The 57,671-nt window shown below is 42.1% G+C and carries 29 protein-coding genes and 2 pseudogenes (1 of these 31 only partly in view); 29 read left to right on the plus strand and 2 right to left on the minus strand.

Features of this window, described 5'->3' with window-relative positions:
* The 6 genes in view from D0T87_RS06165 to D0T87_RS06190 are tightly spaced (at most 25 nt apart) and all read left to right on the plus strand, a layout consistent with a single transcriptional unit that may run on beyond the window.
* Positions 1-104, plus strand: the end of a protein-coding gene (locus D0T87_RS06165) for a glycosyl hydrolase 115 family protein (protein WP_163173864.1). The gene continues 2,530 nt to the left of window position 1, outside the view; the window shows 104 of its 2,634 coding nt (coding positions 2,531-2,634); the start codon falls outside the window, past its left edge; its stop codon occupies positions 102-104.
* 25 nt (positions 105-129) lie between these two features.
* Positions 130-1,854 carry a glycoside hydrolase 43 family protein gene (locus D0T87_RS06170; protein WP_163173866.1) on the plus strand — a complete coding sequence of 575 codons (1,725 nt, stop codon included), beginning with the start codon at positions 130-132 and terminating at the stop codon, positions 1,852-1,854.
* 10 nt (positions 1,855-1,864) lie between these two features.
* The gene (locus D0T87_RS06175; RefSeq protein WP_163173869.1) at positions 1,865-3,028 is read left to right on the plus strand and encodes an alpha/beta hydrolase-fold protein; all 1,164 of its coding nucleotides are present in this window, start codon (positions 1,865-1,867) and stop codon (positions 3,026-3,028) included.
* A gap of 18 nt (positions 3,029-3,046) precedes the next feature.
* Complete coding sequence (locus D0T87_RS06180; RefSeq protein WP_370526821.1) at positions 3,047-4,678, plus strand: glycoside hydrolase 43 family protein; 1,632 nt, start codon at positions 3,047-3,049, stop codon at positions 4,676-4,678.
* A gap of 4 nt (positions 4,679-4,682) precedes the next feature.
* Positions 4,683-7,787, plus strand: a complete 3,105-nt coding sequence (locus D0T87_RS06185; RefSeq protein WP_163173873.1) for a glycoside hydrolase family 2 TIM barrel-domain containing protein — start codon at positions 4,683-4,685, stop codon at positions 7,785-7,787.
* Between the two features lie 11 nt (positions 7,788-7,798).
* Positions 7,799-10,012: a redoxin family protein gene (locus tag D0T87_RS06190; protein ID WP_163173875.1), complete on the plus strand. Its 2,214-nt coding sequence runs from the start codon at positions 7,799-7,801 to the stop codon at positions 10,010-10,012.
* A 266-nt stretch (positions 10,013-10,278) separates the two neighbouring features.
* Here the strand turns inward: D0T87_RS06190 and D0T87_RS06195 are convergent, their stop codons facing one another.
* On the minus strand, positions 10,279-10,713 hold the full coding sequence (locus tag D0T87_RS06195; protein ID WP_163173877.1) for a DUF6078 family protein: 435 nt from the start codon (positions 10,711-10,713) through the stop codon (positions 10,279-10,281).
* Positions 10,714-10,914: 201 nt separating this feature from the next.
* Here D0T87_RS06195 and D0T87_RS06200 point away from each other — a divergent pair.
* The 12 genes and pseudogenes from D0T87_RS06200 to D0T87_RS06250 form a co-directional block, all read left to right on the plus strand.
* Positions 10,915-12,618: pseudogene (locus D0T87_RS06200) on the plus strand (glycoside hydrolase family 43 protein); the annotation flags it as partial.
* A 111-nt stretch (positions 12,619-12,729) separates the two neighbouring features.
* Positions 12,730-13,425: pseudogene (locus tag D0T87_RS24530) on the plus strand (alpha/beta hydrolase); the annotation flags it as partial.
* 58 nt (positions 13,426-13,483) lie between these two features.
* Positions 13,484-17,392: a hybrid sensor histidine kinase/response regulator transcription factor gene (locus tag D0T87_RS06205; RefSeq protein WP_163173881.1), complete on the plus strand. Its 3,909-nt coding sequence runs from the start codon at positions 13,484-13,486 to the stop codon at positions 17,390-17,392.
* A gap of 283 nt (positions 17,393-17,675) precedes the next feature.
* Positions 17,676-18,800, plus strand: coding sequence for a DUF1080 domain-containing protein (locus tag D0T87_RS06210; protein WP_163173883.1), 1,125 nt, complete (start codon positions 17,676-17,678; stop codon positions 18,798-18,800).
* An 80-nt stretch (positions 18,801-18,880) separates the two neighbouring features.
* The gene (locus D0T87_RS06215; RefSeq protein WP_163173885.1) at positions 18,881-19,750 is read left to right on the plus strand and encodes a sugar phosphate isomerase/epimerase; all 870 of its coding nucleotides are present in this window, start codon (positions 18,881-18,883) and stop codon (positions 19,748-19,750) included.
* A 20-nt stretch (positions 19,751-19,770) separates the two neighbouring features.
* Entirely contained in the window at positions 19,771-20,859 is a 1,089-nt protein-coding gene (locus D0T87_RS06220) for a zinc-binding dehydrogenase (protein ID WP_163173887.1), read from the plus strand.
* A 50-nt stretch (positions 20,860-20,909) separates the two neighbouring features.
* The gene (locus D0T87_RS06225; RefSeq protein ID WP_163173889.1) at positions 20,910-22,100 is read left to right on the plus strand and encodes a hypothetical protein; all 1,191 of its coding nucleotides are present in this window, start codon (positions 20,910-20,912) and stop codon (positions 22,098-22,100) included.
* Between the two features lie 25 nt (positions 22,101-22,125).
* On the plus strand, positions 22,126-23,007 hold the full coding sequence (locus D0T87_RS06230) for a sugar phosphate isomerase/epimerase (protein ID WP_163173891.1): 882 nt from the start codon (positions 22,126-22,128) through the stop codon (positions 23,005-23,007).
* A 26-nt stretch (positions 23,008-23,033) separates the two neighbouring features.
* Positions 23,034-23,981: a sugar phosphate isomerase/epimerase gene (locus D0T87_RS06235; protein ID WP_163173893.1), complete on the plus strand. Its 948-nt coding sequence runs from the start codon at positions 23,034-23,036 to the stop codon at positions 23,979-23,981.
* A 3-nt stretch (positions 23,982-23,984) separates the two neighbouring features.
* A complete protein-coding gene (locus tag D0T87_RS06240) occupies positions 23,985-27,851 on the plus strand; it encodes a hybrid sensor histidine kinase/response regulator transcription factor (RefSeq protein WP_163173895.1) in 3,867 nt (1,288 codons plus the stop codon).
* A 267-nt stretch (positions 27,852-28,118) separates the two neighbouring features.
* The gene (locus D0T87_RS06245; RefSeq protein WP_163173896.1) at positions 28,119-31,235 is read left to right on the plus strand and encodes a TonB-dependent receptor; all 3,117 of its coding nucleotides are present in this window, start codon (positions 28,119-28,121) and stop codon (positions 31,233-31,235) included.
* 11 nt (positions 31,236-31,246) lie between these two features.
* Positions 31,247-32,941, plus strand: coding sequence for a RagB/SusD family nutrient uptake outer membrane protein (locus D0T87_RS06250; RefSeq protein ID WP_163173897.1), 1,695 nt, complete (start codon positions 31,247-31,249; stop codon positions 32,939-32,941).
* A gap of 330 nt (positions 32,942-33,271) precedes the next feature.
* Here the strand turns inward: D0T87_RS06250 and D0T87_RS06255 are convergent, their stop codons facing one another.
* On the minus strand, positions 33,272-35,632 hold the full coding sequence (locus D0T87_RS06255) for a glycoside hydrolase N-terminal domain-containing protein (protein ID WP_163173898.1): 2,361 nt from the start codon (positions 35,630-35,632) through the stop codon (positions 33,272-33,274).
* A gap of 256 nt (positions 35,633-35,888) precedes the next feature.
* On the opposite strand from D0T87_RS06255, the gene D0T87_RS06260 reads away from it, so the two are divergent.
* From D0T87_RS06260 to D0T87_RS06310, 11 genes are all read left to right on the plus strand, one after another.
* Positions 35,889-36,260: a hypothetical protein gene (locus D0T87_RS06260; RefSeq protein WP_203558622.1), complete on the plus strand. Its 372-nt coding sequence runs from the start codon at positions 35,889-35,891 to the stop codon at positions 36,258-36,260.
* A gap of 136 nt (positions 36,261-36,396) precedes the next feature.
* A complete protein-coding gene (locus D0T87_RS06265) occupies positions 36,397-37,140 on the plus strand; it encodes a DUF1080 domain-containing protein (protein ID WP_163173900.1) in 744 nt (247 codons plus the stop codon).
* A 256-nt stretch (positions 37,141-37,396) separates the two neighbouring features.
* On the plus strand, positions 37,397-40,390 hold the full coding sequence (locus D0T87_RS06270; protein WP_163174029.1) for a TonB-dependent receptor: 2,994 nt from the start codon (positions 37,397-37,399) through the stop codon (positions 40,388-40,390).
* A gap of 12 nt (positions 40,391-40,402) precedes the next feature.
* Complete coding sequence (locus D0T87_RS06275; RefSeq protein ID WP_163173901.1) at positions 40,403-42,367, plus strand: RagB/SusD family nutrient uptake outer membrane protein; 1,965 nt, start codon at positions 40,403-40,405, stop codon at positions 42,365-42,367.
* A gap of 99 nt (positions 42,368-42,466) precedes the next feature.
* Positions 42,467-43,729, plus strand: coding sequence for a glycosyl hydrolase family 8 (locus tag D0T87_RS06280; RefSeq protein WP_163173902.1), 1,263 nt, complete (start codon positions 42,467-42,469; stop codon positions 43,727-43,729).
* A gap of 34 nt (positions 43,730-43,763) precedes the next feature.
* Complete coding sequence (locus D0T87_RS06285) at positions 43,764-45,098, plus strand: family 43 glycosylhydrolase (protein WP_163173904.1); 1,335 nt, start codon at positions 43,764-43,766, stop codon at positions 45,096-45,098.
* A 186-nt stretch (positions 45,099-45,284) separates the two neighbouring features.
* Entirely contained in the window at positions 45,285-47,318 is a 2,034-nt protein-coding gene (locus D0T87_RS06290; RefSeq protein ID WP_163173906.1) for an alpha-glucuronidase, read from the plus strand.
* Complete coding sequence (locus tag D0T87_RS06295) at positions 47,318-49,951, plus strand: glycoside hydrolase family 3 C-terminal domain-containing protein (protein ID WP_163173908.1); 2,634 nt, start codon at positions 47,318-47,320, stop codon at positions 49,949-49,951. The genes D0T87_RS06290 and D0T87_RS06295 overlap by 1 nt, the downstream gene beginning before the upstream one ends.
* Positions 49,952-50,357: 406 nt before the next feature.
* Positions 50,358-53,375: a TonB-dependent receptor gene (locus D0T87_RS06300; RefSeq protein ID WP_163173910.1), complete on the plus strand. Its 3,018-nt coding sequence runs from the start codon at positions 50,358-50,360 to the stop codon at positions 53,373-53,375.
* 12 nt (positions 53,376-53,387) lie between these two features.
* Positions 53,388-55,130 (plus strand): RagB/SusD family nutrient uptake outer membrane protein, encoded by a 1,743-nt coding sequence (locus D0T87_RS06305; protein WP_163173912.1) that lies wholly within the window; start codon positions 53,388-53,390, stop codon positions 55,128-55,130.
* A gap of 155 nt (positions 55,131-55,285) precedes the next feature.
* Positions 55,286-57,643 (plus strand): sugar-binding domain-containing protein, encoded by a 2,358-nt coding sequence (locus tag D0T87_RS06310; RefSeq protein ID WP_163173914.1) that lies wholly within the window; start codon positions 55,286-55,288, stop codon positions 57,641-57,643.
* Positions 57,644-57,671: the final 28 nt, after the last annotated feature.

Consider the following 57,671-nt stretch of genomic DNA (forward strand, 5'->3'; position numbering starts at 1 on the left):
GCCCGCTGAATCCCGGCATTGTATTCCAGAAAATCATTGTAGACCTCGGCGGATACGAGGATACACGGTTGAAGATGCCGGAGAGCCCGTATATAAAGGAATAATAAATAATGTAAACCAATAAATCCCATGAAATTACTCTCTTACATAACTTTACTCTTCTGTCTCCTGACTCCCTTTACCCTCTCTGCCCAGCAGACGGGGAAATGGGGAGATCAGGGCGACGGTACTTTCCGGAATCCGGTCATCGCCGCCGATTTCAGCGACCCCGACCCCATTCGCGTGGGCGAGGATTACTACATGGTTTCCTCCACTTTCGAAAGTTCGCCCGGGGTCAGCGTATTGCACTCCCGCGATTTGGTGAACTGGGAGATTGTGGGAGGCGTTTTCGACAATATGATCGATATTACCCCCGCCTTCGGCTGGCAACAGATGGATCGCTACAACGCCGGTGTTTACGCACCAACGATTCGCCACCACGACGGCAAGTTCTGGGTGTTTGTCAACTTCTACACCGATGGATTCTTCGTGGCTACAGCCAGGAATCCGCAAGGTCCCTGGGAAGTACGACAAATCAAAGACAAAAACGGCAAACCCCTGAAAACCGTGAAATGGACAGACCCGTGCCCCTTCTGGGACGAGGATGGCAAGGCTTACCTCGGTAGCAGTCGCCCGCCGGGCAAGCACTGGTATAGCTACCTCTTCCAAATGACCCCCGACGGCGGTCAACTGCTCGACGCGGATGTGGATTACATGAACCAGGACGATATCATTTATGAATATCCCAAAGGCGGAACGCTTATATCGCCCAACTACTCGTCCGAAGGCAATAAAATATACAAGAGAAATGGGTATTATTACCTCGTACATATCGAATTCCTCGGTCCCAACGCCGGCACGCACATCTACCGCTCGCGGCATATTTACGGAACAAAACCCGACGGAACCCCCGGCAAGCCCGGCGACCTTGGCTGCTACGAGATGCGCCGCACTGACCGCCCTGCTTCTGAAACAGGAGGCCAATACCATCAGGAAATTCCCGGACAGGGAGGCTTTGTAGATACGCCCGACGGCCGCTGGTTCTGGATAGCGCAACTCAACCGCTATAATTCCGACGGACGTCCGCCCTGCCTGCTTCCCGTTACGTGGATAGACGACTGGCCGGTGATCGGAGTTTACATCGATGCGGATGGTTACGGAAAAATGGCCTGGCAACTACCCAAACCCATTGCCTCGACCGAAAAAATACTGCCGCATGGCGGCGATGACTTCAATGCTGATGTCCTTACACCCTTCTGGGCCTGGAACCATCATCCGCGTGCCGAAAAATGGTCGCTCACCCAACGCAAAGGCTACATGCGGCTATATGCCTCCCGCACCGCCGATGGAAGCAACAACTTCTTTAAAGCCAGTAACACGCTAAATCAACGCCACATGCGATCGGACACCGCGGTTGTTACCGTGAAAATGGACATCGCCGCCATGGCCGACGGCCAACGGGCCGGATTGGCGCATTTCAACGGCGGGCGCGACTATGCCTACCTGGCCGTATACATGCAAGACGGTGTTAAGTGCCTGGTCTATACCACCAACGGCAAGCAAACGAATGGCCACCGGCTGGACAAGGCGCAGACGGTGATCTACCTCCGTTCCGTTTCGCTGTTCAACAATAACCTCACGTATCAGTACAGCCTGAACGGGGAAAACTACATCGACTTTGGCGGTACCTACGTACAGAGCTGCGCCAATTTCCAGGGCGATATGGTGGGTGTGTTCACCTACAACAACAAGCAAGAAAAAGGTTACGTTGATCTAGACTGGTTTGATTACAAAATATCCAATACTCACCCATAACAAAGCAAATATGAAGAAAATACTCTTAACCATCCTGTTCCTGGCTCCCTGCTTCGCCCTGTTGCAGGCGCAAGACCAGCTCCCGGGAATGGCCGCTGAGGCCAACGTGCCCGAAGCCAAATTTCCGCGCGTATTGCCCGACGGACGTGCCGTGTTCCGCATTCACGCCCCACAGGCGCAGAAAGTAGAAATAGACTGTGTAGGCCGCAAGTTCGCCATGATGAAAGACGAGACCGGCGTATGGACGGTAACCACCGACCCGCTGGTGGTGGGTTTCCACTACTACTCGGTGGTGATTGACGGCCTTTCGGTGGCTGACCCGGCGTGCGACTCCTTCTTCGGGTGTGCCCGCATGATGAGCGGCATCGAGATACCCGAACCGGCCGAAGACGCCGCGTATTACACGTACAACAAAGATATTGCCCACGGAACCGTGCGTGAGTGCTACTACTTTTCCGAAATTGAGCAAGCCCGCCGCCGCTGTTTCGTGTACACCCCGGCGGAGTACGAAACCAATTCCACGAAAAAGTACCCCGTCCTCTATCTCCAGCACGGCATGGGCGAAGACGAACGCGGATGGCATCAGCAGGGCAAAATGGCCTTCATTATGGACAATAACATCGCCGCCGGCCAGTGCGTGCCGATGATTGTGGTGATGGACTATGGCAACTGCGGATACTTCTTCGGTGCCCGTCCGGGTGAAACGCGCGACGAGTTCGGCGCATCCTTCGGCCCCATCCTGATGAACGACATCATTCCTTACATCGAAACCAATTTCCGTGCACTCACTGACCGCGAGAACCGCGCCATGGCCGGACTGTCGTGGGGAGGGAAGCAAACATTCGACATCACGCTGGGAAATCTTGATAAATTTACCTATATCGGCGGATTCAGCGGGGCGTTCTTTATGCGCCCCGATACAAAAATCGGTGATATATATAATGGTGTCTTTGCCGATGCCGCCGCCTTCAACAACAAGGTACACACGCTCTTTCTCGGAATCGGATCGGGCGAGGGGCAACGCACCCGCCAGCTAAGCGAAATGTTCACCCAGGCAGGCATCAGGAACATCTATTACGAATCGCCGGGCACCCACCACGAGTGGCTCACCTGGAGGCGATGCCTCAATGCCTTCGTGCCCCATCTTTTCCGGAAAAACAATAACCAAAAGTAATAATAGAATCACATGAAAATCAAAAAACTAATCGCCCCGCTACTTATCGCGGGTCTTGCTTTGGCAGGATGCAATGCTCAAACTGCTTCAAAAACAGACGGAGGTGTCATGGGCACCTTCACCAACCCCGTGCTTTACGCCGATGTGCCCGACCCGTGCCTTATCCGCGTAGACTCGTTCTACTACATGATAAGCACCACCATGCACCTCATGCCCGGCGCACCCGTGATGAAATCCAAAGACCTGGTGAATTGGGAAACCGTGAGCTATGTGTTCCAAACCCTTACCGACACGCCCAAGTACGACATGGAGAACGGCACCGTCTATGGCCGCGGCCAGTGGGCATCCTCCATCCGCTACCACAACGGGCGGTTCTACGTCTTCTTCTCGCCCAACGACGAGCCCTACCGTGGATATATCTATACCACCACCGACCCCGAAAAGGAACCCTGGACGCTTGTATCGCGCGTGCCCCATTTCCACGACTGTTCGCTCTTTTTTGACGACGACGGCCGCGTGTATATGTTCTACGGCACCGGCGAGTTGCGCGAACTCAACGCCGACCTTTCCGATGTCAAAGAAGGAGGGATCCGCAAGCGCATCATCGAACGCGATGCTACCGAAACCGGTCTGCTCGAAGGTACCCACGCCCTCAAAAAAGACGGCAAATACTACGTTATGATGATCTCCATGGTATACGGTGAGCCCGGTCGTATCCGCCGCGAGGTGTGCTATCGCGCCGATAACATCGAAGGCCCGTACGAAAAGAAAGTTATCCTCGAAAGCGAGTTCGAAGAATACGGCGGCGTAGGCCAGGGCTTTATTGTCGACACGCCCGAAGGCGACTGGTACGGTGTTATCTTTCAGGATCGCGGCGGCGTAGGTCGTGTGCCTATCCTGATGCCTTGCCACTGGATAGACGGCTGGCCGATGCTGGGCAACGAAGACGGAAGCATTTCCAAGACCTACGAAAAGATACTCTACCCCAATGCATACAACAAAGGCATTGTAGGCAGCGATGATTTCGGCAGCGACAAACTTTCGCTCTACTGGCAGTGGAACCACAATCCGGTAAACGATAAATGGTCGCTCGCCGAACGTCCCGGCTACCTGCGCCTGAAAACCGCCCGCGTGACAGATAACCTCTTTGCCGCCCGCAACACCATTACACAGCGCACCATCGGGCCAAAGTCCGGCGCTACTGTTTCGCTCGACCTCTCCGGCATGATTGACGGCGATGTTGCCGGATTCAGCGCCTTCAACGGGCACTCCGGAACCCTCTCCGTGCGCATGGAAGGCAATAAGAAAACCCTCGTCATGACCGAAGACGTGATCAACTTCGACCCCGTAGACCGCGAGAAGGATAAGATCATCAAAGATCCTACCTCCGAGGAAAAAGAGCGCGTGGCTATCAATCAGGACAACATCTACCTGCGCATCGATTGCGACTTTACCCGTCAGCAAGAACTGGCTACCTTCTACTACAGCCTTGATAACGTTGAATGGAAGAAGATAGGTTCGGATTTCCGTATGCGTTTCGACTACCGCCGGTTCTTTATGGGCACCAAATTCGCTATCTTTAACTATGCCACCAAGACCTTGGGCGGCCATGTAGATGTCGATTACTTTGATTTCACCGAACAAAAATAACACAATGAAGACTATTGTTTTAAATCTGTTACTTTTTTGCATAGCTGTTTCGTTGCAGGCGCAAACTACCCCTCCATGGGAAGACCCTAACATCATTGGCATCAATAAAGAAAGCTACCACAGCACGCTGATGCTTCCGTCGCAGAAGAAAAACTGCCCGGAGATCATCTCGCTGGATGGGAAGTGGCGCTTCCACTGGTCGCCCGACCCGCAGAGCCGTCCCGCTGAATTCTATAACGTAGGTTTCGATGCCTCCCATTGGGACGAGATCGTAGTACCCGGTACCTGGCAGATGCAAGGATACGGCATACCCATCTACACCAACTGGACGCACCCCTTCAAGAAAGACCAGCCCCGGGTGATGGGCGAGCCGCCTGCTAATTACTTCAGCTACAAGAACCGCAACCCCGTGGGCTCATACCTCACCACTTTCGAGGTGTCGCCCCAGATGAAGGGTAAGCAACTCTACCTGCACTTCGAGGGTGTAAAATCTGCCATGTACTTGTGGATCAATGGCCGGCAGGTAGGCTACAGCGAGAACTCCATGGCACCCGCCGAGTTCGACGTTACGGAGTACGTAAAAGAAGGCCAAAACCAACTGGCGGTCGAAGTGTACCGCTGGTCGGACGGCAGTTACCTCGAAGACCAGGACATGTGGCGCACCAGCGGCATTTATCGCTCGGTAGAACTCTGGGTACGTCCACAAACACATATTCAGGACTACAAACTGGCCACGCTCTTGTCCGACGATTTCAGCTCGGCACAGTTCAATGCCAGTGTCAATGTGCGGAATAAATCGGCGAAGAAAACCCGCAACCTCACCGTTGAAGTAGTGTTGACAGGCGAAAGCACCCAAGGTGAGAAGCTCGAAGAAAAGCTGACGGGGAAACTGAATTCCCTGGGCACCCTTTCCACAGAAACCGTTTCGCTCACCGGTACGCTGCGTAATCCCCGGTTGTGGTCGTCCGAAAAACCATATCTGTACGATGTCAGCATCACCTTGCGCGATAAGAATGGGGTAGTAGACGCTTTCCGCTACCACTGGGGCGTACGCAAAATTGAGGTCGACGGCGAAGTCTTCAAGATCAACGGCAAGCCCGTCAAGATCAAGGGCGTTAACCGTCACGAATTCCACCCCCGTATGGGGATCTCTATCGACGAAGCCACGTTGATAAAAGACCTGCAACTCATGAAGCAGGCCAACATCAATATGATTCGTACTTCTCACTATCCCGACCAGCCCATCTTCTACGAATTGTGCGACCGCTTTGGCCTTTATGTGATGGACGAAGCCAATCAGGAAAGCCACGACTACGGCATGGGTAATAAGGAACTGGGCGACAATCCGGTGTGGACGAAAGCACACGTAGACCGTGCCCTTTCTTTGGTGGAACGCGACAAGAACCATCCGAGCATTGTCTTCTGGTCCCTCGGAAACGAAGGTGGAAAGGGCATGAATCTGAAAGCCATGTCCGACACCATTCTTGCCATCGATCCTACTCGCTTAATTTACAGCGACTCCGACGATTCTGTGTCTGCCATCCGCGACGAAGGCTATCCTCACCCCGATAACCTCCGCAAACTGGCCGAAAAGAATACCGATCGCCCCCTCTTCATGCGCGAATACGCTCATGCCATGGGAAACTCCCTGGGTAATTTCAAGGAGTATTGGGACATCATCGAAGCCGACGAAAGCATTGTTGGTGGCGCCATCTGGGAGTGGGCCGACCACGGCATTGCTAAACCCATAGACGGATCTCCGTTGAAATACGATGCCAACCCCGCTTTGCTGCGGCTCAAAGACGGTGAATTCTTTGCCTATGGCGGCGACTTTGGCGACCAACCCAACGCCGGCGCATTCTGTATCGACGGTGTGATCGGTGCCGACCGTGTGCCCAATCCGCATTATTACGAAATACAGAAGGTACATCAGTACATTGCTTTCGCGCTTCGGGACAAGGGTACCATCGACCTTACCAATAAACACTTCTTTACCTCGCTCGATGAGTTTGACTATACCTACGAGTGGGTGCAGGACGGGCAGGTAACCCAAATCGGTACCCTGTCACTCGCCTCCGGCGGTACGCTGCGCGTTCCTCCTGCTCCGCAAGGCGGCGAGGTATGCCTCAATGTCTACGCCCGCTTAAAGCACAAAACCCTTTGGGCCAATAAAGGCTTTGCTGTAGCCCGCGAGCAATTCCTATTGAATGAAATGAAGCCGGAACCTTTGCGTACCGAAGGTGGTAAAGTGATGATCAAGCAACAGAATACCACGCTGGCAATCAGTGCGAGTGCTCAGACTTTCCTTATCAACACCCAATCCGGAGCCCTGGAAAGTTGGAAGCGCAACGGCAACGAACTTCTGCAAGCCGCCCTCGAACCCTACTTTTGGAAACCTGCCAACGACAACCAACGCCGCAACGGCTACAACAAGCGTTTGGGTGCCTGGAAGAATGCGGCAAACAATCGGATAGTAAAAGAAGTAAAGACCGATGTTTCTAAAGAAGGACTTGCCGTAGTGGAAATCGCTATGACTTTACCCGAAATCGGTGCCGAGTACCTCTTGAAGTACACCGTCAATGGTAACGGCCGCATTCAGGTAGAAGCCAGTTACCAACCTACTGCTGAGAACATTCCGTTGATGCCCAAGTTTGGTATGCGCATGCGCCTGCCCGCAGATATGAACCGCGTAGAATGGTACGGCCGTGGTGAGTTCGAGAACTATCCCGATCGCAAAACCGCAGCATTCCTGGGCCATTACACCCTGCCGCTCAATGAGTTTATCACCAACTACACCGTTCCGCAAGACAATGCCAACCGTTGCGATGTGCGTTGGTTCTCGCTCGACAGTGCAAGTGGCACCGGCATCAAGGTAACCGGACTTCAACCCCTGTGTTTCCGCGCCTGGCCATATATGGAAGAAGACCTCGAAACAAGCGGCCATCCGTACCAGATTCCACAACGCGATTTCGTGAATGTGAACATCGACCTGAATATTCATGGAGTAGGCGGCGACGATGCCTGGGGTGCCCGCACCATGGATAAGTACACGATTGACGGGAATAAACCGTACCGGTATGGGTTTGTGATGGAGGAGTATTCATTTTAGAACATAACCACATGAAGAAAATAATATCAGGATTCCTTTTGCTATTGATAACCAGTGTAATCTGTGCCAAAGATGTGGTTATACCACATCCGGTTTACGAGTTCACCACTTCGGGAATAATCAATATTACCCGGATTGAACTGAAAAAGGATGAAACCCGTGTGCATATTCACAGCACGTTTATACCCCATTGGTGGGTGAAGTTTTCGAAGAAAGATTTTATTCAGGACTGCGAAACGGGCGAAAAGTTCTATGCCATCGGTATAGAGAACGGTGAGTTCGACAAGGAAATATACATGCCCGCGTCGGGCGACTCAACGTTCATCCTGATATTCCCCAAGCTGGAAAAAAACGTCAGGAAAGTTAATTTCGGAGATAACGACGAGCCTATTATCTTCGGAATCTCATTGAACCCGAAGGAGAAAAAAACTGCAAAAAATCAGACTCTTCCGGAAGTTCAAACCTGGATAGACGAAGAACTTGTCAAGGCTACCCGAAAGGAAGCCGGTAATCTAACGCCGGCTAACTTTTTCTCTTCCCAGCCCGCTCGGATAGTGGGGCATATAAAAGGATATGACAAACGATGTGGCTTTTCTAAGGGGATCATCTATATGGAAAATGTCATTACTCGCGAAGATCTTCCTACCGTGGTGGATATTCACCCTGATGGAAGATTCGAGGCTACTCTGTCAATAGACTATCCTATAAGAAATCATATTAACTTCGACCAAGCTTCAATTCCTTTTTATATTGAACCGGGACAAACCCTTGCCATTATGTTAGATTGGGAAGACTTTCTGCAGGCCGACAGGTTCAGGAACAGGCGATATCGGTTTGAATACATCCATTATATGGGCGTTGGATCCGGTATTAATGAAGAATTGGTAGTCATTCAATCCAAGTTGAAAGAATTGCCGTACAGGGAAATAGATAAAAACCGACGTGAGATGTTGGTAGAAGATTATAAATCTTATATTCGTTCCATCACGGAAGAAAACAGGAACGCTATGGATCAGGCTTTCAGAGAACAAAACACGTCGGAATACGTACGATCTTTATTCGAAAATGAAGCCAAAATTCAATATGCCGAATTGTTGCTCAATTTCGATATGGTAAACAGAGATAAAATACGACAAGGAGGAACACCTGAAGAATTGTCGGCGGATTTCTTTCGATTTTTAAGTGAAGCACCACTAAATGATTGTTTTGCATTAATATCCAACAGTTATAGTACACTTATCAACCGTTTTGAGTATTGTAGTCCTTTTGATCATTCGTTTCAAGTATATCAACAAATGAATCCTGAAAAGAGTTTTAACGATTACCTATTCAAAGAACTTGGTTTAGTCAAAACGGCAGAAGATGAAATATATGTTCAGGCGGCAGATTCTTTCCAGATAAAAATGAACTCGTCCGGCAGTGAAGAAAAGGCAAATGAAATAATAGAAGAACTAAATACATTATCCAAAGCATTCATGGAACGCTATCAGTCCTATTATGATAATTATAAAACAAAGTATTTGGATACAATACGGAAAATAACCCCGGATGAGTTAATCATTGCCCAATGGACGATAAGGGATTCTGTTTATTCCGATTATTTTAAGCTTCAGCCAAGCATTGCTTATGATATATGTAAAATACGTACCCTCGATTATTCACTTAAATCTCTTTTGTCCAAAGAAGAAGGACGGAAAGTTGTTGATTGGTTCGAAAATAAATTTTCAGATAAATCGTTGAACAAATATGCCGAAGCCTTGTATCGCAAAGCCTACCCGGAGCAAGAAAATAAAGGTTACGAACTTCCTGCCAACAATAAGGGAAGCGATATATTTAAGGCAATGATTGAGCCCTTTAAAGGGAAATATATATTTGTTGATTTCTGGGGAATATTCTGCGGGCCTTGTATCGCTGGAATTCAGCAAATGAAGAATACGCGCAAAAGCTATGACAATAGCAACGATGCTGTATTTCTGTTCATTACTTCCGACAGAGAATCACCACTCGACAGGTATGATAAATTTGTGGAAGAGCAAGAACTTACCCATACAAACCGCATCTCTTCCGATGATTATTTATATCTGCGACAGCTTTTCAGGTTCAATGGAATTCCCCGTTATGTACTTGTCAGTCGGGAAGGACGCATTCTGGATGATAACTTTTCAATGTACAATTTTAAACATACAATCAAGCAATTGTTAGAAGAGGAAAATAAGTTGCAGTAAGTTCGGTAATATATAGCATAATAACCCCGGGCATAGTTAAGCATACAGCATAACTATACCTGGGGTTAATTGTCTTCATCCGGCCCTATTATTTGTTTCTCAGGGAGGTCTGTTTTTATCAACAAGAAGGTACTTCATTCTCACCAGCGAGATACTTTATTCTCTCCCCGTTGATACTTTATTCTCTTCTCCTTGATACTTTGCTCTCTCTTTGTTGATACTTCTTTCTCACCAGTATGAGGGTTGTGGTACTCGTAATTGGTTGATTACCAGTCGTACTTGTATATGAGCTCATCGAAGGCAGGTTCTTCCTGAATACCTTCATTCCTGAATACTTCGCGAATCATGGATAGCTCTTCCGGAGTAAGTTGCCGCTCTTTTCGTTGTATGCGATAATATGTATTTCGTTTAAGGCGGAAGTATAGCATCTTTTTTATTTTAAGGGCTTTCGTATAGGGTACATTATCGAATAGATGCGTAATGCCCAGCGCAAAACATGCCATACGATCTTCCTGAAAATGCGGACATTCCTCTTCTTTACCGATAACATGTGCGGGATTGAACACCGAAAAGTGCCTCACTTCCGATCCTGCTTGTTGAGTTACCAGAAAACGTAAACAGCCGGCGGCACGTCCGCATTGTGCGTGAAGGCAATGAACATAATTGTAAGGTACTTGGGTATAGTCGAAATTTTCTTTCATGTTTCTTGAGCCTTGTTTTGAAATAGAAATCCGGTTGCAAGATAGGAAGAAAGCATTGCATATACAAGGCTGGAGCTTCTTTATCTCCATCAATGTGTCTGAAATCACCAATTAAATATTTAAAAGTAGCAATAGTAATATACTGCTCATTTTACATTTGCAAACTGATCTTTATACAGTATAATCAAAAAAGATGTTGTTATGAAAAACGCCCCTTTCTTAGTAAAAAGCTTAATCTGTATCTGCATGATTTTTGCCTCAGGTTTACTCCATGCCCAAACAAAGTATATCCCTAAAGGAAATCCGGTTGCTTGCTTCGATTATTTTACATACACTGGAAATGATGATTATTATAAGGAAAACGCGCTGCCCGACGAAAATTCCTTTTATAATCCCATTCTTCCCGGCTGGTATTCCGATCCCAGTATTTGCACCAACGGAAAAGATTACTTCTTAGTTACCTCCACTTTTATATATTACCCTGGTGTACCCATCTTTCACAGTACCGATTTGGTGAACTGGAAACAGATTGGGCATGTGCTGGATCGTCCTTCACAGTTAAAGAACTTCCCCGGCCAGGGAGTGAGCGGCGGAATTTTTGCTCCGGCTATCAGTTACAACCCGCATAACGAAACCTACTATATGATTACTACCAATGTAGGCGCCGGAAATTTCTTTGTGAAAACAAAAGACCCGTTTGGTTCCTGGTCTGATCCCATTTATCTTCCCGAGGTAGGCGGTATCGACCCCTCCTTCTTTTTCGATGAAGACGGACGTGCTTATATTGTAAACAATGACGGCATGGACGGTAAAGAACTGTACAGCGGACACAGATCCATTCGTGTGCGCGAATTTGATGTGAAAGCAGATCAAACAACCGGCCCCTGGAAAATGTTAGTCAATGGAGGAGTGAACCTGGCCGAGAAACCGATATGGATAGAAGGCCCCCACATGTATAAAATAAACGGTAAATACTATCTGATGGCTGCCGAAGGTGGAACAGGTCCCAACCATTCGGAAGTTATATTTATGGGAGACAGCCCCATGGGAGAGTTCAAACCCTGGAATAAGAACCCCATCCTGACGCAGAAACATTTGCCTCGCGACCGCCCCAATCCCATCACCTGTGCCGGACATGCTGATTTAATCCAAACAAAAGAAGGAGATTGGTGGGCCGTGTTTTTAGCCTGCCGCCCCATCGACAACAAATTTGAGAATTTGGGCCGCGAAACATTCATGATGCCGGTAAGATGGAGCGAAGACGGATTCCCTTACATGACCCGTGGCGATGAAGTAATTCCTATGATTTCGCGAAGAGAAGGCGTTAAGCGAAACGAAAAAGTAACTTTTGGTAATTTCGATTGGCGCGATGATTTTGATTCTGCCACTTTAGGTATGGAATGGCTTACATTGAGGACTCCAATTAGTGACCTCTATTCGTTGACCGAAAACCCGGGTTACCTTTCCCTGAAAAGTTCTCCGGTTAGTGTTTCCGAAAAGAAAGCCCCTGCTTTCCTTTCGCGCCGCATGCAACATCATAAATTTGAATCCGCTACCCGTATGTATTTTAAACCGACCGACGAGCAGGATATGGCCGGTGTTTTGCTTTTTAAGGATGAGCAACATCATATCTTTTTTGCCATTCAGGGATTGGGAGATAAGAAAGAAGTAAAGATTGAACAAAATAGTAAATCAGGGAGCAATATATTGGCGAAAAAACAAATATCTTTGTTTCAAGATCAGGCCATTGAACTAAAAGTTGTTTCGCACGGTATGTATTATGACTTTTACTATAATCTGGGGAATAACGAATGGACGCTTTTACATGAAGGCGCTTCCGCCCGCGAATTGTCAACAGCCAATGCCGGTGGGTTCACCGGAACTACCATAGGACTGTATGCTACCCGCAAAACAACCGAAAATCCAGAAACTCAACTACCGGCCGGTTTTGATATCCGGAAAAACGATATGGCTTATGGTGAGGTGCAGAGTTTTAGCTATTATTCTAAAGTAGCCGGCACCGAAAGAAAAGCAAATATTATTTTACCACCCAACTATACCAATAAAAAGAAATATCCCGTTCTATACCTTCTTCATGGTATAGGCGGAAATGAAAACGAATGGTTGGATGGAAAACCGAATGAAATAATCAGCAATCTGACCACAACAGGCCAAGCCAAAGAAATGATTGTCGTTATCCCCAACATCAGTGTAGTGAAGAAAGGGAAAACCCCGGCTCTATACATGACCGCCGAACACTTCGCACAATTCGATAACTTTTTGGACGAAATGAAAACCAACCTCCTTCCTTACGTCGAAAAAAACTACTCCGTTTTGAAAGGACGTGAGAACAGGGCTGTTGCCGGGTTGTCGATGGGAGGACGATCGGCTTTGCATGTGGGTATTCATCTGATTAAAGACTTTGCCTATATCGGCGCCTTCACTCCCGCACCTGGCGTATTACCTTATTTTGCCGGAGACGGCTTGTTTACTGCCGAAACACTGACTTTGCCGGATGCGTACCGAAAAAATACATGGATAATGATAACCAAAGGCACCACGGATAACGTAGTGCGCGATAATCCGGAGAATTACAGCAATACATTGAAGGAAAATGGAGTTGACCATACGTATCTGGTATTGCCCGGCGGACATTGGTGGGATGTGTGGAACCCTTCTCTATATTATTTCGCAAAGAAAATATTTCAATAAATAATGTTGTTTTGTTATCTCAATAAAATATAAACGTTACAGATTATATATTTTCGAAATGAAAAAAGATAATCCCATACTATTTCTTTTTGGTGTTCTATTCATATACTTTTCATCAAGCGCACATTTATATTCATCCAATGTAAATTTTGTGAGTATAAATTCCAAATACGGAATTTCTGTCAGAGAAACCAGTTCTATATGCGGCGATGATATTGGATTTGTATGGAGCTCATCTAAAACGAATATATTAAGGATTACCGAAGGGGATTATCGCATTTATCAACTGCCTTACAACACGGCTAATATCGGGTCTGTAAAATTAGTATATAAGGGTCGACAGTTGTACGCTTACGCAAGTAACGGACAACTTTTTTTATATGATGATGTCTTTGATCGTTTCGATTTTGTAGTGGATTTAAGAGACTTAGTAAATAATACACTAAGCATAAACCGTGTTGACATTGATAATACGGGAGCCCTCTGGATTGCTTCTTCGGTTGGATTGTTTCGATATGATAATGGCGTTCTTGATCAAGTACTTGATGAATTAATAGAAATTCAGGAAGTGCTGTTTGATGGTGAAGACCACTTGTTTCTCGATACGAATAGAGGGATAGAATGTTTGGATATAAAAACATCACAACTGGATTGCATTTATGAGAAGGTTAACAACATTCGGGTATCCCGTTTCCACTACGATGCAGTTGAAAAACGCTTATGGATGGGCACATTCTCCGATGGCTTATATTATTATGAGGTTCAGAAAAAGAAATGGAATAAAATAGCTATCCCGAATTTTCCGGTACAACCTATTCTCGCTATGGTGGAAAACTCAGAAACCACGCTGTTAATTGGAATTGATGGAAAAGGTATCTGGGAGTTAAATAAAGACGGAAGCACTGTGCTCAACATCTATAAAGAAAATGCAGATAATCCGTTTTCACTCCGCGGGAATGGAGTTTATGATCTTTTTTGCGATAAGAATAAGCGGCTATGGATAGCTACTTATAGCGGAGGGGTATCATATTTTGATCAGGAACCCCCTGTAACAACTCATATTACCCATCAGATAAATACCCCGAATTCTTTAGGAGATAATAATATAAACAGAATACTTCAAGACAAGAAAGGAAATATTTGGGTAGCAACAAACAACGGCATTAGCCGTTGGAATGTGTTGTCGGATACGTGGGAAACATTTTTCCGGGACAAACAAGACGAAGCTCAGGTCTTTTTGGCATTATGCGAAGATAATAATGGTAATATCTGGGCAGGAACATACTCCTCAGGTATTTATATCTTAGACGGAAAAACAGGAAGAGAATTAAATCACTTTCCACAAGATGGCAATAAACAAGACTTTCCCAGCAAATTTATTTTTGATATCTTTAGCGATAGTCAGGGAGATATCTGGATAGGAGGAACGCAAACCTCTGTGTTGTGTCTTTTAGTAAAAGAAAATCGTTTCCGGTCATACCCTTTTGATAATATCAGCTATTTTGTTGAGATAGAGCCAGGTAAATTATTGCTTGCCAGTTCTTATGGCCTGTTCCTGTTAGATAAAAAGAGCGGTGAAGGCGATTATCTGGTCGAAGATTGTATTACACGTGATATTGTAATTACGGGGAATAAAATATGGGTAGCCACAAGCGGACACGGATTGGTGTGCTACGATGTGGAAACCCGGCAAACAAAGGCATTTACAACAGAAACCGGGCTGCCATCCGATATCGTTAATAGTATAGTTCTGTATAATGACTATCTGATACTTACAACAGAAAATGGATTATGTAAGTTGGACTTAAATGATGAGTCTATATATATTTATCCTTTTTCTTTTGCACTCTCCAGTTTATCCTATAATGTAAGATCGCGCATACAATTAAGTAATAATGATATTGTACTGGGAACTAACAACGGTATATTGATATTCAATCCTGACTCTCTCCGTGCGAAACAACCTTCAGAAGGAAAAATCTTTTTTCAAAATATAACCGTTTCGGGACGATCCATCAGAGAAAACCCCGATTTATTGCAACATATTCCTGTTAATAAACAAACGGACCTTTATTTAGAGTATAATCAGAATTCAATAACATTAGAACTCTTACCTATTGGTATTGCCACGACAGGTTATAAATATGCGTGGATCATGGAGGCCTTGGATTCTGAATGGACTCAACCCTCAACCGGCTCTACAATAAATTATCCGAATCTTCCTGATGGTAGGTACTGTCTAAAAATAAGAATGTATGATGGCTCATATTCACAGATTATAGATGAACGTGTTTTAAGGATACATATCACACCTCCATTTTGGGAATCGTGGTGGTTTCGCTCCATCATGCTATTTATAACTATATGTATTATCTATATTTCCCTGAAAACATATATTAACCGGCTGAAACGAAAACATACGGAAGATAAGGTTCGGTTTTTTACGAATATGGCTCATGATATCGGAACCTCATTGACATTAGTGAATGCGCCTATTGAAGAATTAAAAAAAGAGCAGAACCTATCAGAAAAGGGGCAATATTATTTAGACCTTGCCGTTGAACAATCTAATCGACTCTCTTTCGTATCGACCCAATTGCTGGATTTTCAAAAAGTGGATATAGGCAAGGGACAGTTATTCCTGGCTATGATAGATATTGTTAATTTGGTAAATCAACGGAAAGTATTATTTGAATCGATAGCGAAAAAAGGAAATATCCAATTGGTGTTTCATTCGGAGCGAGACTCTTTTTATACTGCTATTGACCAACTAAAGATCGAAAAAGTAATTGATAACTTAATTTCTAATGCAGTTAAATATTCAGGAAGTGATAGCAGTGTTGAAATCAAGTTGAACTTCAATAATGAGAAGTGGCGCCTGGAGGTTAAAGACTATGGATTAGGTATTTCACAAAAAGCCCAGAAAAAACTTTTTAGAGAATTCTATCGTGGAGATAATTCTGTTAACTCTAAAATAGTAGGCTCCGGAATAGGATTATTGCTCGTTAAGAACTATGTGACGATGCATGATGGCACAGTGCTTGTTGATAGTAAAGAAAATGAAGGTACCTCAGTTCAGCTATCTATTCCATATAAGATAGTGGAAGAAGGATCGTCTATTGTGAATATAGAAGGTCTTGCTGGTAAAAGAAATGTGCATACGGAAACCCACGTCGATTTTTCTATTTCAGAAAAAGAATCTCCAGCCGGTAAACCACGTCTGTTATTGGCCGAAGATAATGACGAATTACGGAACTTCCTGAAAAACTCACTCTCAGATGTGTATCAGATAGTTGCAGTCAATGATGGGAAGAAAGCCTGGGAATTAATACAGCACAAAGCTCCCGATTTGGTTGTCTCGGATGTAATGATGCCCGATATGGATGGTTTTGAATTATGTAGATTAATGAAATCATCCTTTGAAACATCACACATCCCAATCCTATTATTAACAGCATTGTCTGACAAGGTTGAACAATTGAAAGGACTAAAACTCGGAGCAGACGACTATGTTGTGAAACCTTTTGATCTATCCATATTAAATTCAAAGATTGAAACCATTATAAGAAACCGGGATTTAGTTAAGAATAAAACGCTAAAGATAATCTCACAAACAACCGGTGATAATGATGTTCTCTTTGAAAATGAACTCAATGACAAGTTCGTTAAAAAGGCAATAGATGTGATACGTGAAAACATGAGCAACAACGAATTTGGGAAAGATGATTTTGCCTCGAAAATGAATGTCAGTTCTTCTTTGTTATATAATAAAATAAAAGCTTTAACAGGGCAATCGCCTATAGACTTAATAAAAACGATTCGGTTAAATTATTCTTTGGAACTCATAAAATCAAAGAAATATACTGTAACTGAAGTCAGTGAGATGTGTGGCTTCTCCAGCGTTAGTTATTTTGGGAAAGTTTTTAAAAAATATTTTGATAAGCAACCTACTGATCTGCTAAAATAGACATGCTTTACCCCTGAATGGCTTACAGATAGCCTGTAGTCCCCAAATATGTCTAAAATTACCACCTAAATAATTAAAAGTTCGAAGGCTTTTAAATCCGGTATGCGATATTTGCGAATATATCACAAGCCTTTTTAATCTTAAACAAAAACTCTAATCTTAAATATATAAAATCTTTGTGGTAAATCAGGAGGGAGCTATATCCCTCATCTTAAGTTTTCAATAAGGTATTAGTTTATTTTATAAAAGGTACAGTTTATTTATTTATAAAAAATCATCGAAAATGAATTTTTCTTTATTTATGCGGACTTTATTTTTTGTTCTGTTTGGATTAGCAATGTCTATCCCGGAAACGTCGGCCAATGAGGCAATGAAAGATGTGGTAAAATTATTGGCAAGAGACGCTACTATTGAAGGCGGATTGAGAATAGAAGATAAAGGGCAGGAAAAAGCCACCATACATGGTTGGCATAATGTGAATGACGTGATTTCCTGGAAGACGAACCTAAAGAAAGGAAACTATGTGGTAAGCTTGAATTATTCCGAACCCTATTCGGGCGGGGCAGCAACCGTTACGATAGGGAGGCAGCAATTTGCTGTACTAATACAACCGACGGGCAGTTGGACGGAATATAAAACGTTTGATCTGGGCGTGATCAATGTTGAAAATCCGGGTGATGCGGAAATTATTTTAAAAGCTATCCAATTGACTTTAAAAGGAAAAGAACACAAAGAAGCCTTGCCCGATATTCACTGGCTTACGTTGACTCCCACAAAAGAAAAGGCCACATCACAACCGGTTGATATCGTGGCGAAATTTAAAGGAAAAACCATTTTTTATGGAAAAACTTTTAAGGGTTGGAAAGGAAATGATGGCGAGAAAAGCATGGAGTGGTTTCGCATCGAAGACGGAGCCATTGTGGGAGGAACTATGGAGAGACCCATCCCGAGAAATGAATTTCTGTCGACTACAAAACAATATGGTAATTTTGAACTACGGCTGAAATTCAAAATGAAATATCCCGAAGGAACCGGAAGCTGGAATGGAGGAGTACAATTTCGCAGTGTGCCACACCCCGAAACTCCATACGAAATGGTGGGCTATCAGGCAGATATTATTCCCTGGAAATGGGGTGCTTTGTATGACGAACAGCGTCGATGGACCTTTTTGGGAACTTCTTTGAATACAGAAGAAGTAAAGAAAGTAACTCGGTACGATGAATGGAATTCTTATATCATTCGTTGTGAAGGGCCACGCATTCGTATGTGGCTGAATGGAATTCAAACTTTAGACTACATAGAATACGACCCGGCAATTCCACAAACCGGATATATTGCGGTACAAATACATGAAGATAAAAATCCATGCGAAGCGTGGTATAAAGATATCGAGATACAGGAGTTTTAAGTATCTATTAACCGATTAAAAAGGTTCATCTATTATGTTGAACCCCATGGAAACCATTAAAAACACAGGAGATTTGAAAAATGAAAAAAGTATCAATTAGTTCCTGGGCTATTCCGCAGGAAATGAAGGAATTAACAAAAGGAGCAAAGGATTTAGGATTTGATGGCATCAGTTTAGGAGGATTTCCCCCGTATGGAGCGAATGCTACATTGCTCGATACGGACGAAAAAATTGCCCAATATGTAAATTACTTCAAGGATAATACATTGGAAGTGGCGGATTATGCCATAGATGTATGGGCTTACAATGCACTGACTCAAACGGAAGAATGGAGAAAAGCATTCTCGGACTGTCTTGCTTTCGCCAAGAAACTAAACTTAACCAATATTATTCGTTTTGATACTTGTGCTCCTCCAAAACTTCCGGAAGGCATGACCTATCAGGATGTGAAAGATTTCTATGTTAAGAACTTTAAAGAATTAGCACAAGAGGCCGCTATATACGGATTTGAAATGGTATGGGAGTTTGAACCGGGATTCATCATCAATGAACCGTCAAGCGTAATAGAGGTCGTGAAAGCGGTTAATGAACCTAACTTCTCTTTATTATTCGATACATGCCATGCTTACAATTGTGCACTCGGCTTAAATGCCCTTGAACCGGAAGTGTTAAAAGGGGGTATCCTGGAATTTATTGAAATGGCAAAAGGATATATTGGATTTGTTCATGTAATTGACGCCGACGGCACATTGAACCATGATAATACATCCGAACATGTTCCATTTGGAGACGGGAATATTAATTTCGATGAGGTTATTCCTGCTTTGATTCATGTAGGTGAATATAAAGCCGACTGGTGGGCCATTGACCTTTGTGAGTGGCCGGACGCATGGGCGGTAACGAAAAAATGCAAAGAATACGTTGATGATTTTAATAGAAAATATAGTTAACACATTATATAAGCGCAACTATGGAAGGTAAAATGAAAGTGCAGAATTTCTATGAGCCACAGGTCATGAAATATGAGGAACATGATATTCCGTCATTAGCTGATAATGAAGTGTTGATTAAGGTAATGGCATGTGCAATATGCGGGTCGGATATATCTTATTATTACGGGCATAGTCCGTTAGGAACAAAAGACGGTAAGGGCCCTTTATATTTAGGGCACGAAATGAGCGGAGTCATTGTTGAAGTTGGCAAGATAGCTAAAGATGCCAACCTTTTTCAGGAAGGAAACCGTGTAGCGGTTAATCCTGTGCAGCAATGTAATGCTTGTCCTGCTTGTATGCGTGGCGAATTCAACGTATGCGAAAATGTAGAAACAATAGGAGTGAACGTAAACGGCGGTTTTGCCGAATATGTAAAAGTAAAATATACACATGCCTATAAGATTCCTGATACGGTTTCTTTTGAACACGGCGCATTGGCCGAACCATTGGCATGTGGAACATACGGCGTAAAAAGATTAGATATCCGGTTAGGACAAGATGTTGTTATTTTGGGGCCGGGGCCTATCGGACTGATGATGGTTCAACTGGCTAAAGCATCCGGAGCAGGAAGGGTAGTTCTGGTAGGAACAAGAGATTATCCATTAGGGGTAGGTAAAAAAGTCGGGGCTGACTTCCTGATAAACACTAAGGATTCAACTTCACCTTATTATGCATCGGATGTAGTGGTAGCTGTAAAAGAAAAGCTCGGCAAATTAGCTCCAAGATGCATAGTGCCAACAAGTAATATGGAAGCGTTACAGAATGCGTTGAAAGTGACGGGTCCGGCATCTACTATTGTTTATTTTGGACTTCCGGGCGCTGAAGATAATCTCTCTATCAATATGCTGGAAGCCATCACCAATGACAGGACAATAAAATGTGCCTGGTTGGCTCCACTTGTATGGGACAATGTGTTCAATGCGATCGCTTCGGGACAGGTTGATTTAAAACCAATAATAACACATACGTTTAGCCTTGCAGATGCCGAAAACGGTATTCGGTTTATGAAAGAAAGCAAGGAAAACAAAGTAAAAGGAGTTATACTTATCGGAGCGGATAAGCAATGATGGGCTTTTAAAGAATGTTTAAACGATAAGAAATTGTTTTAAGGTAAAATATGGATAAAATAAGAGAAGTGTTTGAAAAGGGCGGGGGAATATTGCAATTATTACCCACATGGGTTCCCCGCCCCTTTAACCGACCCGGTAAAAGACTACGTCTTCATCCGGATGATTACTTTGCGATGGGAATGGATCGGGGAGCTATCGTAGAAAGATGGTTTAGTTCTATCACTCATGTTGAGACAGAAGGCGCACGTCCTGACGAAGGAATGAGCTATGTCAATGTGGACGATACGAATGAAAATAAGATACTGTTCAAAGATTTTATTGATGAACTCAAGGAAGAAATAATCGGCAGTGAACTGATTGAAAAATACGGAACATGGCCCATGTATTCTAAGTTTTATGACTACGAAATGCCTTTATTCCATCATATACACCATGGTGAGGAAGCATGTAAGAAAGTGGGTGTGAAACCTAAATTCGAACATTACTATTTTCCTAAACAATATAACCAACATCTGGGACAAATGCCCGTGAGCTATTTTGGTTTTGATCCTTCTGTTACAAAAGAGGAAGTCATAGAACGATTGAAGGATTATACCAAAAGAGACATTCGGATAACCGAATTATCAAGGGCATTTCGTATTGAATTAGATACGGGTTGGTATACTCCTGCCGGAGTAGTACATGCCCCCGGATCGCTCTGTACGTACGAGCCTCAATGGAACAGTGATGCCATGGCAATGTGGGAAAATGTAGTTAACGGAGAAGTGTTTGGATACGACAGTCTATGCGCTTATCTACCCGAGGAGGATAAAAACAATATTGAAAAAATAGTGGAAGTAGCTGACTGGGAAATAAATACTGCACCCGATTACAGGAAGAGATTCTTCCGCCGGCCAGTGATAGAGCAAAAAGGTGAAGGCTACGAACAGCGATGGATTGTTTATGGAAACGAATATGTTGGTGGTAAGCAACTGGAAGTCGAACCGGCACACACTGTGGTTATAAAAGATGATTGTGCATACGGGTGTGTCGTGATTCAGGGGCATGGAACATTCGGGAAATTCGAGTGCGAATCGCCTACAATGATTAGGTACGGACAAGCAACTGCGGATGAGTTTTTCGTCAGTAAAGATTGTGCCCTGAAAGGCGTGGTCATTACAAACAAGTCTAAATATGAACCATTGGTAATATTGAAGCACTTTGGACCTGACGGGAATATCTTACCTGTTCAAAATTAAGGATTAATTTTAATATATAAAAGACATGAATAAACTCGGGATTTTTACAAATTTCTGGGAGAGAAACTGGGATTTTGACCACATCAAATATGTGAAAAAGGCAAAAAGAATAGGATTTGATATTTTAGAGTTTCAGGCTCAACCTTTGTTGGAAATGACAAAAGAGAGAATGAAAGATATAAAGAAAGCTGCCGACGATGAAGGAATAGAACTCACGTATAGTCTTGGGCTTGATCCGAAATATGATGTTTCGAGTGAAGACAATTCCATACGTATGGCTGGTATTGAATACCTGAAAAACATAGTAGAACGTATCGGCTTCATGGATGGGGAAATTATTTCTGGAGTAAGTTACGCGGGTTGGGGGTCACCCAATTATGTTGTAGATGACAAGACACCCATCGTGCAGCGATCTATAGATAGTATGCGGCAAATTGTAAAAACAGCTGAAGACTATGGCGTTACGTATTGTGTCGAAGCTGTAAACCGTTTTGAAGGGTGTGTTATTAATACTGCGCAAGAGGCGTTGGACTACATCTCTCAAATCGATAGTCGGAATATTGGGGTTTTGTTGGATACTTACCACATGAATATTGAAGAAAATAATATCGGAGATGCCATCCGACTTGTGGGTGACAAACTGACATCATTCCACACCGGGGATAATAACAGGCGTGCGCCCGGACGAGGACATATTAATTTTGACGAAATCTTTCAAGCGCTTTCCGACATCAATTACAAAGGTCGAATCGTTTCTGAGCCATTTGTGCAAATGGGTGGAGAAGTTGGACGTGATATTAAAGTGTGGAGAAACCTCGATACTCCTACTGAAGAATTTATTGACAGCGAAGCGGCATATTTACTGAAATATACGCAAGATATGCTCATTAAATATGGAATGGTATAACCATTTATAAAATAAAATTAGAAAAAATGAAAATCTCAAATCAAATCATTTTAAAAACAGCAGGCATACTTATTATCGGACTATTTATGTTCAGTGTGAATGTATTCTCGCAGAAACAACAGCCGGTACAGCCAAAAGGCTATACCTGTTACGGGAAATTGGCAAATGGAGTTCCCAACGCTCAGAAGTTAGGTTGGAAAGTAGGTATCCAAGCTTATACTTTTCATAAATTTACTTTCTTTGAAGCCATTGATATGACTGCCGCACTTGGACTGAACTATATTGAAGGAGTTGCCGGGATGCCGCTTTGTCCGGGAAGTGATGTGAAATTCGGGCATGGCATGCCGCAGGAATGGAAAGACAAACTGAAACAAAAACTACAGGAAGCAGGAATCGAAAACGTAAGCTACTTCCAGTGGATGAACGGTTCGGGCGATGAATTTGAAGATATTGCCAAGTTTGCTAAAGAAATGAACCTGATGATTGTAACCGACCCCAAACGTGTGCCGGTTGGCGGGAAAAGCCCTGAGTTTTACGATGAAATCTGCAAGAAATACGGCGTAACCCTCGTATTCACCAACCATAGAAAACCCATTGCTTACTGGAATCCGGAATTTGCACTTGAAGATACCAAAGGTCGTAGTAAATACATCGGTGCTTCGGTAGATATCGGCCATTATATGCGCGATGAATTCGATCCGTTGCCTATCGTGAAAAAGTTCGTGGAAGCCGGCCGGATGTACCACTTCCACATGCGTGATGTGAGCGAAAGAACCAAAGACGGGTATGACGTTCCATTGGGTGAAGGTCAGGGTAAAATACGCGAAATCTTCCAGGTGCTTTACGACAATGATGTAAAGCCAATCATCATGATGGAATATGAAAAAGATTTCTACAATCACATGTTGGAATTAATTCCGAGTGTGAACTATATCAATAAAGTTTGTGGTGAAATGTTAGGTGAATCGAATTAATTTATGAATGTCCGGATATTCATATTCTTATTTCTGATATTGGGAACCTGTAAATCGTTTGCGGAAGTTACATTCTATAACATAAATACGATTTACGGGATCTCAATCAGAGAGCCTCGTTCCATCTGTGAAGATGAAAACGGATTTATATGGGTATCGTTCGAAGCGGGTATAATGCGGCTAACAGATGGTGATCACCGAATATATCAGCTTCCTTATAAAAAAACAAATATCGCCTATATAAAAATAGCCTGTTTCAACTCGCATCTGTATGCTTATACGCATAACGGGCAATTATTCCAATATGACGATGTGATGGACTGTTTTAATCTGATTGCCGACTTTCAGTTTACGATCAATACGGTATATGTAGATAAATCGAATGTTTTTTGGTTGGGGACTTCCTCTGCTCTCTATCGTTATGAACACAGCAGGAATATATTGCAGCCAATAGATACTGAACGAACACCCGTTAATACCATCGTGCCTTACAAAGATGATTCTTTACTATTTGGAACGTCGTACGGGGTAAGGATAGTTGATGCAAATAGTTTACAATCAGAGTTTTTATATAAAGAAAGTGAGAATCAGGAGATCTTAAGCCTTTATTATGATGCGGTTACTAATGGTTTATGGGTAGGAAGTAATTCGAATGGACTTTATTATTATGATATAAAGGACTCTGCTTTGCAACGTGATTGTATCAAAAAATTTCCTAAACAACCTATCCGGTGTATTGAAAAGAAACCGGACTCTCATCTACTGGTTGGAATTGATGGGAGAGGGATTTGGGAATTAACGGCAAAGGGTGATACTGTATTAAATGTTTATAAGGAAGACATGGATCGACCTTCTTCCTTACGGGGTAATGGAATATATGATATTTTATGCGATCGGGGAGGGAAAATTTGGGTGGCAACCTTTACCGGCGGATTATCCTATTTTAACCCGGATTCCCGTTTTTTTACACATATAGCACATCAACCCAATGTGGATAATTCGTTGATAAACAATACGGTCAATCGAATAATGGAAGATTCGTATGGCCATATCTGGATTGCAACAAATAATGGAATAAATCGTTGGAACCGATCAATAAATAAATGGGAGTCGTTTTTTCAAAACAAACAAGAAGGATCATCTGTTTTTCTGGCTCTTTGTGAAGATAATGATGGCAATATATGGGCAGGTTCTTATTCATCAGGCATATATGTATTGAACGCCAAAACAGGAAAAGAAATCAAAAAAAATGGAGGGATGATCTCTAAACCACCCTTTGTGAATAAATTTATATTTGATATTTTTAAAGATAGTAAGGGTGATATCTGGATTGCAGGTGCTAACAGTGATGTTCTTTGTTATTCCTCCAAAGAAAATCGTTTAAAATCTTATCCGGTTCAGAATATAAGTTGCATTGTAGAATACAATGCGAATAAATTATTAATGGCCAATTGGGAAGGGGTGGTATTACTGGATACAGAAAAGGGGGAAATACAAACGCTGTTGGAAAACTTTATTGTTCGCGACCTTTTAGTAATTGACAAAGATATCTGGATGGCCACCAGCAGAGAAGGATTGGTGCGATACAACTATGAAACCAAACAGATCGACAAATATCCGGTAACGTCCGAGTTGTTGTCTAATAATGTGAATAGTATTACTCATATAAGCGATGCGATGATTGTTGCAACGGATAAAGGGCTGTATAAATTCATGTTGAATAATTGCGAATTCTTAGCCTTTCCTCCTTCGTTGTTCCCGCTTCATGGCTTGTACAGTACCAAAGCCAGAACCTGTTTCCGGGATCAAACAATAGCATTGGGCTCAAACAATGGCATGATTGTATTCGATCCTGATAATTGCCCAGAAACTTATTTAGCTGGAAAGATATTTTTTCAGGATGTAAATGTTTCCGGTAGATCCATTCGGGAATATCCTGACTTGATAAAAAAGAAGCCGGTGAATGAACTGACCGGACTTTCGTTGGATTATAGTCAGAACACACTTTCAATAGAGTTGATTCCTATTGGGGTAACACCGAGCGAATATAAACTCTCGTGGAAACTGGAAGGGATTGATTCGGAATGGAGCAAACCATCGGAACTTCATGTGGTGAATTATACAAATATTCCGAATGGGAATTATCGGCTGTCCATAAAAATGTTAGATAATTCATTCTCACGTGTACTTGATGAACGTTCACTAGATATACAAATTATTCCCCCATTTTGGTATACCATCTGGTTTATTGCGCTTGTACTTTTGGTTATTACAACTGTTTTGTTGTTATCGTTAAGATTCTATATAAAACATCTGGAACAATTGCATGCACAAGACAAAATGTCCTTTTTTACAAATGTGATTCACGATCTTCGAACATCCCTGACCTTATTGAGTGCTCCGATTGAAGAACTGAATAAAGAGATGGGAAAACTTTCGGAAAAAGGTCGTTATTATCTGAATCTTGCAACCGAGCAATCCGGAAGATTGTCATCTGTAGCCACTCAATTACTCGATTTTCAGAAAGTAGATATTGGAAAAGGGCAGCTTTTCTTTGTAATGACGAACATTGTGGAATTGGTTTATCATAGAACGTTAATGTTTGAAGCGGCAGCAGAAAAGAAAGGAGGAATTAAACTTCACTTTTCGTCTAATATAGATGCATTCAATACCGCTATAGACCAGTTGAAGATTGAAAAAGTAGTGGATAATTTGATTTCCAATGCCATAAAGTATTCTCATCCCGAGAGCCAGATTGACATTTTATTGCATGTTAATGGAGAATCCTGGAGTCTTGAAGTAAAAGACTATGGACTTGGCATCTCAAAGAAGGCCCAGAAAAAACTTTTCAAAGAATTTTATAGAGGTGATAATACTGTGAATTCAAAAATTGTAGGCTCAGGAATTGGACTGTTGTTAGTCAAGAACTATGTAACGATGCACAACGGTAAAATCCAGGCGATTAGTAAGGAGGACGAAGGTACTTCATTTAAAATAACTATTCCCTATAGAGAAGTACATATTGATAAACTTGTGACTGATGATGCGAACGAAAGATCGCGCGAAGCGAGTGATATATTTACAGATATTTCTCTCTCTGAAAAGGAAAACTCCGGAAAAAAACCTCTTATCCTGGTTGTTGAAGATAACAATGATTTGTGCAACTTTCTCAAATGTTCGCTGGAAGAGCAAAGTGTTGTAAAAACCGCTGCTAATGGAGAAGAAGCCTGGCAATTAATTCGCGAAAAAAGTCCCGATTTGGTTGTATCTGATGTAATGATGCCCATTATGGATGGTTTTGAATTATGTAAGTTGATAAAATCTACTTTCGAAACATCTCATATTCCGGTAATACTGCTTACTTCCCTCACTGAAAAAACGAAGCAATTGCAGGGATTGGACATGGGAGCCGATGATTATATTGCCAAGCCGTTTGACATGGGCATTTTAATTCAGCGGATAAAAACAATTTTAAAAAACAGACTTATTGTGAGAGAAAGAGTGCTGAAACTAATTATTCAAACAGATAAAAAGTCACAATTGCTATCTAATGACCTGGATGATAAGTTTGTAAAAAAAGCAATAGAGGTCATACATAAAAATGTCTCAAACACTGAGTTCGGTGTAGATGAGTTTGCCTCAATGATGCATGTAAGTTCCTCTTTGTTATATAATAAGTTAAAAACGTTTACAGGTAAATCCCCAATCGAATTGATAAAGACGATTCGCTTGAATCATGCAATGGAGCTTTTACAGTCTAAAAAATATTCTGTAACAGAAGTTAGTGAACTCTCCGGATTTTCCAGTATTAGCTATTTCAGTACCGTTTTTAAAAAATATTTTGGTAAGTCTCCCACGGATTTCTCGTAAAATATATGGTATAGTATAACCTTTTGTTTAAATCTAATTTATGTATGCCTATGAAATATACCAATCCACTCAACAAACATTGATTCATTCTTTTTTTTACATGTTATGAAATTGTTGGTAATCATTTAGCTTTTGGCTAAATAGGTTTCCATTAATCTTAATCTAAAAAATCTAAAAACTAAATGCCAATGAAGAAAGACTATCAGTACAAATCTTATGAAGAAATTACTAAATCTAATATTAAAAACCATTTAACGTCTTAACAAAATGATTAAAAAAAACATTGACTTATTTAATTGCAGTTTAACATCTCAATATAATTCGAGATTGTTTGCTGTGTTGTTTTTATCGCTCATTGTTTTGTGCAATACTTCTTTGTTTGCTCAGAACAGAAGTGTTAGTGGAACAGTAGTCGACACTTCGAGCGAACCTATCATTGGAGCAAGCGTTCAGGTCAAAGGTACATCCATAGGAACAATTACCGATCTGGATGGTAATTTTACATTAAACGCACCATCAACGGGAAGTTTGCAAATCTCTTTTATAGGTTATAAAAGCCAGGAGGTTGCTTTAGGTAAAGTAATCTATAATATAATCCTGGAAGAGGAAAGCAAGCTTATAGATGAGGTGGTAGTTGTTGGTTATGGTACTAAAAAGAAAGAAACATTGACCGGCTCTATAGCAAGTGTTTCCGGTTCGGAAATTGTAAAAAGTCCAGCAGCGAACTTAACAAGTTCTTTGTCTGGTAAACTTCCCGGCCTAATTGTAAACCAACGTTCCGGGCAACCCGGAGATGATGATCCTACGATTACGATTCGTGGACGTTCTTCCTTATACGATGATGACGCTGATCCTTCGATGTATAGTCCTTTGGTTATTATTGACGGAATGGAGCGTAGCAATATGGGACGGCTAAATCCGGAGGATATTGAAAGCTATACGATTTTAAAGGACGCTTCAGCAGCCATTTATGGAGCCCGGGCTGCTAATGGAGTGATTCTAATTACAACGAAAAAAGGAGCAAAAGGCAAGCCTGTATTTAGTTTTTCTCACAATTCAGCTTTTTCGTCGCCTACTATAACACCTAAGGTATTGAATGCAGCCGAATTTGCAGAAGCGTTTAACGAAGGTTATTGGTACAGGCTGGGACGCCCGGAGTCAAATTATACTCCGTTCTATTCAAGTGAGGCTATTCAAAAATATCGGGATGGATCTGACCCGGTGTTATACCCAAACACAAATTGGGTTGACGAAACGATGAAGTCTTATTCGATGCAACATATTTCAAGTTTACAGGTAACAGGTGGTACCGAATCTGTTCGTTACTTGCTTTCGTACAGATATCAAACTCAGGGTTCTGGTTACTACAATAATCCGATTGATTATAAGCAACATAATGTACGTGCCAATATATCCATTGATTTGAATGAATATCTGACCATTGGAGCTAATCTCAGCAGCATTATACGCAATCGGACAACTACTCCGACATACCAGTCAAGTAACTTCTGGAATATCATCAAAGCCAACCCTACACTTGTAGCTCGTTATCCTAACGGCTTAATTGGACCGGGGCGTCTAACTGAAAATCCACTATTGCTGGATCAGAGAGGTTACCAGAAACTAAACAATACGCCTGTTTACTCTACCTTTACGGGAACCTTGAAGATTCCTTACGTGGAAGGGCTGAAAGTAGAAGGTTCTTTTAACTATGATATAAATAATCAGTTCCAGAAAACACTTCAGATACCTTATACTTACCATGAATACAATGTGCAAACTGGTGAGTATGACGAGAAAAACGGAACGGGTCCGGGATCTTCTGTTATCTCGGTAGATGATCATTATTGGAAATGGACAACGATGATGTGGAATGTCCGGTTAATGTATGAGAAAACAATTAAGGATGTTCACAACTTTAGTGTAATGCTTGGTATGGAGCAGCAAAAAAACAGTTCTAATGATGCAAGTGCTTATCGGAAGAATTATTTGACTTCTCTACTGCCGGAAATCAATACTGGAAGTTCGGCTTCTGAAGATAAAGACAACTCAGGTTCTTCAAGCAAAAGCGCGCGTAATAATTATTTTGGACGTTTAAATTATGACTACCAATCAAAGTATTTGTTGGAGTTTATTTTCCGATACGATGGATCTCATAGATTTCCTGAAGGAAGACGATACGGTTTCTTCCCTGCCGCATCACTCGGATGGCGTATCTCGGAAGAAGCGTTCATGAAAAATGCATTCCCGGACATAGATCAATTGAAAGTGCGGGCTTCATTGGGAAGAACGGGTTACGACAATGTCGATGCATTCCAGGATATGCAAACGTATTCTTTTGACGGAAACTATGTCTTCGGAACAACGAATACGAGCGCTATCAAAGCCGGAGTTATGCCCAATCCCAATATTACATGGGAAATCAGTACCAAATACGATCTTGGTTTGGAGGGTAGTTTTAAGAACGGATTGTTTGGTTTTGATATCACATTGTTCCAGGAAGACCGGTCGAGCATACTTGCTACTCGTAACATGTCTATTCCAGGCACCCTCGGTTTTACCGATTTGCCGAAAGAAAATATAGGTAAAACACAGAACAGGGGTTTTGAACTCGTACTCAGTCATAGAAATCGCATAAATAATGATTTCTCTTATAATGTTTCGGGTAACCTGTCTTATGCCAAGAGTAAAATTGTCTATATGGACGAGACACCTAATACATACGAATATAGAGATCGCACAGGTCGTCCGATTGGAGCACAATTATATTACAAGGCAGATGGTATTTTCCATACGCAGGAAGAACTTGATGCATATCCACATGCTGCCGGTACACAAGTTGGTGATATCAAGATTGTCGATTTGAACGGTGATGAAAAAATTGATTCGGATGACCAATACCGTTTTGGCTACTCAAATGTTCCCCGGATGGTATTTGGATTGAGTTCTAATTTTCAATACAAAGATTTTGATCTAAGTTTTTCTTTACAAGGACAAGCAGGTGCTTATAATTACGACGATCAATTTGTCACCATCGGTAATTCCTCTTATGACAATGCTTATGTTGAACGTGCAAAAAATCGTTGGACAGCAACAAATCCCAATGGAACTATGCCACGATCTGATGCTTATCAGCTCGGCAATACGACGTTTTTTCTTTATGATGCCACTTTTGTTCGTCTGAAAAGCCTTGAGTTGGGATATACGGTTCCTCAACAATGGACATCAAAGATCGGCTTAAGTAACTTAAGGTTGTATGTTAGTGGCTTTAATTTGTTAACCTGGGCTAAAGAGATCAAATGGTCTGACCCGGAAACAAATAATAGCAGTCTTAATTATCCGCAACAGCGTGTGATGAATCTTGGTGTAAATATTAAATTTTAAAATCCAGACAAATGAAAAAATATTTAATAATTCTCGTAACGACGTTATTCTCTTTATCGTCTTGTTCTGATATTTTGGATGTTTCGCCAACAAACAAGGTTACAGATGCCGCAGTTTGGGAGGACGCCAATCTCATATCGGCATATCAAGTAGAACTTTACAATTGCATTCAACATGGTTTCAGAAGCTGGAACGATTGGTTGTCTAAAGGGACGGATGAAACTTATCCTTCAATTACATGGGGACCAAGTATGTATCAGGCCGGGACGATGACTCCCGACAATATAGGTTCTTTGGATTATTGGAATACCGGATATCAATATATTCGTAAAATCAATGTTTTTATTGATAAAATGGATGCTTCAAATCTTGACTTACCCAATAAAGGGCGTTGGGTTGCTGAAGCAAAATTTCTGAAAGCGTGGATTTATTTTCAATTAATTATTCGTTATGGCGGCGTTCCTCTGGTTGATGAATACTGGAGTATTGACGAAGGAACTTCGGTTACATTCACCCGCAATACGCTGGAAGAATGTATTACTGAAATTGAAAAATTGATTGCTGACGCTATTCCCGGTCTTCCTCAGTCCTACACCACAACTAATGCCAATTTTGGCCGGGCTACTCAAGATGTATGTCGTGCATTGCTTTCTCGTATGTACCTATATATGGCATCTCCGCTGTTTAATCCGACAAATGATCGGGCAAAATGGCAAAAAGCAGCAGACGCTGCGTTGGGCTTTATGACTAAAGCAGGAGATACTTACGAATTGTATGCCGACTATGGTGAAGGTTTCAGGTTGATTTCCGGATCACAAAACAAAGAGTACATTTTTGCACGGAATTTCACGTCAACAAACGGACACGATGCTCCGATGGACAATTTAGGACGTCGATGGGGAGCCTATGGCGGTTGGTTTGCAAGTAACGGTCCTTCACAGAATTTGGTGGATGATTATGATATGAAATCCACCGGATTACCTCCATTCAAATGGGTAAACGGCGAAAAAGTAATCAATGCGGCATCAGGATATGACGCTCAAAATCCATACAAGGACCGAGACCCACGTTTGGCGGCAACAGTTATTTATGATGGCTCTGATTATCGCGGAATAACACATGAAATGTGGATTGCTACCGACGAATCAAGTTGGGGGTATGATTCCTATAAACAAAGTGGAGACAATCCGCGTACAAACTACATTCTTCGAAAGTTTATGCCCGAATTAGATCAAGACATTTCCTGGGAGGTGAAGTGCGTGGTACCTTGGCCATTCTTTCGCCTGGCTGAAATATATTTGAATTATGCAGAGGCCATGTTCGAATTGGGTGATGAGGATGTTTGTAGAGAATATATGAACAAGGTGCGCGACCGTGTTGACATGCCGGATATCCCTTCGACTGTTGGAGGAGAGGAATTACGGGAACGGCTTTACAATGAACGTCGGGTGGAATTCGCTTTCGAATCTCATCGGATTTTCGATGTGCGTCGCTGGAAAGTTGCGATGGTTACTGAGAACAGGGATATTTACGGTATGGATATTTATAAAGATATTACTACCGGGATCAAGAAGTATACACCTGTAAAATTGTATGAGAAAAAAGGTAACTTTAACGAACGGATGTATCTAATACCTGTTTCTAATGACGAAATCAGAAAAAATGGTGGAACACTGGAACAAACGTCCACATGGATCGGATATTAATGAAAGGGTTCTGTCGAAAAATAGTAACTGTTCATTTCAAAGTTGAATAATGAAATGTTGATTTTTAGTAGTTGCAAACTCAATAGCAATAAAAAGATCCAAAAGCTGTGCTTTTTGTAGTTTCTCTTTTATAAGCTGCTCAAGAACAGTTTCTTTATTTTTGCAAAAACGGGTAGGATGAAAATACAATTATTTTCATCCTACTTTTGTATAAAACATATAAGAAAAACTGGTATTCAGAAAAACTCTCGTTCTAATAAATATACAGAATGCGGAATGTTTGATTATTGGTGAGATTCTCTCATCTATTTTGATAAAAATCCAAGAATATCAGAATGTTATATTGTAAGTGTTTCCAATCTCCGTTAATATCTTGTTTGTTTTGTCTCCATAACGGATATTGCATTCACCTCCTTCACGAGAAAAAATAGAGGTAGAAATTAACCGGCTGTTTTTCCATTCTATGTCAATTATAAAACCACCACGGGCACATAAGCCTGTAACCTTGCCATTTTTCCATGATGTAGGTAATGCTGGAAGGATGTCAATGAATTCAGTATGACTTTGAAGTAGCAATTCTATCATTGCTAAAGGGGTCCCCATCATGTCTCCTATTTGCACAAAACCATGAGCGTCAACAAACATATTAGGATAAGCTTTTGTAAAGTATTGATGCTCCATCATGTCTAAACACTTGTTTCCTTCTCTTAAACGAGCTAGCATACAGGTAACCCACCCCAAACTCCATCCTTGCGCATTATAGTTATTCGACAAGCGAAAATCAAGAGATTTACACACCGCATCAACCAAATATGGTGTTTTATCTTGCGTTATCCGACGGCCTGGCATCATTCCCCATAAATGAGAAAGGTGCCTATGTCCCAATTCTGACTCAATCATTTCATCATACCATTCCAATAACCGACCATCACTTCCGATTTTAGGTACCGCCAAATTAATTAAAGCAGTTTCCACTTCTGCCGTCTCTTCATTTGAAATATTTAATATGCGACACGCTTCGAGGTAGTCAGAAAATGCCCCCCAAATTATTTCTTGATCTTGAGAAGGTCCCATTGAAATACTAGAGCGTTGTTTGTTTATAAGGAATTGGTTCTCGGCTGACGCACTAGGGCCCGAAACAAGTTTTCCTGTTATAGGATGAGGAACAAGCCAGTCAACAAAAAACAAAGCATTCTCCCGAAGAACAGGATAGGCTCTTTCTCGAAGAAAATCCTTATTCATTGTAAACCTATAATGCTCCATCATGTGTTGCGCACACCAAGAAAGTCCTAATACATACATTCCGTGAGAGGAATCCCATCCTGTTGGAGCAGTGAAAAACCATACATCAGTTCTATGGCCTGCTGCTGCACCACGTTTAGTTCCAAGCATTACTTGCGCAGTCTCTTTTCCATTTTGAGTGATTTTTTCGGTAAGAGTGAACATAGGCTCGTGACACTCAGATAAGTTTGCTTGTTCTGCAAACCAATAGGCTTCTTGCTGATTTATATTGATATGGAAATTTGATCTCCATGGTGGTTGCATTAATGGATTCCATATAGCTTGCAGATTCATCGGCAATCCACCCTCACGTGAACTAGAGATAAGTAGGTAGCGGCAATAATGATAATAAATCTGTAGCAGATATGGATCTGCTATCCCTTCTGAGACCATGGCTATTCGTTTATTAATTGGAGTCTCTATCCGTAGAGGATTATCAAGTTCTATCTCAAATGTTGAACGATTATACAAACTCGTATAATCTGCAATATGTTTAGTTTTTATTTTGTTATAGTCCTTTTGGATAGCCAACGCTATTTGTTTCTGACAAGCTTTTGCCCGGTTGTGTGATAATGGTTGCGTAGGTTCTTTAAGATTATAGTCGGTTTTGATAGCCAAATAGACGGTAACGCTATTTGCATCTGTAACTTTTATAATATCACCTTCCGATTGCACTCTTCCTCCTTGTGTGGAAAACTGGACAATACCATCAAACTTTACCCCCATAAAGGTATTGTCTTTTGCATGGGCTTGACCGCTAATATGCAGTTTGTTATTCGCTATGGCTTTAGCTACTGCACCATATGGTCGATCAACGTCAGCTGTAAATGATATTTTTCCGGATTGGTTAGCGGTTAAATGTATAACCATTATTTGGTCGGGGGCACTAACGAATGCTTCGCGGGTATATACTACCCCGTCTTGCTCATAAGTAACGTAAGTGACTGCATTTTCATAGTCCAACCAACGTCTATAGTTAACAGGAGAACTCGTATTGGAAAATTTGAGATGCAAAAAGCCAAAAGGTTGATAAGATCTCTCTTCTGCATTAGCCCAATAACGGTCTAAAAAAGCATTATTACAAATGGAATCTGCCGCAAGATATTTTCCTTCAAAAAGTAGATCTCGCATTTGCCGTATCAATTCAGGACCTTTGGAATCATTTGGAGGGGTAGGAGGTCCACACCAAATGCTGTTTTCGTTAATTATTATCTGCTCTTCGAAAATATCTCCAAATACCATTCCTCCAATTCTGCCATTACCAATAGGTATTGCCGATTTCCAATCTACTGCTGCTTCGGAATACCAGAAAGCAGTTTTACTGTTGTTCTGCGCTGATAACCCGCTTATATTAAATATTATAATGCAGATAGTACAGGTAACTTTAAAACTCAAAAATCTTTTTTCCATAATAAGCTTATTTATAGTTTTTACAAAGAACGACTATCCCAGAAAAAATCTTTTTTGATTTTTATTATTTTAGTTTCAATTTTTGCCATAATTATGAATGAGCGTTAAAGTAAAGTGTAACTTGCAAGTTGTCATTAGTCCGATTTTTATCGGTTTATTCCTGACTTTCTATTTGTTTGATTTGAATTTTGACTAGTTAGGATTTGCTGCATTTATCCTTTTAGCCGGAATATCTGTGAACGCCAATATTTATGTTTTGAATGAATACAATAATATTGAGGACACTCGTCCTAATATGAAGTCAGTTAAAATATATATTAAAGCTTGGAATGCGAAGGTGAAACCTATATTCTTAACTATTGTACCAATTGTTTTGGGCTCTATTCCATTTATGATAGGCGAATATAAAGAAGCTTTTTGGTTTCCATCAACAGCAGGTACAATCGGTAGTCTTGTCTTGTCATTAATAGCCTTATTTGTATTTCTTCCTATGTTTATGGGGGTGGTAAAAAATCTAATAGTATTAGCTCAGAAAAAAACTCCGAAAAATAATGAGCGAGGGTTCGATATAATTATTTTAAATAATATAGCAGTTTTATCATTATGGTTCCTAAAAGTCTTAGTTTAGAACTTATAAATAACCACCTCAAACAGTGAAATAGAACAGAAATAAGGAAAATTGCAAATCAAATAAAGAAAATCAAAAATCAATTTGAAAAGAGAAAATGATCTTTGCCTTATATAACAATTATATAAGGTTGATTATGCATATAACTGTTCGAATATTCATCCCTCTTTTAATTCCATTATTTTTTGTTTCGTGTAAACAAGAAATTCAATGGGAACAATTATTTAATGGAAAAGACCTATCCGGCTGGCATATCGATTGCCAGCCACAAGACAAAAACAAAGTATTTTGGACAATTGATGAAGGAACCATCCTTTGTGATTCGAGAGGCAGGGAAGGGCATCATCACATTTGGTTAGTAACCGATCGGGAATTTACCGACTTCGAATTAGGACTTAAATTTCAGGCTTATTCGGATTCTCCGGGAAATAGTGGATTGCAATTTCGTAGCCGGTACGATACAACGATTGAAAACGGAGGATGGATGAATGGGCCACAGGTAGATATTAATCCGCCCAAACCTAAACCCTGGCGTACAGGATTCATTTATGATGAAACCAATGAAGTTCGCCGTTGGATTTATCCGAGTTTATCCAATTGGGACATGAAAGATGAATACGAACCCGAAAAATACATCATGAAGTACTCCGCCGACGATGACGGTTGGAATGAATTGACACTGATATGCAATGGTATGCACATCAAAACAATACTGAATGGAATTGTGCAAACCGACTGGGATGCCACCGGTATATTGGATGATGAGATTCATCAGAAACATAATGTTGGGCAATCAGGGCATATAGCTCTTCAACTTCACCATGGCGACGATCTGCTAATCCGGTATAAAGATATCAAGATCAGGGAGATAAAAAAATAGCGATTGGAGAAACTAATATTATTAAAAACCTAAATAAGATGCCTATGAGTAAAATAGATTAGAATGAAAAACACATGCTAAAATCTGTCAGATATGTTATGGATTTTAGTCTTTTAACCACAGAGAGATTAAATCTAATTAATGATCTAATAAACTTATTAAGATGAAAAAAAAGAATGAATTGTATAGAAAGATTTCGTTTTTTCATGGAAAGAAATTTTTGTTAACCACACTCTTACTTGCTGTTATTTTCACTATGCCATTGTTTGCGCAAAACAAGAGGATCAATGGCACAATTGTAGATAGTAATAAAGAACCCATTATCGGAGCAAACGTACAAGTAAAAGGTACTACAGTTGGTACAATTACTGATTTGGATGGTAATTTCACATTGGATGCTCCACAAAGCGGTACACTGGTTATTTCTTTTATAGGATACAAAACCCAGGAAATACCATTAGGCCAAATAACTTACAATATAACCATACAGGAAGATTCCGAAATGTTGAGTGAGGTTGTTGTTATCGGTTATGGTATGCAACGCAAAGAAGCGATAACCGGTTCTGTTGCTTCTGCCAATGCCGAGACCCTCAGAGCTGTTCCCGGAAGTAACTTCACACAAGCATTGCAAGGTCGTATAGCAGGTATTGAGATGACACAAACATCATCCAAACCTGGAGCCGAAATGCAAATCCGAATCCGTGGTGCCCGTTCGTTAACCGCCAGTAACGACCCGTTGGTTGTATTGGATGGTATCCCGTTTGTAGGATCTATCGGAGATATCAATATCAATACAATCAAAAGCATCGATATCCTGAAAGATGCTTCTGCAACAGCAATCTATGGCTCACGTGGGGCTAATGGAGTTATCCTGATCACTACGTTGAGAGGAGAGCAAGGCTCCAAAGCGCGCGTTTCTTATAATGGATATTTTGGTATAAAAGATTTATTCGCCAAATATCCCATGATGAATGGCGCAGAGTTCGCACAAATGCGTAAAGATGCCGGAATCTATAACAATGCACTGGATGAGTCCGATGACACCAATACCGACTGGCAGGATTTATTCTATAGAACAGGTTTTGTAACAAGTCATGATGTTAGCGTAACTGGGGGTACCCAAAAAGGAAGTTATAGCTTCGATGCAGGATACTACAAAGATGAAGCGGTAGTACCCATGCAGGATTTTGAGCGCATGAACCTGAGAGGTGCATTCGATCAGGAAATTGGCGTTTTTCGTGTAGGAATAACCACAAACAATAACTATACTGTAAATAACGGAAATAGTATGGGATTGTATGGCGTACTGAGTAATTCACCTATTGCAAATCCTTACAATGAAGACGGAACTCTGAAAAGAACCATACGTATGCCTTTGGATGAATCGTGGGTACAGACTAAGAGTGTTATGGAAAACTTGGGCGATGCATGGGCAGACCGCCAAAAGGCGTTCAGCTCATATAACACACTTTATGCCGAAGCTAAAATACCACAAGTAGAAGGATTAAAATACCGCATAAACCTGGGGTTGAATTACAGAACGACGGATGGCGGACAATATACAGGACAGGGCTTGTTCAGTTCTAATGAAACAGCACAGTCAAAGGCTACCGTTACAAACTCCCTGATGACCAATTGGGCCATCGAGAATATGTTGACTTATGATCGCAATTTCGGCAAACATCAGGTAAATGCTGTTGCCTTGTATTCGGCAGAAAGAACTAAATATACAACCAAGCATATAACCGCAAATGACATCCCGGCAGATCATTTTCAGTATTTCAATCTGGGACAAGCTACAGGAGATGTTACGATTGATCCCAGTAAGCAGATATATCAGGTGAGTAGCTTGATGTCATGGATGGGGCGCGTTATGTACAGCTATGATAATAAATATATGCTTTCGGTTACCCTCCGTTCCGATGGTTCGTCCAGATTAGCGCCCGGACACAAGTGGCATACATATCCTGCGTTTTCTGCCGGATGGAATATCAAACGGGAATCATTCATGGATAACGTTACCTGGTTAGATAATCTGAAACTGAGAGTAGGTTATGGGCAAACATCCAATCAGGCAGTAGACCCGTATAAGACTCTTGGACTTTTAAGTACCCGAAAATATAATTTTGGAAATGAGTTCTCTACAGGGAATTATGTAACAGAATTGCCTAACGCGGCTTTGGGTTGGGAATATTCTGAAACCTGGAACTTCGGTTTGGACTTTACCTTATTTAATGGACGTTTATCGGGAACAATGGAATACTACGTGCAAAACACAAAGGACCTTTTGATGGGTATTGGTTTGCCAAGCACTTCCGGAGTAAGCAGTTATATGGCTAATATTGGTGAAACTCAAAATAAAGGTTTTGAATTATCATTGAATGGTACTATTTTAGAAAACCGGAATGGGTGGACATGGGATGCCGGCGTTAATCTCTATGTGAATCATAACAAACTGGTAGCCCTTGCCTCCGGACAGAAAAGGGATGAGACTAACAATTGGTTTAAAGGCCACCCAATCGATGTAATCTATGATTTTGAAAAGATAGGCCTTTGGCAGGAAGGGGATCCTTATATGAATATTCTGGAACCCGGTGGAAATGCTGGTATGATTAAAGTGAAATATACAGGTGACTATAATGCGGATGGCACCCCGGTACGGCAAATAGGAAACGCCGACCGTCAGATTATAAGTATGGAACCCAGGTTCCAGGGCGGTTTCAATACGCGTGTAGCTTATAAAGGATTTGATTTGAGTATTGTCGGCGCTTTCAAGAGTGGAGGCAAACTGATCAGTACACTTTATTCTTCTGCAGGATATCTGAATATGATGACCGGACGTAGAGGAAATGTCAAAGTAGACTATTGGACACCCGAAAACACAGGTGCAAAATATCCAAAACCTGGCGGTGCTCAGAGTGGAGATAATCCTAAGTATGGTAGTACATTGGGCTATTTCGATGCTTCATACCTGAAAATAAGAACGATAACATTAGGGTATAATTTTGATCAACTCAAATGGTTGAAAGATAATGGCATCAGCAGACTACGTGTTTATGCTACTGTACAAAACCCATTTGTATTCTTCTCGCCTTATCATGATGAATCAGGCATGGATCCTGAGACAAATTCATATGGAAATGAAAACGCGGCCGTACCCTACGACGACAACTTAAAGCGTTTGTTGACCATAGGAACAAATTCTCCTGCAACGCGTAACTATATACTGGGTATTAACTTTACATTTTAAAGAATTATCAGGATGAAAAATATATTTAATAAGACATTGTTGGGCACAGTTGCCATGATGTTATTTTTATCGGTATTGACATCATGTTCGGACTTTTTGGATGAAAAGCCACGTGGTATGTATGAACCCGGATATTTCAAAACAGAAAAAGGAGTAAACGGTGGATTGACAGCCCTTTATGCTCATTTGCGTAATATGTATGGACAGCCTTATTATTATAATGCTTGCCAAACCGGAACGGATGAGAATACTCATGCACAAAGCGCTGACGCTAATTTTAAAGACATGGACTATTCGGGAGTTGGATCGCTTACTCCTACTAGTAGCCGTTCGGATGTATTGTGGGGTACCGCCTATCCTTATATAAACACTGCCAGTGGAATCATTGAAAACGCGACAGAGGTAGGACTTTCGGATGCATTGATCGCCGAAGCCCGGTTCTTCCGTGCCTTTGATTACTTCATGTTGGTACAAACATTTGGAGGAGTTCCTTTAGATTTAGGAGCCGGTGAACTGGCTTTCAATACATCTCCCGTCCGTGTATCTACCCGTAATACTGTGCCTGAGGTTTATACTAAAGCCATATTCCCTGATTTGAAAACAGCCATGACCGACTTGCCGGAAACTGGTCGGGTAACCGGAGGATTGACAAAAACAGTGGCTCGCTTTTATTTGGCAAAGGCATACCTGACCTATGGATGGTGGCTGGAAAATCCCAATAACATTCCAACCTATCCGGAATGTCCGCGAACCGATCCTGACGGACACGATGCACAATGGTACTTCCAACAAGCCTATGATATGGCTGTTACTGCTATTGAAAACCCCGGACCGTTTGGCTTACAGGAAACCTATTATGATGTGAATTGGGCTCCGAATGATCGCAATAATGAAATATTGCTTTATGCCGACCATACCGAATCAAATGAGGTTTACAATGAATCTCAAATAACAAGCGGAGACGGCGGATCTTACATGAACAACGCTGGTTGGATGGTGCAATGGAATTATACGCAGATTACCAGCGCTACAAGTACAAGTTGGGACGAAAAGATAAACTCTGTTCAACGCGAAGCGGAACAGCATCTGGGACGTCCTTGGACACGTATGGCTCCAACAATTGGCGTATTCGAAAAAACCTTTGCAGATAAAACGAATGACTCTCGTTATGATGGTACTTTTACTACTGTTTATCGTGCGAACTGGAATAAAAACAGTTCCTTAAGTGGCATAGAAAGAGCATATAATGCAAATAATATGATTGTAGAATCAGGCGATGCTATTTTGACTTTCCTTGATGAAGAGCCAGTAACACCTATTGATTACTCTAACGATCCGTATGACAGCAATGTGGGTGTTGGTGTATTGCCTGGTAGAGCAGACTATGTCGTATCTCCGCGAGGCATAAGTCGACTTAATTATCCAGGACTCTGGAAATTGGGTACTTATCGTACCGACAATGGAAGTGGATTAGGATATCCAAATGCCGGTAGTACACGCCCTTTCAATATTGCCAAGTTTTCCGAACTTTACCTGATTGCAGCTGAGGCTGCGGTAAAGGGCGCAACGACTCAAAGCGGTAAGAGTGCAAGAGAACTGGTTAACGTTCTTCGCGCGCGTGCCGGAAAATGGCGTTGGGATAATAATGGTAATGTAGAGAAAATACAGGATAATAGTGCGCAAATGATAGCTGCCACACCGGCAACCATAACTATCGACTATATTCTGGAAGAACGTTCTCGTGAATATTTTGGCGAAATGTACCGCTGGGCCGATCTGGTGCGTACTCAAAAGTGGGCAGAGATTGCCGGAACCTATGAGATATGCGGATCGGACAGAGGAGACCATACAGCCGTAACGGTGACGCGCAATATTCAACCTTATCATTATTTACGCCCCATTCCACAAGGACAAATAGATGGTATGGAGATGACTGCCGAAGAAAAAGCAGCTTATCAGAATCCGGGATATAATTAATTGTTTTAATTACTAAAAACCAAGTAGGATGAAAGCGCCTGTGTTTTCATCCTACTTTTATCTGAAACAGAAGGAACGCCATTACTATATCTGTATATTATGAAAATTAGATATTTATTTTCTATCCTTATTCTTCCATTTGTTTTATGTTCCTGCAACAAAGAACAAAAACCGTGGGATAAAGGCGCTTTTGAAACCCGCCGGTACCGTAATTTATTTGCCGAAGTTGGCTATCCCCAACAAGAAATAGACGCAAAATTAAATCAGATATTCTACAATCTTTTCGAAGGTCCTGATAAAATCTATTTTGAAGTCGGAGACTCGTTGGGATACGTTTCCGATATCAAAAACCACGATGCGCGTTCCGAAGGAATGTCATACGGAATGATGATTGCCGTTCAATTTGGCCGGAAAGATATATTCGACCGTTTGTGGCGTTGGAGCCAAAAGTATATGCAACATCACGATGGCCCCATGGAAGGCTACTTTGCATGGAGTTGCCACACAGATGGCACCCGCAGGGCGCAAGGACCCGCATCGGACGGCGAACTCTATTTTATTACAGCTTTGATCTTTGCATCCAACCTCTGGGGCAATGATACAGGCATCGACTACCTGAAAGAAGCAAAATATATCCTGAACTGTTCTATGGAAAAAGATGGAACAGACGGCGTAACCAACCTCATCAACTTGGAACACAAACTTATAACGTTTGTGCCAACCGAATGGGGAGCAACTTTTACCGATCCTTCCTATCACATACCTGCCTTTTACGAAGTATGGGCCCGCTGGGCCGACGACGGACGGGCCGACCTTTGGCGCGAATGCGCTGAAAAGAGCCGTGCCTATTTACACACCACCGTTCATCCGGTAACGGGATTAAATCCGGATTACTCCAATTATGACGGAACACCATTCAAAACACCACGAGGCTTGGTAGGCGAAGCGTTCCGGTTCGATTCCTGGAGAGTGCCCATGAACATAGCTCTCGATTACTCGTGGAGTTGCGCCGACAAGGAGTGGCAACAAGCCTATGGCAATAAAATACAGGACTTCCTTTATCAACAAGGTTTAACCACTTTCGTTGATCAATATAATATAGACGGAACCATGGTTGCCGATACGTTACGCGCCGGCGATTATGCAAAGAACCTCAGGCATTCACTTGGATTAGTGGCTACATCGGCCGCCGTGTCATTGGTATGTACTCACTCTAAAAGTCGCGAATTTATCCGTCAATTTTGGGAAGCAAAAAACGAACCTTACGCAGATGGCTTTTTCGACGCTTACTTCGATGGTCTGTTACAACTGTTTTCCTTTATGCATTTAAGTGGTAATTACAGAGTCATACTCCCAAGGTGATATACATCCGTTTTTCCTTAAAAAAACATCAATTATGAAGAAAAGAATTGGCTTAGTACTGTTTCTCTCCTTGGTGGTGAGTTACACATTAATGGCACAGAACCCCATAATTTCCGGTCAGTTTACGGCCGACCCCACAGCCCGGGTATTCGACGGGAAAATATATCTGTACCCTTCACACGATATTCCAAGCCCCATAGAGAGACTGGAAAAATGGTTTTGCATGGCCGATTACCATGTGTTCTCCTCCGCGAATATGACCGATTGGACCGACCATGGCGTCATTGTCACGCAGAACGAAGTACCCTGGGTGCAGCCGGATTCATATTCCATGTGGGCACCGGAATGCGTTACCCGCAATGGGAAATACTATTTCTACTTTCCCTCCACGCCTCGTGATGCGGCCGACGGAAAAGGATTCGCCGTAGGAGTGGCCATTGCCGATAAACCTTATGGCCCATTTACCCCACTAGCAAGTCCTATTGAAGGTGTAAAGGGTATTGACCCCTGCGTGTTTATAGATAAAGATAACCAAGCCTATATTTACTGGTGTGCAGGAGGCAAAATGTTTGTCGCAAAACTAAAAGACAACATGACCGAACTTGCCTCGGAGCCCTCTCAGATAGAGAATCTCCCCCAGGGATTTATGGAAGGCCCCTTTGTGTTTGAACGCAATGGTGTTTACTATTTCACCTTTCCGTGGGTGCAAGACAAAACGGAAACATTGGCCTATGCCACAGGATCTACACCGATGGGACCCTTTCAGTTTGAAGGACTCATCATGGATCAGTGGCCATCGGCATGCTGGACAAATCATCATTCAATCCTTGAATACCAAAAACAATGGTACCTGTTCTATCATCACAACGACTACTCCCCGGAGTTTGACAAAAACAGATCGGCACGCATCGATTCGCTCTTTTTTAATTCCGATGGTACCATTCAAAAAGTGAAACCTACCTTGCGGGGTGTAGGCGTAACACAGGCCACAGACAAAATCCAATTAGACCGTTATAGCGATATTGGCGATGGCGCTAAAATCGATTTTGTGAATGCCGCCGATAAATTTGAAGGATGGAAGACTATTTTTAATAAAAAGAATAGCTGGATACAATATAATTCGGTTAATTTCGGGAAGATAAGTCCCAAACTTTTAAAAATAAAAGTAATGGCTCGTGATGGAGGAACCATACAGGTTCGGACTCAACACAAAGAAGGACCGGTTATTGCGGAAATTAAACTTCCCGAACTTAAAAGATCTCTGCTCATAGAATCACCTGTCATCAAAGAAATAAAAGGAATCCGGAATCTATTTGTAGTATCCTTAAACAACCAACCCTTAGAAGTAGACTGGATAAGTTTCGAATAGTATATTTTATCTTTATGGAGAGAGTTACGTATCATTAAGAAGGTACTTTTTTCTCTCCATTGAGATACTTTTTTCTTTCAATTAAGATACAAATGTCTCTCTATGGAGATACTTTTTTCTCACCACAAAGAGAATGGTGGTACTCCTATTGATCTGATTATCAATGACACCTAAAAGAATCAAACCATGAAGAATAAAGTGAAAATCTCGATTTTAATTCTTAGCCTGTTACCCTTACTGGCTTGGGCAGAAGATGGCAGTCGCCTGTGGTTGCGCTTCTCCGACAAACCCCAACAGTCAAAAGAGATAATAACTACACACCGGAGCCCAACAATGGATATCGCTGAAAAAGAACTGGCAAGCCATTGGAACGGAAAACCCGTTGAACTGCGTCTGGATAAGAAACTTAAGCGCTTAAAAGACGGATACATCATTCAAAGTGATAAAGACAAAATATGCCTATCCGCCGGAAAAGATGCCGGCTTGCTGTATGCGGCATATCATCTGTTGAGATTGCAGCAAACCGGAGTGGATACCGAAAACCTGTATATCGAAGAAATCCCGTCTTATGACGTACGCATACTCAACCATTGGGATAATCTCAATGGCAGCATCGAACGCGGATACGCAGGGCGGTCACTGTGGAAATGGGAAGAACTGCCCGGCAAGCTATCCCCCCGTTATCAGGAATATGCCAGAGCCAATGCATCCGTCGGCATCAATGCCACGGTACTGAACAACGTCAATGCTTCTCCCCAAATTCTGACCGGAGAATACCTTCATAAAGTAAAAGCGCTGGCCGATATTTTCAGGCCATACGGCATCAAAGTTTACTTGTCTGCCAACTTCAGTTCCCCCAAAGTACTGGACGGATTGCCCGATTCCGATCCCATGAATAAAGAAGTACGCGCGTGGTGGAAAAACAAAGTGAAAGAAATCTACCGTCTCATTCCTGATTTTGGCGGGTTTCTGGTTAAAGCCAATTCCGAAGGCCAGCCCGGTCCGCAAGACTACGGGCGCACCCATGCCGATGGAGCCAATATGCTTGCCGATGCGCTAAAACCTTATGGAGGAATTGTGATGTGGCGCGCCTTTGTGTATAGCCCCACTAAAGACGACCGGGCTAAACAGGCATGCCTCGAATTTATGCCCTTAGACGGGCAATTCCGCGATAATGTAATCATCCAGATAAAAAACGGTCCCGTTGACTTTCAACCCCGGGAGCCATTCAATCCGCTCTTCGGCTCTTTGAAAAAGACAGCTGAAATGGTAGAATTTCAAATTACACAAGAGTATCTTGGATTCTCCAATCACCTGGTATTCCTTGCCCCTTTATTTAAAGAAGTTCTCGATAGCGATACCTATTCCGACGGGTCAGGCTCTACCGTAGCCAAAATAACAGACGGCACACTGCGTCCCGCCAAAGTTACCGCCATTTCCGGAGTCGTCAATACCGGCGATGATGTAAATTGGTGCGGGCACCACTTCGCGCAATCCAACTGGTACACCTTTGGGCGGTTAGCCTGGAATCATCAGCTCACTTCCGAACAGATAGCCGACGAGTGGATAAAAATGACCTTTACCCCGGATGAAGCCTTCGTAAAACCCGTAAAAGAAATGATGCTTACCTCCCGCGAAGCCTGCGTGGATTATATGATGCCTTTAGGACTACACCATATCTTTTCGTCCAACCATCATTACGGTCCCGGCCCTTGGGAAGAACAACTGCATATACGTCGCGACTGGACATCAAGGTATTACCACAATGCCGATGCGGAAGGATTAGGTTTCGACCGCACAAAAACCGGAAGCAACGCCGTCGCTCAATATTTTCCTCCTCTTGATGATACGTATGGAAACATAGTAACCTGTCCCGATAATCTTATCCTCTGGTTTCATCATGTACCCTGGAAGTACAAGATGAAGAATGGACGCACTATGTGGGATGAACTTTGCTATCGGTACGATGCAGGCGTGAAACAAGTCAGGGAATATCAAAAAATATGGGATAGCATGCAGCCCTACGTAGACGAGCAGCGTTTTCAGGAGGTGCAGGCTAAATTAAGATTGCATGCCCGCGATGCCGTATGGTGGAAAGACGGTTGCCTGCTTTATTTCCAAACCTATTCAAACCTGCCCATACCCTACGACATTGAACGTTCGGCCTATAGCCTGGAAGAAATAAAAAAAGTAAGACCCGATATAAGAATTTATAAATAATGAAGAAGAATGTATGGAGAGCGATATGCGTATCGCTGTTGATTTGCTGTTTGTCCGGTTGTGGCAAAACCTACGAGTACCCTTTCCGCAATCCCCAATTGCCGGTAGAAGAACGTATTGATAACCTGTTGGAACTCCTTACCCCGGAGGAAAAGATCGGGCTGATGATGAATGCATCACAGGCCGTTCCCCGGTTGGACATTCCGGCATACGACTGGTGGAACGAAGCCCTGCATGGAGTAGCCCGCTCCGGTCTGGCAACCGTCTTTCCCCAAGCCATAGGCATGGCCGCTACCTGGAACGAAACAGAACATTTCAACACCTTCGATATCATATCCGATGAAGCCCGTGCCAAATACAACGAAGCGCTCAGGGAAGACAACAGAGGACGTTATTACGGACTCTCTTTCTGGACACCCAACATCAATATTTTCCGCGACCCTCGTTGGGGCCGCGGACAGGAAACATACGGCGAAGACCCCTACCTGACCACCCGTTTGGGAGTGGCTGCCGTAAAAGGATTACAAGGCAACGATCCCCGGTATTTCAAAACACACGCCTGTGCCAAGCACTATGCCGTACATAGCGGGCCGGAGTGGAACAGGCATTCCTATAACGCCGTCGTATCCGACAGAGATCTTTGGGAAACCTATCTACCGGCATTTAAAGCATTGGTACAGGAAGCCAATGTGCAGGAAGTGATGTGTGCATATAACGCTTTCAATGGACAGCCTTGCTGTGGAAGCAATGAACTGTTGACCGATATTCTCCGCAATCAATGGAAATACAATGGGATAATTGTAACCGACTGTTGGGCAATGAACGATTTCTTCAACAAAGGAGCACACGAAACACATCCCGATCCTACAACAGCGGTGGCAGATGCCGTTATTCACTCTACCGACCTGGAATGTGGCGATTCGTACAAATACCTCAATGAAGCCCTGAAAGACGGACTATTGACCATTGAACAGATAGACTCCTCTCTTCGGCGCGTGCTTCGCGGATGGATTGAATTGGGCATGTTCGACCCACAGGAAATGGTGCCCTGGAGCAATTATCCGTATTCCATGGTTGATTCTCAGAAACACCGCGAACAAGCTCTCAAAGTGGCACATGAATCCATGACATTGTTGAAAAACAACAGCGTACTGCCATTGCATAAAGATATCAAACGCATAGCCGTAATTGGCCCAAACGCCGCCGACAGCACCATGCTTTGGGGAAACTACAGCGGTTTTCCCTCTTCCACAGTAACCATACTGGATGGAATTAAAGCCAAACTTCCCAACACAGAAGTTATTTATGAGAAAGGTTGCGAGCTGGTCGACCCCTGGGTACGGACATCGCTTTACAGTAATTTCCTGAGTGAGGCCAGCGGATCACAAGGCATGAAAGTGGAGTTTTTTAATAATAATAGTTTAGAAGGCCAGCCTGCCGCCACATTGGTGAATTCAGTAGGTGTTAATTATAACAGTTCCGGCGGCACGGCGCTGGCCCAAGGTGTAAATATGGAAAACACTTCTACCCGTATTTCCGGAATATTTGTGGCGCCCTATACAGGCGAAATTGAAATAGCGGTAGAAGCATCTGAGAAATGCGAAGTTTATTTGAACAATAAACAAATACTTTCACAGAACAGAAAGGCCGCTCCTCTTGTACACATGGCCAACGTACAAAAAGGACAGAAGTATGAGATTAAACTGGAGCAGGCGCAGAGCAAAAGAAATGTGGAAATCAGCTTGAATATAAACCAACGAACACCTATCGAATTCTCGGCACTGGTTGAAAAAGTGAAAGACGCGGATGCGATTATTTATGCAGGCGGGCTTTCTCCCCGGTTGGAAGGAGAAGAAATGCCGGTCAATGCCGAAGGGTTCCGTGGAGGAGATAAAACATCCATTGATTTGCCCGGCGTGCAAAAACGTATTCTGGCCGATCTGAAGAAAACAGGCAAACCCGTTATCTTCGTATTGTGTACCGGAAGCGCACTGGCTTTGGAAGCCGACGAGAAAAACTATGATGCCTTGCTATGTGCCTGGTATGGCGGACAAGCCGCCGGAATTGCCGTAGCAGATGTCTTGTTCGGAGATTATAATCCGGCAGGGCGACTCCCAATCACCTTTTATAAAACACTCAGCCAATTGGATAATGGACTTTCCAAACATAACGACCCCTTGCGTCAAGGATTTGAAAATTATGATATGCAAGGCCGTACCTACCGCTATATGCAGCAAGCTCCTCTCTATCCGTTTGGACATGGATTGAGCTACTCTACCTTCAACTATGGCGAAGCTAAACTCAGTGCAGAAATCGTTAAAGGCGGAGAAGGAGTAACCATCACTATTCCGGTCGAAAATACATCCGCGCGCTCAGGAGATGAAGTCGTTCAGGTGTATGTGAAACGGAACGGTGATGAGCAAGCCCCTGTAAAATCTCTCCGGGCATTCCAAAGAGTGAATGTGGAGGCCGGACAAACCAAACGGGTGGAACTGAAACTCGACTCCGGGTCATTTGAGTTTTATGATGAAGCAATAAATGGTTTGGTTGTTAAACCCGGAAGTTATACGGTAATGTATGGTGGAACTTCTGTCGGGTCGGGACAAAAGCAGCTGGATATCTCTATAGAATAAACACCCATCGTGAATTTTGCAAAAATAGATATGCCTCCGATATCTATTTTTGCAAATTAGTTTGATGAAAGACTACCTATAAAGAAATAGTTCTATTTTAATATCTTAGTTCTCAGGGGAATACTTCTTATGTCTAAAAATGCAATAATCGTATTCAAAAGTAGTAAAGGGTTATCGTGAAGAGCCCTATTTTTGTATGTGATAAAAAGCTATAGTCAGTTTTTTAATTTTCCTTATTGATGAGCTAAGGATTATTTTTTAACTTGATTTGAGTAACCAATTAATGCTATGTTTAACCACTATTTTTTTGCTTATGGAAAACACCGGATGATGCATTCTTCGCGAGTCTTTCGCAATTTGTGAAATTTTCATTCAAAACATTAACCCCAGTCAATCTTTGATAAACATGGATAAAAGAAGTATAAAACTATTATTAGTGTTCTTTATAGTTACACTATGTAATTTACAGCTGTTTGCGCAGAACCGGAATATTACAGGCACTGTAACAGACGCTTTGGGTGATCCCATTATCGGTGCCAGTGTTCAGGTAAAAGGAACTTTAATAGGTACCATAACCGATCTGGATGGTAATTTTAAGTTAGAAGTACCACAAAACGGAACATTACAAATATCATTTATAGGATATAAATCTCAGGAGCTTGCGTTAGGTAAAGCTATTTACAACGTCACTTTACAGGAAGATAGTCAACTACTGGATGAAGTAGTTGTGGTTGGTTACGGCTCATTGAAGAAGTCGGATCTGACCGGTGCCGTGGTCAGTGCCAATATTAAAGACTTTGAGAAATCTCCCAATACCAATCTGATGCAATCTCTGCAAGGAACGGTTCCCGGCTTAAATATCGGGCAGGCCGCACAAGCAGGGGATAATCCAAGTATCTCTATTCGTGGAAAGAACACGATTTCTGGTAATACCAGTGTATTGATTGTGCTGGATGGTATCATCTATAACGGTTCAATGGCTTCTATCAATCCTGCCGACATCGAGTCTGTAGACGTGTTGAAAGATGCTAGTGCCACAGCTGTTTATGGAGCCCAGGCTGCTAATGGTGTTTTATTGCTTACTTCAAAAAGAGGTAAAGCAGGAAAAGCCAAGATCAATTTCTCGTCTTCTTACAGTTTCCAAAGTCCTACCAATAATCTGAAAACAATGAATCGTGAGCAGATTCTTGCGTGGGATAAAGAAGTTTTGTGGAGCAAGGCATATACTGAGGAATCGGGTTATACAAAAGACGATCCAAACTTTAAATTAATAGATTGGTTGCCTGACTCTTATCATAGAGATAGTGAAGGTAATATTGCTACTACCGACTTTGATTGGTGGGATGCGTTCACCCGTACCGGTTCAATTTTCGAAAACAAATTCAGTATTTCAGGAGGTACTGAGGCACTTTCTTATTTAATATCTTTAGGAAATACCACGCAAAAGAATATAATTGAAAATGATGATTTCGCCAGAAACAGCATTCGCGTCAATCTCGATACTCAACCTCGTAAATGGTGGAAAGCAGGTATACAGGCTTTTGGCTCATTCGTGAATAAAGATGGAGCCCAGACTTATTTGCCATATCTTACCCAGATGTCGCCTATGGCATCTCCATACGATAAAGACGGTAATCTGATTGCTTATCCTATGGAAACCGCTGTTGAAAACCCATATCATGGAACCCTGGTAGATGACTATGATCGTAATAATTTTTTCTTCGGCAATCTGTATTCTGAGTTTCAATTGCCGCTTAAAGGATTGACCTATCGCATTAACTTTGGTAATAACTATCGTATCAACGAACACCATTATGCCAGCAAATACGGTCAGAGTGGAAAAGGACAGGCTTATAAGGAACACTCAACTTATTATGATTATACCTTTGATAACATTCTCAACTATGCCAATGATTTTGGGAAACATGGTGTAAATGCCACATTTGTATATGGCGCTATTCGTCGTAAATATGGTAAGACCCGAGCAGAATCCAATACATTCAGTCGATTGGTGTTAGGATACAATAGCTTGCAACAGGGGAATACACAACTTGTAAAATCCGAAGCATGGAAAGAAACCCTCTTATATCAAATGTTTCGCTTGAATTATAAATACGATAATCGCTATCTCATTACTGCCACAGTAAGACGTGATGGTTTCTCCGGATTTGCGGCCAATAATAAAACGGCTATTTTTCCATCAGTGGCATTAGGATGGGTCATATCCGAAGAGGCATTTTATAACGTTTCCTGGCTCAACTACCTGAAACTACGTGGAGGATATGGTATCAGCGGTAATCAGACGTCAAGATACGCTTCACTGGCAAAGGTGGATTCTGAAATAGGTTATATATTCGGTGACAATGCATCTACCGGTGATATTCGCCAGGAACTGACATCGTTAGCTAATAAAAATCTTAAATGGGAAAAAACAGCAGGTTTGAACTTTGGTCTCGATTATGCGTTATTTGACAACCGTATTACAGGTTCTTTGGAGCTTTATCAAACAACAACCAATAATCTGCTTTACGATGTGACTATTCCTTCCATCACGGGATTCACCTCCATTTCATCCAATGTGGGTAAGATAAGAAATAAAGGTATTGAATTTACGATAACCTCACGGAACATCTCCACCAAAGACTTTGAATGGAGTACTACTTTCAATATCTCGTCCAATTCCAACAAAATCATCGAATTAACCGGATTGGATAGCGATGGCGATGGAAAAGAAGATGATTTAACAGCCAGTGGACTGTTTATCGGCCAATCCATTTCTGCGATCTACGACTACAAAGTAGATGGAATTTATCAGATCGGTGACGATATCCCTGACGGATTCTATCCGGGTAATTACCGTATTGTAGATACCGATGGCGTTGAAGGAATTACTACCAACGATAAAACAATTCTGGGTAAAACCGATCCGAAATACCGGTTTGGTATCATGAATAAATTCAGCTATAAAGGTATTTCCTTAAGCTTCTTTGTTAACTCAGTTCAGGGAGGTATTGGTAGAAACTCTGATTCTGTAACAAGAAGTGATAACGCTGTACGCTATAACCGTTTTACTGATCAGGTCGATAAATTCTGGTCGCCTAATAATCCGGGCGGAATCTATTCGAGGTCTGAAATAGCCGGTACAATTACCCCTTATTTATACCAAAAAAGAAGTTTTGTTCGTTTGCAAGATGTTACATTGAGTTACGATTTACCTAAATCATTTGTTTCAAAAATAGGGATTGATGGAATCAATGTTTACTTCAATTGCAAGAACCTGCTTACATTTACCAATTGGAATGGATGGGATCCGGAACCAGATTTTGAATATACAGACGATCATGGTAAGCACGTTTCAGGAAGTAGTTATGGTAACAGACCTGTTATGAAAAGTTTCACTGGTGGTATTAATATTTCATTTTAATAGTAAAACAGTATGAGAAAATATATATATATGGCGCTTTTTGCCACTTTATTATTCGCTTGTAATGAAGATAAATTCTTATCTGAAAAGCCATTAGATTTTATGAGTGGTGAGAATTCATATCTTACAGTTGCTGACTTTGATGCATCCGTGGTTGAATTCTACTATTTAGTTCGCTTTGAATTCTATTGTAATCAGGGTACCAGTTTGGATTATTACTCCGGGACCGACATGACGAGAGGAAGCGGAAAACATTCTAACCTGGCTACGGAACTGAATCCAAGTAGCGGGTCAATTAAAACACATTGGGATAACCTTTATAAACTCATCGCGCAAACCAATGTAGTAATTAGTCGCTTGCCCTCTTCAGAACTTACCGATGCCCAGAAAATAAAATATGAAGCTAAAGCAAAATTTTTCAGAGGTTTTGCCTACAGAACATTGGCTTATTTGTTTGGTGGAGTACCTTTGCAATTAGAAGAATTATCCTCTCCAAAAACAGACTATGTCAGAGAAACAAAAGAGACGGTTCTGCTACAGGCTATTGATGATGTAGATTTCGCAGCTAAGAATCTGGATGATATTACAGCTGTCAGAGATGGTGAAATCAGTTCATCCGCAGCTTATTTTCTGCTGTCAGAGTTGTATCTTTCCGTAAATAAAAATAAAGAAGCGGCAGAAGCTGCAACTGAAGTAATCGACCATCCCGCTTTAGATTTAATGAGAACACGCTTTGGAAGAAAAACTGATTTGGCTGGCGACGTTTATTCTGATTTGTTCCGCAGAGGCAATCAGAATCGTTCCGCAGGAAATACGGAAGGTGTTTGGGTTATTCAATTTCAGGAAGATATAACGGGAGGTGGTTCAAGTACTTCTTCTTATTTCTGGGATACCCCAAGTAATTATTTATTGGAAAGACATGCTGCACCTCAGGTTAACCACTTCCGGTTTGTAATTAATGGAACACAGGTTGAGCCATTCCTATGGCAATATAGTGATTATACCGGTGGTCGCGGTATTGGTATTTATTTTCCTGCACCTCACTTTTACACAACCGTTTGGGAAAGTGATTACACAAATGATATCAGAAATTCCAACTATAACTTTGTAAGGAAAATTAAATACAACAATCCTGATTTCATTAGCAAATATGGAACACTTGTAGGCGAGGAATTTGATGTGATGAATCCTAATTTACCTACCGGAGTAACATTTACCACAATTAGTGACGATTATCCGGATCAATTACCTAACCATTCTATGTTTGGTTATCAGGCTAAATGTACTACACCCTATGACCATCCGGACGCACTGTATGAAAATAAAGAAACAGGTAAACTCAAAGGTACAGCTGGTGGAACGTATGCAGACCAATATATGTTCCGCCTGTCGGAAGCTTATTTGCTACGTGCCGAGGCTTATTTGAAACAGAATGAAAAAGGCAAAGCTGCTGATGACATCAATGTGGTAAGACGCCGTGCAAATGCATCAGATGTAAGTGCTGCCGATGTAGATATAGATTATATCCTTGATGAACGTTTAAGAGAGTTCGGAATGGAAGAAAAGAGAAGATTTACATTGTCACGCACAGGCGAATTTTATAACAGGGTAAAGAACCTGAATCCATATTACAATTCAGGATACTCGGCAGATAAGAAGGATTTTCAGGAAACATATACACTGTATCCTATTCCACAATCGGTTATTGAAGCAAATAAAGATGCTGTGCTAGAACAGAATCCCGGATATAAGTAGCATTTAACCCCATATTAGTAGACATAGGTAAAAAGATTGGAATGGTTTTTTATTAACATTAGGTTAGGGGTACCAAAGGAGTTGGCGAATTTCCGTCAACTCCTTTATTTGCTCAAAATAAATCTGTATATTGAAACAATAATTTCCGTAAATGTATGAAAAGAATACTATTCCCTTTAATCAATTTATTATTTCTCACACTAAGTGTATCTGCCCAAAAACAGATACGCGTCAAGGAGGATTTTGATTTTGACTGGAAGTTTTCCAAAAGTGATAACAAAGATTACGCTCAATCCGATTATCCTGATGCGCAATGGGAAGATATACAGTTGCCGCATGACTGGAATCGGTACGATGAATTTGATAGAAAAGTCGGAGGTTCTTCTGGATTTACACCTGGAGGTATTGCTTGGTATCGGAAAACATTTAAAATACCAGTCTCTTACAAAAATAAAATCGTTACCGTGCTTTTTGATGGAATCTTCCACCAAAGTGATGTATATATCAATGGGGAGCATCTAGGTTTTCGTCCATACGGATTTTGCAGTATAGAATACGATTTGACGCCTTATCTGAATTTGGGTGGGGAGAATACAATTGCTGTTCGTGTAAATTGCACCGGAGATCGGCCTCGCTGGTATGCCGGAGCTGGAATTTATCGCCATGCTTGGTTGCAGATAACCAATCCGGTTCGTGTTGAAACTTACGGAACGTATATCACAACACCAAAAGTGAGTGAGGATCAAGCTGCTGTTGATATTGTAACCACCATTGCCAATAGCGATCGGGAAGAACAAACTGTTACCGTATTGCAACGCATTCTCGATGCTTCGGGGAAACAAGTTGCCAAAAGCGGAAATGAAAAAATTAATATTCGGGCAGGTGAGAAGGCTGATGTAAAACAAAACATGCTGGTAAACACTCCGCATCTGTGGGATATCGAATCGCCAACACTTTATACGATGGAAACAACCGTAAAAACCGGAAGTAAAGTGGCAGATGTCTATCATACAACCTTTGGTATTCGAACTATTGCTTTCGACAAAGACAAAGGATTCTTTCTGAATGATAATCACGTCAAACTCAAAGGCGTTTGCCTGCATTTCGATGGTGGTAATCTGGGTACGGCTGTGCCCAACCGTTCGAATGAACGCAAGCTGGAAATACTCAAAGAATATGGAGTAAACGCAATTCGTGCCGGACATCACCAACCCCCTACGGAGTTTCTTGATATGTGCGACAGGATGGGTTTTGTATTTATCGACGAAGCGTTCGACAAATGGAAATCGGGCTATTACGAAAAATACTTCGATGAGTGGTGGCAATGCGATATAGCGGACATGATTCTACGCGACCGTAACCACCCCAGCGTCATACTATGGAGTATTGGAAATGAATTGCAGGAAGCGTGGGATGACACCGATACAGGTGTGGAGCGCGCGCGTATGTTGCGTGATTTTGTGAAAAAGATGGAGCCTAGTCGTCTAACCATGCTGGCAGCACAGAACGGACACCAGGCAAAATTTGCAGGAGTAACCGATGTTACCGGATACAACTATCTCGAAGCACGAATGATCGGTGAGCGGGCGAAATACCCTGATCGCATCGTGTTGGTATCCGAAGAATTGCCCTATTTCCGGGGCGAAGAAGGCCGGATACGTAGTTATACCCCGCTTAATCCCTGGGAACTTGTCGAAAGCAACGATTTCGTAGCTGGCGGATTCATCTGGTCGGGTGTCGATTATCTGGGTGAAGCTGCAAACTGGCCTAGCAAAGGCTGGCCCAACGGGTTGTTCGACATTTGTATGTTCGAGAAACCCCGTGCCGCTTATCATCGTGCCAAATGGAATCCCGAACCCATGGTTCGCATAGCCGTTATGGATCAATCGCTTGATATCGATCACGGAAGAGACCTCTGGCAATGGCCCAAAATGGTTGCTCATTGGAATTTTCCCCGAAATTACGAAGGATTGATTATGGAAATACGTACTACTACCAACTGCGAAAGCGTGGAAATGTATCTGAACGATAAGCTGATGGGAAAACAACATACTAAAGATTTTACAAACAATACTATTGTCTGGTATCTTCCCTACACGCCTGGTAAACTCCAGGCCAAAGCCTATAATGGAGAAAAACAAGTAGCAACCTACCAGTTGGTAACTTCAAAAGAAACTTCGAAAGCCGTAGTAAAAGCCGATCAATCACAAATAAAAGCAGATGGGCAAGATCTGTCGCACATCACAATAAGTTTGCTCGACGAAGACGGTAATCTGGTACAGACCGATAATCGTAAAATAACTGTTACCATCAAAGGCGAAGGCCGGTTTTTGGGTATGGACAATGGTGATTTGCGACGTGAAAAGTCATGGGCAGGCAATGAGTTGAATACCTACTTTGGTAAAGCGTTGGTAGTGGTACAATCCACCCGCAAGTCTGGAATTATGTTTGTACATATAAAAGTAGATGGAATAGACGAGGAATACAAGGTAGAGATTGAAAGTAAATTGTAAAACTTAAATCTGCGTACCTTATTACGAC

This window comes from Bacteroides sp. 51 (assembly GCF_010500965.1).
Taxonomy (GTDB): Bacteria; Bacteroidota; Bacteroidia; order Bacteroidales; family Bacteroidaceae; genus Bacteroides.

Coding starts and splice junctions, on each gene's coding strand:
- D0T87_RS06170 (WP_163173866.1), top strand. CDS start 130: ATGAAATTACTCTCTTACATAACTTTACTCTTCTGTCTCCTGACTCCC.
- D0T87_RS06175 (WP_163173869.1), top strand. CDS start 1,865: ATGAAGAAAATACTCTTAACCATCCTGTTCCTGGCTCCCTGCTTCGCC.
- D0T87_RS06185 (WP_163173873.1), top strand. CDS start 4,683: ATGAAGACTATTGTTTTAAATCTGTTACTTTTTTGCATAGCTGTTTCG.
- D0T87_RS06190 (WP_163173875.1), top strand. CDS start 7,799: ATGAAGAAAATAATATCAGGATTCCTTTTGCTATTGATAACCAGTGTA.
- D0T87_RS06195 (WP_163173877.1), bottom strand. CDS start 10,713: ATGAAAGAAAATTTCGACTATACCCAAGTACCTTACAATTATGTTCAT.
- D0T87_RS06205 (WP_163173881.1), top strand. CDS start 13,484: ATGAAAAAAGATAATCCCATACTATTTCTTTTTGGTGTTCTATTCATA.
- D0T87_RS06210 (WP_163173883.1), top strand. CDS start 17,676: ATGAATTTTTCTTTATTTATGCGGACTTTATTTTTTGTTCTGTTTGGA.
- D0T87_RS06215 (WP_163173885.1), top strand. CDS start 18,881: ATGAAAAAAGTATCAATTAGTTCCTGGGCTATTCCGCAGGAAATGAAG.
- D0T87_RS06220 (WP_163173887.1), top strand. CDS start 19,771: ATGGAAGGTAAAATGAAAGTGCAGAATTTCTATGAGCCACAGGTCATG.
- D0T87_RS06225 (WP_163173889.1), top strand. CDS start 20,910: ATGGATAAAATAAGAGAAGTGTTTGAAAAGGGCGGGGGAATATTGCAA.
- D0T87_RS06230 (WP_163173891.1), top strand. CDS start 22,126: ATGAATAAACTCGGGATTTTTACAAATTTCTGGGAGAGAAACTGGGAT.
- D0T87_RS06235 (WP_163173893.1), top strand. CDS start 23,034: ATGAAAATCTCAAATCAAATCATTTTAAAAACAGCAGGCATACTTATT.
- D0T87_RS06240 (WP_163173895.1), top strand. CDS start 23,985: ATGAATGTCCGGATATTCATATTCTTATTTCTGATATTGGGAACCTGT.
- D0T87_RS06245 (WP_163173896.1), top strand. CDS start 28,119: ATGATTAAAAAAAACATTGACTTATTTAATTGCAGTTTAACATCTCAA.
- D0T87_RS06250 (WP_163173897.1), top strand. CDS start 31,247: ATGAAAAAATATTTAATAATTCTCGTAACGACGTTATTCTCTTTATCG.
- D0T87_RS06255 (WP_163173898.1), bottom strand. CDS start 35,632: ATGGAAAAAAGATTTTTGAGTTTTAAAGTTACCTGTACTATCTGCATT.
- D0T87_RS06265 (WP_163173900.1), top strand. CDS start 36,397: ATGCATATAACTGTTCGAATATTCATCCCTCTTTTAATTCCATTATTT.
- D0T87_RS06270 (WP_163174029.1), top strand. CDS start 37,397: ATGCCATTGTTTGCGCAAAACAAGAGGATCAATGGCACAATTGTAGAT.
- D0T87_RS06275 (WP_163173901.1), top strand. CDS start 40,403: ATGAAAAATATATTTAATAAGACATTGTTGGGCACAGTTGCCATGATG.
- D0T87_RS06280 (WP_163173902.1), top strand. CDS start 42,467: ATGAAAATTAGATATTTATTTTCTATCCTTATTCTTCCATTTGTTTTA.
- D0T87_RS06285 (WP_163173904.1), top strand. CDS start 43,764: ATGAAGAAAAGAATTGGCTTAGTACTGTTTCTCTCCTTGGTGGTGAGT.
- D0T87_RS06290 (WP_163173906.1), top strand. CDS start 45,285: ATGAAGAATAAAGTGAAAATCTCGATTTTAATTCTTAGCCTGTTACCC.
- D0T87_RS06295 (WP_163173908.1), top strand. CDS start 47,318: ATGAAGAAGAATGTATGGAGAGCGATATGCGTATCGCTGTTGATTTGC.
- D0T87_RS06300 (WP_163173910.1), top strand. CDS start 50,358: ATGGATAAAAGAAGTATAAAACTATTATTAGTGTTCTTTATAGTTACA.
- D0T87_RS06305 (WP_163173912.1), top strand. CDS start 53,388: ATGAGAAAATATATATATATGGCGCTTTTTGCCACTTTATTATTCGCT.
- D0T87_RS06310 (WP_163173914.1), top strand. CDS start 55,286: ATGAAAAGAATACTATTCCCTTTAATCAATTTATTATTTCTCACACTA.